The organism is Uliginosibacterium flavum (genome assembly GCF_040566545.1).
GTDB lineage: Bacteria > Pseudomonadota > Gammaproteobacteria > Burkholderiales > Rhodocyclaceae > Uliginosibacterium > Uliginosibacterium flavum.
On record NZ_JBEWZI010000022.1, the window covers coordinates 1 to 56,011 of the forward strand.

Annotated in this window: 57 protein-coding genes (1 of these 57 cut by a window edge); 25 read left to right on the forward strand and 32 right to left on the reverse strand. The window is 61.1% G+C overall.

Annotation, left to right across the window (positions count from 1 at the left end; genetic code table 11):
• Positions 1-391: 391 nt before the first annotated feature.
• Entirely contained in the window at positions 392-805 is a 414-nt protein-coding gene (arfB, locus tag ABXR19_RS16395) for an alternative ribosome rescue aminoacyl-tRNA hydrolase ArfB (RefSeq protein ID WP_354602229.1), read from the forward strand.
• A 98-nt stretch (positions 806-903) separates the two neighbouring features.
• Here arfB and ABXR19_RS16400 read toward each other — a convergent pair whose 3' ends face one another.
• Positions 904-1,173 carry a hypothetical protein gene (locus ABXR19_RS16400; protein WP_354602230.1) on the reverse strand — a complete coding sequence of 90 codons (270 nt, stop codon included), beginning with the start codon at positions 1,171-1,173 and terminating at the stop codon, positions 904-906.
• Positions 1,174-1,480: 307 nt separating this feature from the next.
• Here ABXR19_RS16400 and ABXR19_RS16405 point away from each other — a divergent pair, with 307 nt between their 5' ends.
• Positions 1,481-2,074: a response regulator gene (locus tag ABXR19_RS16405; protein WP_354602231.1), complete on the forward strand. Its 594-nt coding sequence runs from the start codon at positions 1,481-1,483 to the stop codon at positions 2,072-2,074.
• Between the two features lie 28 nt (positions 2,075-2,102).
• Positions 2,103-3,029 (forward strand): tRNA glutamyl-Q(34) synthetase GluQRS, encoded by a 927-nt coding sequence (gluQRS, locus tag ABXR19_RS16410; RefSeq protein ID WP_354602292.1) that lies wholly within the window; start codon positions 2,103-2,105, stop codon positions 3,027-3,029.
• Between the two features lie 222 nt (positions 3,030-3,251).
• Here gluQRS and clsB read toward each other — a convergent pair whose 3' ends face one another.
• The 4 genes from clsB to ABXR19_RS16430 form a co-directional block, all read right to left on the reverse strand.
• Complete coding sequence (gene clsB, locus ABXR19_RS16415; protein WP_354602232.1) at positions 3,252-4,418, reverse strand: cardiolipin synthase ClsB; 1,167 nt, start codon at positions 4,416-4,418, stop codon at positions 3,252-3,254.
• Positions 4,415-5,158, reverse strand: a complete 744-nt coding sequence (locus tag ABXR19_RS16420) for an endonuclease/exonuclease/phosphatase family protein (protein WP_354602233.1) — start codon at positions 5,156-5,158, stop codon at positions 4,415-4,417. The genes clsB and ABXR19_RS16420 overlap by 4 nt, the downstream gene beginning before the upstream one ends.
• A gap of 18 nt (positions 5,159-5,176) precedes the next feature.
• Positions 5,177-6,277, reverse strand: coding sequence for a quinolinate synthase NadA (nadA, locus tag ABXR19_RS16425; protein ID WP_354602234.1), 1,101 nt, complete (start codon positions 6,275-6,277; stop codon positions 5,177-5,179).
• A 76-nt stretch (positions 6,278-6,353) separates the two neighbouring features.
• Positions 6,354-6,809, reverse strand: a complete 456-nt coding sequence (locus ABXR19_RS16430; protein WP_354602235.1) for a rhodanese-like domain-containing protein — start codon at positions 6,807-6,809, stop codon at positions 6,354-6,356.
• A gap of 341 nt (positions 6,810-7,150) precedes the next feature.
• Here ABXR19_RS16430 and glnA point away from each other — a divergent pair, with 341 nt between their 5' ends.
• From glnA to xth, 6 genes are all read left to right on the forward strand, one after another.
• Positions 7,151-8,569 carry a type I glutamate--ammonia ligase gene (gene glnA / locus ABXR19_RS16435; RefSeq protein WP_354602236.1) on the forward strand — a complete coding sequence of 473 codons (1,419 nt, stop codon included), beginning with the start codon at positions 7,151-7,153 and terminating at the stop codon, positions 8,567-8,569.
• Between the two features lie 164 nt (positions 8,570-8,733).
• Positions 8,734-9,213, forward strand: coding sequence for a DUF4124 domain-containing protein (locus ABXR19_RS16440; RefSeq protein ID WP_354602237.1), 480 nt, complete (start codon positions 8,734-8,736; stop codon positions 9,211-9,213).
• A 40-nt stretch (positions 9,214-9,253) separates the two neighbouring features.
• On the forward strand, positions 9,254-10,330 hold the full coding sequence (gene glnL, locus ABXR19_RS16445) for a nitrogen regulation protein NR(II) (protein WP_354602238.1): 1,077 nt from the start codon (positions 9,254-9,256) through the stop codon (positions 10,328-10,330).
• Positions 10,331-10,375: 45 nt separating this feature from the next.
• Positions 10,376-11,791: a nitrogen regulation protein NR(I) gene (gene ntrC, locus ABXR19_RS16450; RefSeq protein ID WP_354602239.1), complete on the forward strand. Its 1,416-nt coding sequence runs from the start codon at positions 10,376-10,378 to the stop codon at positions 11,789-11,791.
• A 236-nt stretch (positions 11,792-12,027) separates the two neighbouring features.
• Entirely contained in the window at positions 12,028-13,236 is a 1,209-nt protein-coding gene (locus tag ABXR19_RS16455) for a zinc ribbon domain-containing protein (protein ID WP_435594338.1), read from the forward strand.
• A 3-nt stretch (positions 13,237-13,239) separates the two neighbouring features.
• On the forward strand, positions 13,240-14,001 hold the full coding sequence (gene xth, locus ABXR19_RS16460) for an exodeoxyribonuclease III (protein ID WP_354602241.1): 762 nt from the start codon (positions 13,240-13,242) through the stop codon (positions 13,999-14,001).
• A gap of 130 nt (positions 14,002-14,131) precedes the next feature.
• Here the strand turns inward: xth and gloA are convergent, their stop codons facing one another.
• From gloA to glyQ, 7 genes are all read right to left on the reverse strand, one after another.
• Complete coding sequence (gene gloA / locus ABXR19_RS16465; RefSeq protein WP_354602242.1) at positions 14,132-14,515, reverse strand: lactoylglutathione lyase; 384 nt, start codon at positions 14,513-14,515, stop codon at positions 14,132-14,134.
• A gap of 75 nt (positions 14,516-14,590) precedes the next feature.
• Positions 14,591-15,145 (reverse strand): hypothetical protein, encoded by a 555-nt coding sequence (locus tag ABXR19_RS16470; protein WP_354602243.1) that lies wholly within the window; start codon positions 15,143-15,145, stop codon positions 14,591-14,593.
• Between the two features lie 43 nt (positions 15,146-15,188).
• On the reverse strand, positions 15,189-15,947 hold the full coding sequence (locus tag ABXR19_RS16475) for a M48 family metallopeptidase (protein WP_354602244.1): 759 nt from the start codon (positions 15,945-15,947) through the stop codon (positions 15,189-15,191).
• 2 nt (positions 15,948-15,949) lie between these two features.
• Positions 15,950-16,708, reverse strand: a complete 759-nt coding sequence (locus ABXR19_RS16480) for a lysophospholipid acyltransferase family protein (RefSeq protein WP_354602293.1) — start codon at positions 16,706-16,708, stop codon at positions 15,950-15,952.
• A gap of 7 nt (positions 16,709-16,715) precedes the next feature.
• Complete coding sequence (gene gmhB, locus ABXR19_RS16485) at positions 16,716-17,258, reverse strand: D-glycero-beta-D-manno-heptose 1,7-bisphosphate 7-phosphatase (protein WP_354602245.1); 543 nt, start codon at positions 17,256-17,258, stop codon at positions 16,716-16,718.
• 66 nt (positions 17,259-17,324) lie between these two features.
• Complete coding sequence (gene glyS / locus ABXR19_RS16490) at positions 17,325-19,427, reverse strand: glycine--tRNA ligase subunit beta (protein ID WP_354602246.1); 2,103 nt, start codon at positions 19,425-19,427, stop codon at positions 17,325-17,327.
• A gap of 2 nt (positions 19,428-19,429) precedes the next feature.
• Positions 19,430-20,395: a glycine--tRNA ligase subunit alpha gene (gene glyQ, locus ABXR19_RS16495; RefSeq protein WP_354602247.1), complete on the reverse strand. Its 966-nt coding sequence runs from the start codon at positions 20,393-20,395 to the stop codon at positions 19,430-19,432.
• A 129-nt stretch (positions 20,396-20,524) separates the two neighbouring features.
• Here glyQ and ABXR19_RS16500 point away from each other — a divergent pair, with 129 nt between their 5' ends.
• A complete protein-coding gene (locus ABXR19_RS16500; RefSeq protein ID WP_354602248.1) occupies positions 20,525-21,439 on the forward strand; it encodes a hypothetical protein in 915 nt (304 codons plus the stop codon).
• Positions 21,440-21,527: 88 nt separating this feature from the next.
• Here ABXR19_RS16500 and lnt read toward each other — a convergent pair whose 3' ends face one another.
• The 4 genes from lnt to ABXR19_RS16520 all read right to left on the reverse strand — a co-directional run bounded on the left by lnt (position 21,528) and on the right by ABXR19_RS16520 (position 25,662).
• On the reverse strand, positions 21,528-22,991 hold the full coding sequence (lnt, locus tag ABXR19_RS16505) for an apolipoprotein N-acyltransferase (RefSeq protein WP_354602249.1): 1,464 nt from the start codon (positions 22,989-22,991) through the stop codon (positions 21,528-21,530).
• Positions 22,992-23,128: 137 nt separating this feature from the next.
• On the reverse strand, positions 23,129-23,350 hold the full coding sequence (locus ABXR19_RS16510) for an RNA-binding S4 domain-containing protein (RefSeq protein WP_354602250.1): 222 nt from the start codon (positions 23,348-23,350) through the stop codon (positions 23,129-23,131).
• Entirely contained in the window at positions 23,347-24,249 is a 903-nt protein-coding gene (locus ABXR19_RS16515) for an aldose 1-epimerase (protein WP_354602251.1), read from the reverse strand. Before ABXR19_RS16515 ends, ABXR19_RS16510 begins: the two co-directional genes overlap by 4 nt.
• A 216-nt stretch (positions 24,250-24,465) precedes the next feature.
• Positions 24,466-25,662: an NnrS family protein gene (locus ABXR19_RS16520; protein WP_354602252.1), complete on the reverse strand. Its 1,197-nt coding sequence runs from the start codon at positions 25,660-25,662 to the stop codon at positions 24,466-24,468.
• 193 nt (positions 25,663-25,855) lie between these two features.
• On the opposite strand from ABXR19_RS16520, the gene ABXR19_RS16525 reads away from it, so the two are divergent.
• Entirely contained in the window at positions 25,856-26,353 is a 498-nt protein-coding gene (locus ABXR19_RS16525) for a glycine zipper 2TM domain-containing protein (RefSeq protein ID WP_354602253.1), read from the forward strand.
• Between the two features lie 56 nt (positions 26,354-26,409).
• Here the strand turns inward: ABXR19_RS16525 and ABXR19_RS16530 are convergent, their stop codons facing one another.
• The 3 genes from ABXR19_RS16530 to ABXR19_RS16540 all read right to left on the reverse strand — a co-directional run bounded on the left by ABXR19_RS16530 (position 26,410) and on the right by ABXR19_RS16540 (position 30,289).
• The gene (locus ABXR19_RS16530; RefSeq protein WP_354602254.1) at positions 26,410-26,715 is read right to left on the reverse strand and encodes a high-potential iron-sulfur protein; all 306 of its coding nucleotides are present in this window, start codon (positions 26,713-26,715) and stop codon (positions 26,410-26,412) included.
• Between the two features lie 219 nt (positions 26,716-26,934).
• Entirely contained in the window at positions 26,935-28,548 is a 1,614-nt protein-coding gene (locus tag ABXR19_RS16535; protein ID WP_354602255.1) for an NAD(P)-binding protein, read from the reverse strand.
• 205 nt (positions 28,549-28,753) lie between these two features.
• Positions 28,754-30,289 (reverse strand): polyamine aminopropyltransferase, encoded by a 1,536-nt coding sequence (locus tag ABXR19_RS16540; RefSeq protein WP_354602256.1) that lies wholly within the window; start codon positions 30,287-30,289, stop codon positions 28,754-28,756.
• A 63-nt stretch (positions 30,290-30,352) separates the two neighbouring features.
• On the opposite strand from ABXR19_RS16540, the gene ABXR19_RS16545 reads away from it, so the two are divergent.
• From ABXR19_RS16545 to ABXR19_RS16590, 10 genes are all read left to right on the forward strand, one after another.
• Positions 30,353-30,745: a DUF350 domain-containing protein gene (locus ABXR19_RS16545; RefSeq protein WP_354602257.1), complete on the forward strand. Its 393-nt coding sequence runs from the start codon at positions 30,353-30,355 to the stop codon at positions 30,743-30,745.
• A 99-nt stretch (positions 30,746-30,844) separates the two neighbouring features.
• Positions 30,845-31,309 (forward strand): GNAT family N-acetyltransferase, encoded by a 465-nt coding sequence (locus ABXR19_RS16550; protein ID WP_354602258.1) that lies wholly within the window; start codon positions 30,845-30,847, stop codon positions 31,307-31,309.
• Between the two features lie 129 nt (positions 31,310-31,438).
• Complete coding sequence (locus ABXR19_RS16555; RefSeq protein ID WP_354602259.1) at positions 31,439-32,464, forward strand: SPFH domain-containing protein; 1,026 nt, start codon at positions 31,439-31,441, stop codon at positions 32,462-32,464.
• Between the two features lie 118 nt (positions 32,465-32,582).
• Positions 32,583-32,939: a hypothetical protein gene (locus ABXR19_RS16560; RefSeq protein WP_354602260.1), complete on the forward strand. Its 357-nt coding sequence runs from the start codon at positions 32,583-32,585 to the stop codon at positions 32,937-32,939.
• Between the two features lie 160 nt (positions 32,940-33,099).
• Entirely contained in the window at positions 33,100-33,405 is a 306-nt protein-coding gene (locus ABXR19_RS16565; protein WP_354602261.1) for a nucleotidyltransferase family protein, read from the forward strand.
• Positions 33,392-33,745: a HepT-like ribonuclease domain-containing protein gene (locus tag ABXR19_RS16570; RefSeq protein ID WP_354602262.1), complete on the forward strand. Its 354-nt coding sequence runs from the start codon at positions 33,392-33,394 to the stop codon at positions 33,743-33,745. Before ABXR19_RS16565 ends, ABXR19_RS16570 begins: the two co-directional genes overlap by 14 nt.
• A gap of 112 nt (positions 33,746-33,857) precedes the next feature.
• On the forward strand, positions 33,858-35,354 hold the full coding sequence (locus ABXR19_RS16575) for a DUF4178 domain-containing protein (protein WP_354602263.1): 1,497 nt from the start codon (positions 33,858-33,860) through the stop codon (positions 35,352-35,354).
• A complete protein-coding gene (locus tag ABXR19_RS16580; protein ID WP_354602264.1) occupies positions 35,351-35,527 on the forward strand; it encodes a hypothetical protein in 177 nt (58 codons plus the stop codon). The genes ABXR19_RS16575 and ABXR19_RS16580 overlap by 4 nt, the downstream gene beginning before the upstream one ends.
• A 357-nt stretch (positions 35,528-35,884) precedes the next feature.
• On the forward strand, positions 35,885-36,988 hold the full coding sequence (locus ABXR19_RS16585) for an EAL domain-containing protein (protein ID WP_354602265.1): 1,104 nt from the start codon (positions 35,885-35,887) through the stop codon (positions 36,986-36,988).
• 146 nt (positions 36,989-37,134) lie between these two features.
• Positions 37,135-37,638, forward strand: coding sequence for an RDD family protein (locus tag ABXR19_RS16590; protein ID WP_354602266.1), 504 nt, complete (start codon positions 37,135-37,137; stop codon positions 37,636-37,638).
• Positions 37,639-37,657: 19 nt separating this feature from the next.
• On the opposite strand, the gene ABXR19_RS16595 is transcribed toward ABXR19_RS16590, so the two are convergent.
• From ABXR19_RS16595 to ABXR19_RS16605, 3 genes are all read right to left on the reverse strand, one after another.
• On the reverse strand, positions 37,658-37,822 hold the full coding sequence (locus ABXR19_RS16595; protein ID WP_354602267.1) for a hypothetical protein: 165 nt from the start codon (positions 37,820-37,822) through the stop codon (positions 37,658-37,660).
• A gap of 265 nt (positions 37,823-38,087) precedes the next feature.
• Positions 38,088-38,513, reverse strand: a complete 426-nt coding sequence (locus ABXR19_RS16600) for a GlcG/HbpS family heme-binding protein (protein ID WP_354602268.1) — start codon at positions 38,511-38,513, stop codon at positions 38,088-38,090.
• A gap of 53 nt (positions 38,514-38,566) precedes the next feature.
• On the reverse strand, positions 38,567-38,965 hold the full coding sequence (locus tag ABXR19_RS16605) for a group II truncated hemoglobin (RefSeq protein ID WP_354602269.1): 399 nt from the start codon (positions 38,963-38,965) through the stop codon (positions 38,567-38,569).
• 346 nt (positions 38,966-39,311) lie between these two features.
• Between ABXR19_RS16605 and ABXR19_RS16610 the strand changes: the two genes are divergently transcribed.
• Positions 39,312-40,544 (forward strand): phosphoglycerate kinase, encoded by a 1,233-nt coding sequence (locus ABXR19_RS16610; protein WP_354602270.1) that lies wholly within the window; start codon positions 39,312-39,314, stop codon positions 40,542-40,544.
• 167 nt (positions 40,545-40,711) lie between these two features.
• On the opposite strand, the gene ABXR19_RS16615 is transcribed toward ABXR19_RS16610, so the two are convergent.
• The 4 genes from ABXR19_RS16615 to ABXR19_RS16630 form a co-directional block, all read right to left on the reverse strand.
• A complete protein-coding gene (locus ABXR19_RS16615) occupies positions 40,712-41,389 on the reverse strand; it encodes a PEP-CTERM sorting domain-containing protein (protein WP_354602271.1) in 678 nt (225 codons plus the stop codon).
• A gap of 406 nt (positions 41,390-41,795) precedes the next feature.
• Positions 41,796-43,268 carry an inorganic phosphate transporter gene (locus tag ABXR19_RS16620; protein ID WP_354602272.1) on the reverse strand — a complete coding sequence of 491 codons (1,473 nt, stop codon included), beginning with the start codon at positions 43,266-43,268 and terminating at the stop codon, positions 41,796-41,798.
• A 275-nt stretch (positions 43,269-43,543) separates the two neighbouring features.
• Positions 43,544-44,641: a pectate lyase gene (locus ABXR19_RS16625; protein ID WP_354602273.1), complete on the reverse strand. Its 1,098-nt coding sequence runs from the start codon at positions 44,639-44,641 to the stop codon at positions 43,544-43,546.
• A gap of 192 nt (positions 44,642-44,833) precedes the next feature.
• Positions 44,834-45,415, reverse strand: a complete 582-nt coding sequence (locus ABXR19_RS16630) for a 5-formyltetrahydrofolate cyclo-ligase (protein ID WP_354602274.1) — start codon at positions 45,413-45,415, stop codon at positions 44,834-44,836.
• 131 nt (positions 45,416-45,546) lie between these two features.
• On the opposite strand from ABXR19_RS16630, the gene ABXR19_RS16635 reads away from it, so the two are divergent.
• The 3 genes from ABXR19_RS16635 (at position 45,547) to ABXR19_RS16645 (ending at position 48,715) form a co-directional block, all read left to right on the forward strand.
• The gene (locus tag ABXR19_RS16635) at positions 45,547-47,496 is read left to right on the forward strand and encodes a lytic transglycosylase domain-containing protein (RefSeq protein ID WP_354602275.1); all 1,950 of its coding nucleotides are present in this window, start codon (positions 45,547-45,549) and stop codon (positions 47,494-47,496) included.
• 194 nt (positions 47,497-47,690) lie between these two features.
• Positions 47,691-48,329, forward strand: a complete 639-nt coding sequence (locus ABXR19_RS16640) for a glutathione S-transferase family protein (RefSeq protein ID WP_354602276.1) — start codon at positions 47,691-47,693, stop codon at positions 48,327-48,329.
• A gap of 17 nt (positions 48,330-48,346) precedes the next feature.
• Entirely contained in the window at positions 48,347-48,715 is a 369-nt protein-coding gene (locus ABXR19_RS16645) for an RNA-binding S4 domain-containing protein (RefSeq protein WP_354602277.1), read from the forward strand.
• Between the two features lie 299 nt (positions 48,716-49,014).
• Here the strand turns inward: ABXR19_RS16645 and purD are convergent, their stop codons facing one another.
• The 6 genes from purD to ABXR19_RS16675 form a co-directional block, all read right to left on the reverse strand.
• Positions 49,015-50,283 carry a phosphoribosylamine--glycine ligase gene (gene purD, locus ABXR19_RS16650; RefSeq protein ID WP_354602278.1) on the reverse strand — a complete coding sequence of 423 codons (1,269 nt, stop codon included), beginning with the start codon at positions 50,281-50,283 and terminating at the stop codon, positions 49,015-49,017.
• A 12-nt stretch (positions 50,284-50,295) separates the two neighbouring features.
• Positions 50,296-50,868 (reverse strand): hypothetical protein, encoded by a 573-nt coding sequence (locus ABXR19_RS16655; RefSeq protein ID WP_354602279.1) that lies wholly within the window; start codon positions 50,866-50,868, stop codon positions 50,296-50,298.
• A gap of 10 nt (positions 50,869-50,878) precedes the next feature.
• Positions 50,879-52,474 carry a bifunctional phosphoribosylaminoimidazolecarboxamide formyltransferase/IMP cyclohydrolase gene (gene purH / locus ABXR19_RS16660; RefSeq protein WP_354602280.1) on the reverse strand — a complete coding sequence of 532 codons (1,596 nt, stop codon included), beginning with the start codon at positions 52,472-52,474 and terminating at the stop codon, positions 50,879-50,881.
• Between the two features lie 52 nt (positions 52,475-52,526).
• A complete protein-coding gene (locus ABXR19_RS16665; protein ID WP_354602281.1) occupies positions 52,527-52,763 on the reverse strand; it encodes a helix-turn-helix domain-containing protein in 237 nt (78 codons plus the stop codon).
• The gene (dusB, locus tag ABXR19_RS16670; protein WP_354602282.1) at positions 52,760-53,791 is read right to left on the reverse strand and encodes a tRNA dihydrouridine synthase DusB; all 1,032 of its coding nucleotides are present in this window, start codon (positions 53,789-53,791) and stop codon (positions 52,760-52,762) included. The genes ABXR19_RS16665 and dusB overlap by 4 nt, the downstream gene beginning before the upstream one ends.
• 229 nt (positions 53,792-54,020) lie before the next feature.
• Positions 54,021-56,011, reverse strand: the final stretch of a protein-coding gene (locus ABXR19_RS16675) for a hybrid sensor histidine kinase/response regulator (protein ID WP_354602283.1). 4,423 nt of this gene lie beyond the right edge of the window; the window shows 1,991 of its 6,414 coding nt (coding positions 4,424-6,414); its start codon lies off the right edge, out of view — the gene reads right to left on this strand; its stop codon occupies positions 54,021-54,023.

Genomic DNA, 56,011 nt, shown 5'->3' on the forward strand with positions numbered 1-56,011 from the left:
CTAGAACCGCCCGCTCTCGCACAAGCCGGTCTTCCGTCAAGGCCGCCGCAGGCGCCCGTCAGGGCTTGGCCTTGACGGCGGACCCAACCGTATCATCGCTGCATGGGCTGCGGGCGGCCTTATTGCCCCGCAGCCCATGCAGACCACGCATCGGTTTTTGGGTTTGCCCTGAACCCATGTCGAGCGCCGCCGCCGAAAACTCCATGGAGCAGCAAGTAGTAGCCCAACCACTCCGGCGGGCGTACCCTAGATTCCTGCCATGACGCACAGCCGCTCAGTTGTCCGAGCAGCAAACAGAAAACGGGTACAAAATCGAGTACAAAACGATGAGTCAAACAAAATACACACAAACAATCAACGAGTTAAGCCACCAGTTGTGGCTTAACGTCTAATGCCTGCGGTAACGCCGGAATTCTGGATTCCGGCGAACGAAATTGAAATCACCGCCACGCGCTCGCAAGGCGCGGGCGGGCAGAACGTCAATAAAGTCTCCAGCGCGATTCATCTGCGCTTCGACATCCTCGCTTCAAGCCTGCCGGACGCGCACAAAGAGCGTTTGCTGCAGCTGACCGACCAGCGCCTTACCCGCGATGGCGTATTGGTGATCAAGGCGCAGGCCCAGCGCAGCCAGGAACTCAACCGCATTGAGGCGCTGCAGCGGCTGCATGAGCTGGTCGCCAGCGTGGCCAAGCTGCCACGCCCGCGCAAAGCGACCAAACCGACCCGCAGCTCGCAACGCAAGCGCCTGGAGGGCAAGGCGCAACGCGGACAAGTGAAGGCTTTGCGCGGCAAGGTGAGCGAGTAGAGAATCCTGTCGTCGCCTGCCGAAGAGCCGCACTGAGCGGACATCTTCAGGCAGGATGCCTGTAGAAGCAAGCGAGGTGCGGCTCTACAGGCAGGCTATTATTCCGCCAAAGATTTCGCCAGCAGCTCGGCCACCAGCGCGTTCAAACCGCCTGCGTGGCCCGCACTCCGGCTGCGCAGTTGCTCGACCAGCGTGGCCGGCAGCTTGCATGCGAAGGGCAGCAGGCCCAGCTCCTGATCACGCTTGCGCGACTCGCGCCGGTCCACCACTTCCGCCCCGGCAAACCGCCCCGGCGCGCCGATGCTCGTGTGCTGACCCCTGATCTTGTTGCCCTGCGCTTTTTGCAGATCGAATTTCGTCATGCTCATGCTGTATTTCCTTTTCGCTGCGCAAATTTTGCGCTGGCGCATTATCCGCTGATCCCCTGCAGATCCCGCCACATTTCAGCATGAGCGCGCGCTTGCAGCCAAGGCGGCCACCCTGACGTTTGTTCGCAGGCAAGACAATATTCTGCGCCAACGCAAATATTTAGCAGCCAGGCAAAAGACCTGCTGCCTTCTACTAAAGTTATAGGTATGCTGCGCAACAGCAATCAGCCGAAGATGATTTGTGTGCATTTTTCGGACTAGACTGAAAACAGTCGTCCGGATCGCGCGCCCTCGCTCAGGAGTTCTAATGATCGCCCGTCTCACCCCGCTGCCTTTTACCGAATCTTCCCTTGCTATGAACCGGCAAGGCTGGCGTTTGAACAACGATCCTGTCGAGCCGCCAGCGCATACCGAGAGTGGATTTTTCCATTTCATGGACGAGGAGGCCGATGACGGACAGGCGCCTGTCGACGCACTGGAGCCTTGGGTACTGCTGATCGTGGATGACGAGCCGCAGGTGCATGAAGCCACCACCCTGACCCTGCGCCATGGCCGCATCGACAATCGCCCCTTCAGTTTCCTGCATGCGCATTCGGCCGCCGAGGCACGCAAGCTGATCAATGCCGCGCCGCATATCGACCTGGTGCTGCTGGACGTGGTGATGGAAACCCGTGACGCGGGACTCATCCTGGTCAACGAATTGCGCGGCCCGATGGGGCGCAGCGATCTGAAGATCCTGATCCGCTCCGGTCAGCCCGGTTTCGAGAAAGACAACACCGTGCGCGAACGCTACCCGGTGGACGGCTATCTGCAGAAAACCGAGCAGACCTATGCACTGATGATGGATGTCATCGGCAGCTTGCTGCTGGGTGCCTCACCGGATCGCCACAGCGCCAGCTGAGCGCGCCATCCCCGGCTACAATCCGCGCATGAATCCGCATGCGCCTGTCGGCCGCTTCGCCCCCTCGCCCACCGGGCCGCTGCACATCGGCTCACTGATTGCCGCACTGGCTTCCTGCCTTGATGCCCGCCAGCGCGGCGGGCAGTGGCTGCTGCGCATGGAAGACGTGGATGCGCCGCGCACGGTGGCCGGCGCGGCCAACACAATACTGCGTCAGCTGGAAGCCTACGGCTTCGAGTGGGATGGGCCAGTACTGTGGCAAAGCCAGCGCCTGGACGCCTACCGTGCGGTGCTCGATCAACTCGTTGCGACCGATCTCGCCTATCCCTGCGCGTGCAGCCGCAAGGAAATCGCGGACTCGGCCCTGCGCGCGCCGGATGGCTCGCATCGCTATCCCGGCACCTGCCGCAGCGGCCTGCCAGCCGGCCGCGTGGCCCGCGCCTGGCGCGTCAAGACCGAGGCCGGCAGGCTGGATTGGCAGGATCTGATCCTGGGTACCCAACACGAAGATGTGTGGCGCGAGGTCGGTGATTTCGTATTGCTGCGCGCCGATGGCCAGTTCGCTTATCAACTGGCCGTCGTCGTTGATGATGCGCTGCAGGGCGTGACCCACGTCGTGCGTGGCGCCGATCTGCTCGATTCCACCGCGCGCCAGATTTACCTGCAAAGGCTGCTCAGCTACGCGCAGCCGGTCTATGCGCACCTGCCCGTGGCGAGCAATGCGGCGGGCGAGAAACTGTCGAAGCAGACCTTGGCCGCACCACTGAATACGCAGGCGCCGTCGACCGAGCTGCTGCGCGCCCTGCGCTTTCTCGGCCAGAATCCGCCGGCTGAATTGAACTCGGCGACGCTTGCCGAACTGTGGGATTGGGCACGCGCGCACTGGCGTCTGGAGTCCGTGCCGAAACTGCGTCAGTGCGTGATTGACCCGACTGAAGAGCCGCTTCGGGGCTGACTATTCAGCACATCGCCTCGCTAAGGCTTGATGGACGGCACTCTCCCGACAGACTACTTGCGAAAGCATGTCCGGCGCGGCTCTTCAGGCAGCCTTATTCCAATTCCAGATTGAGACGAGACGCGAAGACGAGCCGCAGACAGTGCTTTAGCACGGCAAGCCTGTCCTGAGCCCCGTCGAAGGGGCGAAGTCAACAAAGTATCGTATCTATCTGGATTGGAATTATAGAGACTGCCGCCCACCGTAGCCCGCCAGCCCAATTGCCACGCGCACCGTGCCATAGGCGAACCAGCTGATACCGCGCATCCACAGCGTCTGCTTCTGCCAGCCTTCCAGGGTGAGCTCGACGCCGCCATCGGTGATAACCCGTTCCAGACTGGCGCGCAGCGTCGCGGTGAAAGCCTGATCGTGGATGAGCACATTCGCTTCGCGCGCCAGCAGCAGACTGAAAGGGTCGATATTGCTGGAGCCAACCGTCGCCCAGTCCTCATCAACCACCGCCACCTTGGCATGCAGAAAGCTTTTGCGATATTCAACAATGCGTACGCCCGCGCCGAGCAGGTAGGGGTACAAGACCCGGCAGGCATGAAACAGCAGCCAGTATTCGACCCGCCCTTGCAGTAGCAGGGTCACCTTCACCCCGCGCCCGGCCGCATCGACCAGCGCGTGGCGAAAGGCGCGACCCGGAAAAAAATAGGCGTTGGCAATCAGCACTTCGCGCTGCGCACCCGCCACCGCCTGCATGTAGGCATTCTCAATATCGCGGCGATGGCCGAGATTGTCGCGCACCAGAAAATTCGCGCGCACCGACCCGACACGTGTGCGCACGGGATTCACCCAGTGCATGGGCGCCAGCCGGCGCTTGAAGCTGGCCCAGCTGACGATGCGCCACAGATGCGCCATGGCGCTATGCACACGAACGACCAGTGGGCCTTCAACACGCACGGCAAAATCAACGCGCGGCGGCGTCTGCCCCGGTGTATCCATATCATCGATAATGTTGATGCCGCCTACAAACGCTACCCGCCCGTCGACCACGACCAGCTTGCGGTGCAGCCGCCGCAGACGATTGCGACCCAAGGAAAATGGTCGGACTTCGCGTCGGTAAATGAAAACACCAACGCCATCGGCAGCCATCTCCGGCATCGTCACGTCAGCAAAACTGCGCGCACCGAAACCATCCACCATCACGCGCACGGTCACCCCGCGCAAGGCTGCCGCACGCAAGGCCTCGGATATCAAAATCCCCGCGCTGTCGTGCTCGAAAATATAGGTTTCCAGCAGCACCTCGTGCCGCGCGCTCTGAATTGCCTCCAGCAAGGCTGGAAAATACTCGGCGCCAGATTCCAGCAACTTGATTCGATTGCCGGAGAGAGCGCGGTTATTCATGCCAGGCGAACCTGAACCGACAACAGTGCGTGATCAGAGATGCGCGACCAGGGCTTGCCCCACAGCACCTCACAAGACACGGCCTGAATGCCACGAAGATAAATCCGGTCCAGCCGCAACATCGGCAAAGTGCTGGGATAGGAACGCGCAGGCGCGCCCGTCAGCGTGGTAAAAACTTCGCTCAAACCCAGCTGCGGCGCCAGCCAGTCGTTAGCACGTCCGCGCCAGTCATTGAAGTCGCCGGCAATGATCAGCGGCGCCTTGCGCGGTACGTGATGTTCGACATAGTCGGACAGGAGTTCGAGTTGTTGCCGGCGCTGGCGCTCTGTCAATGACAGATGCACGCACAGACAATGCAGCTCGCGCCCGTCCGGTAAGGCCACCTCGCAGTGGAGAATGCCGCGCTGCTCCAAGCGCGAAAGACTGACGTCGCGATTGCGCGTGCGCTGGATCGGGAAGCGTGAAAGCACGGCGTTACCGTGGTGTCCGTGTTCGTAGGCGGCGTTCGCGCCATACGCGGCATGCATTTCTTTGCCGGCCAGAAACTGATGCTGCGGCAGCTCAGGCCAATCCAGATGACGCCGCTCGTGCTTGAGGTGCAGACCTTGCACCTCCTGCAGCAAACAAATATCCGGATCCAGCCCACGCAGGCATTCGCGCATTTCGTGAATCGCCATACGCCGATTCAAATGCGAGAAGCCTTTGTGAATGTTGTAACTGCAAATCCGTAAGATCGTCATGGCAGCTCTGCGGGCCTCTTATGAAACAGCCAGCATCCGCTCCAGCGAAAGCTTGGCCAATGCGGCCTCGTGGGCAGGCACCGTGATCTGATTAACCACCTTGCCTTCCACCAGATTCTCCAGCGTCCAGGCCAGATGTTGCGGATCGATCCGCTGCATGGTCGAACACATGCACACCATCGGCGACATGAACTGCACCAGCTTGCCCTGATGCTTCACTTCTTCTGCCAGACGATTGACCAGATTCAGCTCGGTGCCGACCAGCCATTGCGTATTGTCCGGCGCTTCCTTGACGATCTTGATGATGTATTCGGTAGAGCCGACGTAATCGGAATTCAGGCAAACGTCGAAGGCCGACTCCGGATGCGAAATGACAAAGCCATCCGGATGCTGCGCGCGCCAGTTGGCAATATGCGAGGGCTGGAACATCTGATGCACGGCGCAATGGCCTTTCCACAGCAGCATCTTCGCACGCTTGATCTGGTCGTGGGTCAGGCCGCCGTAGGGCTGATCGGGGTCCCACACCACCATGTCTTCGAGCGGAATACCCATCTTGTGGCCGGACCAGCGGCCCAGATGCTGATCGGGGAAGAACAGGATCTTCTCGCGCTGGGCAAAACTCCACTCCAGAATCTTCGGTGCATTGCTTGAAGTGCAGACGATGCCGCCATGCTCGCCGCAGAAAGCCTTCAGATCGGCCGCGGAGTTGATGTAGGTGACCGGCGTGACCTGCTCATCCGGCGTGCCCAGCACTTCGCGCAGCTCGCGCCAGCAGCGCTCCACCTTCGACAAACTGGCCATGTCGGCCATTGAGCAACCTGCCGCCAGATCCGGCAAGATCGCGATCTGGTTCGGCTTGGACAGGATGTCAGCCACTTCGGCCATGAAATGCACGCCACAGAACACGATGTACTCGGCATCCGTCTCCCCCGCGAGGCGCGAAAGCTTGAGCGAGTCGCCGGTCAGATCAAGATGTTGATACACATCGGCACGCTGATAGTGATGCACCAGCAGGACAACGCGTTTGCCAAGTTTGGCCTTGGCGGCACGGATGCGCTCATGCGCCTCGGCGTCTTTAAGCGAATTGAATGAATCGAAAGCGATGATGGAAGTCTGCATGCTGCGATGTGAGTCAGTAAGGGGAAGGCCCGCAAGCTGCGAATTCTACTCCTCCCGCCTCACTCCTTAAACCTTGCTAGCTTTGTTGCCATGGCAGCCCGGCATGACGCCAGCCACCCAGACGACCGCGTTGGCCATCCGCATTGCGGTCACCTTCGAAACCTTCCAGCACGTTATAGCAATCCTGCATGCCGGCGGTGACAGCAGCAATCGCCGCATTGTGCGAACGCGCGCCGCTGCGGCAGATGAAGAGCAGTGGCGCTTGCAAGGCCTCCACCTGTTGCTGCAGAAGTGCCACAAACTGCGCATTGGGCACTCCGCCGGGATAAGTGTTCCATTCAATTTCAATGGCACCAGGAATCCGTCCCACCCAATCCAGCTCGGCACGCGTACGCACATCGACAATGCGCGCGCCTGGCAGCCCCAGCAATACGGCATGCGCCTCGTGCGGCGTCAAAGCCCCTGCATAGGGCAGTTTCATTTTTTCGGCACGCTCCCTGGCCCGGAGCAGAATCTCCGTCAGATTTTCCATGATTTTGTTTTATCCACGACAAAGACAAGCTCAAAGTATGCAATGAAGCAGCGGCCTCACCAAGCCGCACCATCTTGGTGCAATAAAACACAGCACTGCACCACAACAAAGCCTGCGCAAGGATCCGCACTACAGCGCCCTTGTGGCACAATTGACGCTCCCTGAAAGTTGGCAATATATAAAGCCGGAACGCGTCGGGAACGGAAGCATGGCCACAGAACATTGGCACAGGAAATGCTTATAACCGACCTTGACGCACTGCCCGAAAGTACCTGATTGACACTCACGGCGGATGGCGGACAGGTACGCAACCCGATTCAATTAACTCGTTAGGAGCTGAAGTGACCACGAAGACCCCTCAGGACGTTATCCAGCTGATCAAGGACCGCGAAGCCAAGTTCGTTGATCTGCGCTTTACCGACACCCGCGGCAAGGAACAGCACGTAACCGTGCCGTCCCACGTTGTCGATCTGGACTGGTTTGAACACGGCCACGCTTTTGATGGCTCGTCCATCGCCGGCTGGAAAGGCATTCAAGCCTCCGACATGCTGTTGTCGGCTGATCCGAACACGGCTAACATCGACCCCTTCTTCGACGAAGTCACCGTCATCATGACCTGTGACGTGATCGAGCCGTCTGACGGCAAGGGCTATGATCGCGACCCGCGCTCCATCGCGCGCCGTGGCGAGGCTTACCTGAAGTCCTCCGGCCTGGGCGATACCGCCTTCTTCGGCCCGGAACCCGAATTCTTCATTTTCGACGGCATCAGCTGGTCCGCTGACATGTCCGGCTGCTCGGTCAAAATCACCTCCGCCGAAGGCGCATGGTCGTCCGGCGACGACATGGGCGGCAACAACACCGGCCACCGTCCGACCGTCAAGGGCGGCTACTTCCCGGTTCCGCCGGTCGATAGCCATCAAGACATCCGCGCCACCATGGTGCTGATCCTCGAAGAGCTGGGCGTGCCGGTTGAAGTGTTCCACCACGAAGTGGCAACCGCTGGTCAGAACGAAATCGGCACGAAGTTCAGCACCCTGGTGCAACGCGCCGACTGGACCCAATTGCTGAAGTACGTGGTGCACAACGTTGCCCACCAATACGGCAAGACGGCAACCTTCATGCCCAAGCCCATCGTTGGCGACAACGGTTCCGGCATGCACGTTCACCAGTCGATCTGGAAAGATGGCAAGAACCTGTTCGCAGGCAACGGCTATGCAGGCATGTCCGAATACGCCATGTTCTACATTGGCGGCATCATCAAGCACGCCAAGGCCCTGAACGCCATCACCAACCCAGGCACCAACTCCTACAAGCGTCTGGTTCCGCACTACGAAGCTCCGGTCAAGCTGGCTTACTCGGCCCGCAACCGTTCGGCTTCGATCCGCATCCCGCACGTCCAGTCGGACAAGGCGCGTCGTATCGAAACCCGCTTCCCGGATCCGTTGGCCAATCCGTATCTGTGCTTCACCGCACTGATGATGGCCGGCCTGGACGGCGTGCAGAACAAGATCCATCCGGGTGAGCCGGCGGACAAGAATCTGTATGACCTGCCGCCGGAAGAAGACGCACTGATCCCGACCGTTTGCGCCAGCCTGGAAGAAGCCCTGGCCGCTCTGGACAAGGATCGCGAATTCCTGACCCGTGGCGGTGTGTTCAGCAACGATTTCATCGACGCCTACATCGAACTGAAGATGGCCGAAGTGAACCGTACCCGCATGACCACGCACCCGGTCGAATTCGACATGTACTACTCGCTGTAATTGGCGATCAGAGCAGGGGCCCCGGCCCCGGCGTAAAAAGGACGGGCATGCCCGTCCTTTTTTTGTACACCCGGCAGGCCAGACCTGCGTTGATCAGCCTGCGGCTTGTGTTTTCCCCTGCCACGCTTACACTTCGCCCTTAACAAAGTTTTCAGGATCAGAGCATGAACCGGACCCATTGCCTCGCCGCCCTTGCTGCCTGCCTGCTGGCATCCACCGCCCAAGCCGACATCTACAAATGCCAGGATGACGGCGGCCATACCACCTACACCAACGGCAAACCGGAAACAGGCCAGAAAAATTGCGTCCTGATGACCAAGGATCAACCTGTCAGCACGGCCCCCGGCGCTGCGCCAAAGAAAGCCTCCGCCACACCGACGCCCGCGTCCTTCCCAAAAGTTGACGACAGTACCCAGAAGAGCCGTGACGGCGATCGCCGCAAGATCCTGGAAACTGAACTGGCGACCGAAACCAAAGCCTTGGCTGCCGCAAAGAAAGAGCTGGCAGAACAAGAAGCTCAACGTCTGGGTGACGAAAAAAACTACCAGAAATACCTGGATCGAATTCAGGGCTTCAAAGACAAAGTCACGCTGCACGAGCGCAACATCGACGCCCTGAACAAGGAAATCGCCAAGCTCAGGTAAGGAGCACAGAACGGCGCACTTCTTGCTTCCGTATCTTCCTATGAGCCCTCCAAGCCTGATTTCGCCAGAAAACGCCCTGAACTCCTCCACCGCTGGTCTGGAATTACTCTCCTCGGCTGTCGTCATGGTCAGCGCCGACCGCTCGGTCTGCTACGTCAATCCTTCGGCCGAACACCTGTTTGCCACCAGCAGCCGGCAGTGCCTGGGGCATCATCTCTCCGCCCTGCTGGGTGACTTGCCCGGCCTATGGGCCGCGCTGGATAACGCACTCGCCAACAACTGGAGTCACACCGGCCAGAATCTGGCGGTCAAACGGCCCGGCTTGTCTGCACTGCATCTGGATTGCACCGCATCGCCGGTCGATTTGCCACCCGCGCGTCTGCTGCTCGAATTCCGTCCGCTGGACGCGCAACTGAAAGTGGCCCGCGAAGAAAAACTGGCCGAGCAACAACAGGCCAACCGCGAACTGGTGCGCAACCTCGCCCACGAAATCAAGAACCCTCTGGGTGGCATCCGTGGTTCGGCGCAACTGCTGGAGCGTGAGCTGGACGATCCGCAATGGCGTGAATACACCCAAGTCATCATCGCCGAAGTGGATCGTCTGCAAGATCTGATGAATCGTCTGCTAAATTCACATCGCATGATGCACCCGAGCATCGTCAATGTGCACGACGTGCTGGAGCGTGTCCTGCGCCTGATCCAGGCAGAATTTCCGGGCATCACCGTACGCCGTGACTATGACGTCAGCCTGCCTCATCTGACTGCAGATCGGGAGCAGTTGATTCAGGCCGTACTGAACATTTCACGCAATGCAGCTCAGGCCATGGAAGGAGCGGGGGTGGTCGTGCTGCGCACGCGCGCTGCCCGTCAGGTCACCGTGGCCAAGCGCCGGCATAAACTGGCACTGGAATTGCAAGTGATCGACAACGGCCCCGGTATTCCAGATGAAATTCGCGACACCATTTTCTACCCCCTGGTTTCAGGGCGCGAAGGCGGCACCGGACTCGGATTGTCGATTGCCCAAAGCTTTGTCGAGCAACATCAGGGCACCATCGATATCGAAAGCGAACCTGGCCGCACTTGCTTCACGATCCTCCTGCCGATCACTCAGGCGTGATCGGGTGTGAAGCCCCCTGTCAAAACAAAAACGGATTAACCGAACATGAATGCTGTCTGGATTGTTGATGATGACCGCTCGATCCGCTGGGTGCTCGAAAAAGCCCTCGGTCGCGAAAACATAGCCTTCCGCAGCTTTTCCTCAGCCTCGGAAGCCCTGGCGGTGCTGGATGCCAATGGGGCCCTGCCCCAGGTGCTGATCTCGGACATTCACATGCCCGGGGATTCGGGACTCGTCCTTCTGCAGCGGGTCAAGGAAAAACACCCCAGCCTGCCCGTCATCATCATGACGGCCTACTCGGATCTGGACAGTGCTGTCGCAGCTTTCCAGGGCGGCGCCTTCGAATACCTGCCCAAGCCATTTGACGTGGATCAGGCTCTCGATTTGTTGCAACGGGCACTCAAAGAAAGTACGCACCAGGTTGGTGCCGACGAATCCAGCACGACGGTGCCCGAAATCCTCGGTCAGGCCACCTCGATGCAAGAAGTCTTCCGCGCCATCGGTCGCCTCTCGCAATCCTCCGCCACAGTCATGATCAACGGCGAATCCGGCACCGGCAAGGAACTGGTGGCGCAGGCCCTGCACCGCCACAGCCCACGCAAGGACGGTCCCTTTGTGGCGATCAACACCGCAGCGATTCCGCGCGACCTGCTGGAGTCCGAGCTGTTTGGCCACGAACGTGGCTCCTTCACCGGTGCGGCGGCGCAACGGCGTGGTCGTTTCGAACAAGCCGAAGGCGGCACCCTGTTTCTCGACGAAATCGGCGACATGCCTTCGGAATTGCAGACGCGTCTGCTGCGCGTGCTTTCTGATGGCAACTTCTACCGCGTCGGCGGTCACTCGCCAGTCAAGGCCAACGTGCGCGTCATCGCCGCCACGCACCAGCACCTCGAACAGCGCGTGCGTGACGGGCTGTTTCGCGAAGATCTGTTTCACCGCCTGAACGTCATCCGCCTGCGCCTGCCACCGCTGCGCGAACGACGTGAAGACGTGCCCATTCTTGCCCGTCACTTCCTTGCCCACAGCGCACAAGAGCTGAATGTCGAGACCAAACGCCTGACCGACGCGGCACTGCGCCGTCTGCAGAGTTTCGATTTTCCCGGCAACGTACGTCAGCTCGAAAACATCTGCCACTGGCTCACGGTCATGGCCCCCGGTCAGACCGTGGATGAAGCCGATTTGCCCGCCGATATGCGCGAAGCTGTCGCCAGCGCTGCCGGCGTCGACGGGGCCGGCTGGGTAAGTGCCTTGAATGCAGAAGCCGACCGGCTGCTTCAAGCCTCGCCGGGTGAAGTCTTCGAAAAGCTCAGCAATGAATTCGAAAAATGCCTGATTCTGCGCGCCCTGGCCGCCACCGGTGGGCGCCGCGTGGAGGCCGCCCAATTGCTGGGCATCGGTCGCAACACCATCACCCGCAAGATTCAGGAGCTGGGTATCGACTCCGGTCGCGGCGACGAGTGACCGCAGAGCGGCTGTCAGCATGCAAAAAGCTTCCTGCGGGAAGCTTTTTTTCTGTGAGTCTGCAACAATCTGGGCTGCGTAAAAAACAGCCTGCCCCAGAGCCACCTGTTACAAGCCTTTCAGGCACACCACCTGAAAACACAAGCAGGACGCGGATCTGCGAGGGCTGTGCGGGGGAGGCCGCTGGCTGCCATGTGGCAGCCTGTAAGTGCCCAAATGCATGCTCGGGAGTGATGATGATCTGCAGCAAATGTCAGTGCACCTTGAACGACGACGCAAAATTCTGCGGCGAATGTGGTCAGGCCGTAGCGCCATCATTGTCGATGGGTTTCCCTTGCGTGCTGTGCGGTGCGCCGATTCCGGTGGGCGCCGAGGGCTGCACACAATGCGGCAAGGCAGCTGACGGCGAAGCGGCAGGCGCGGATACCAGCCTGCCCGCCCCTTCGCGGCCAACGGCTCCGACCTCAGCCCCGTTCAGCCCAGAGCCCGGAGCCCCCGACTTCAGTGTGACCCCGGTGGCAACGTCCGCCGCGCCTGATGTCATCAAAATCGCAGAACCGGAGCCTGCCGACAATGCAGAGATGGACATCATCGAACTGGACGCGTTCCAGCTGGACGCCATTGAAATTCCGCCGCCCCCGCCACCGCCTGCACCGCGCGTCGTCCCGGCCGATACTTTTGCGCCCCTGCCCAGTCTGACGGAAGCCCTGAAGCCACGCATCGAGCCGGTCGAGCCCGTTCTTGAGCCTATCGTGATTGAGCCTGAGCCCGTCGCAACGGAGGAGCCACCTCCACGCCCCGCACCTGTACCAGTGCCAGTGCCAGCGCCAATGGCGCCCCTGCCTGCTGCGCCAGTCAAATCGGTGTCAGCAGAACCCGTAAGGGCGCCGGCTCCTTCGATACCGCCCACGACGCCTGTTCCCGCCGAGGAACAAACCGTGCTCGCAACTCCAGCGCCTTCCGTTCAGCCCCGAACAGCGGCCGCACCCGTCTGGCCTGGGCACGAGGAGGAGGAACTCGGCCCTCAGCCAGAAGATGTGGTGGACGAATTCGAGTTGCGCCGACGTCGCACGATCCGTCAATTGATCATCGCCGCCGTGATCCTGGTGCTGGCACTGGCCACCTTTGCCACTCTGATGCGTGCGCAACCGTGGAAGAAAAAGCCCGCACCGCCCGTCACAGTTCAGTCACAGCCCGCGCCAACGCCAGCCCCGGCTCTGACCCCGGCTATCTCCCCGCCGCCTGCCCTCGAATCGGCCCCGACACCGGCTCCCGACATGGAAGCCGAGCCGGAGGAAGAAGCCCCTGTACAGGCCGCGCCCAAGACGAAACCTGCACGCGCAACTACCAAGCCCGCCGCCCGATCTGAGCCAAAGCCCACACGGAAAAACAGCGAAGAAGACGCCTACATGCGCCAGATCCGCCGTCAGCTAGAGCAGCGCTGAGCCATGAAGATTGCAACGTGGAACGTTAATTCGCTCAAGGTGCGCCTGCCGCACCTGATCGACTGGCTGGCGACCGAACAGCCTGACGCGCTATGCCTGCAAGAGCTCAAGTGCGAGAACAAAGCCTTTCCGCTGGCCGAGATCGAGGCCGCCGGCTATCAGGCGGTGTTCAACGGGCAGAAGACTTACAACGGCGTGGCGATTCTGTCCAAACTGCCGGCGCAAGACGTACAGCGCGACATCCCCGGCTTCGCCGACGAGCAGAAACGCATCATCGCCGCGACCATCGGCGATGTCCGCGTCATCAGTGCCTATGTGGTGAACGGGCAGGCCGTCGGTTCGGAAAAATACGCCTACAAGCTGGCCTGGCTGGAAGCGCTAACTGCATGGTTGAAGGATGAGCTGACGCAGCATCCGAAGCTGGTGCTGGCGGGCGATTACAACATTGCCCCCGATGATCGCGATGTCCATCCCGACTGGAAAGATGAACTGCTCGTCTCCGCCCCCGAACGCGCAGCCTTTCAGGCACTGCTCGATCTGGGCCTGAGCGATGCCTTCCGCCTGCTCGAACAGCCGGAAAAAACCTTCTCCTGGTGGGACTACCGGATGATGGCGTTCCGCCGCAATTTCGGCCTGCGCATCGACCACCTGCTGGTTTCCGCCCCTCTGGTGGCGGGCGTCACCCGTTGCTGGGTAGATAAAACCCCGCGCAAGCTGGAACGCCCCTCCGATCACGCCCCGGTTATTGTGGAACTGGGCAACTAAGCCTGCACAGCAAGGCAGGCTGAAGAGCCACGCCCTGCGCGGTTCTTCAGGCAAGTAAACTTGCGACTTGCGACTTGCGACTTGCGACTTGCGACTTGCGACTTGCGACTTGCGACTTGCGAGCCGCGACTCAATCCCGCTGGATCAGCTCGATCTTGTAGCCATCGGGATCTTGAGCGAACGCGATCACCGTCGTGCCGTGCTTCATCGGCCCGGCTTCGCGCGTTACCACGCCGCCCCGCGCCTTGATCTCGGCGCAGGCGGCATACGCGTCCGGCACCGCCAGCGCGATATGGCCAAAGCCCGTACCCAGCTCATACGACTCGACACCGTAGTTGTAAGTCAGCTCGATGGTCGCGCCGTCTTCCTCGCTGCCGTAGCCGACGAACACATTGGTGAACTTGCCTTCTGGATGATCGGAAACCTTTATCACCTGCATGCCGAGCACATCGGTGTAAAAGGCAATCGAACGATCCAGATTGCCGACGCGGATCATGGTGTGAAGTATGCGCATGGTTTTTCCCTTGTAATTTACGCCGCAAGAACATGTAATCGGCTCCCCTGTTTGGGCGATTACATGGATGCTGATTTATCTAACGAACTGAAGGTCCTTAATAAAGAGAAGAACGTCGTCCGAGCCGGGACCGGCAATCCTGTCCTTGTTGCGCTCCTTGGCAACCTTGATTGAAACTTTTCTGTTCCTGAGTGACTTTTTCAGAGTAACAACATCGCTCTCCCCGGTCGACTGAAACCAGTCGCCGCAATGCCCATCGCAGTACGCAACGATTTTCCGGCCATCAGACTTCTGAACCGTCAGTGACATGTCATCCATACCGCCGCCGTCAAGAAGAATTCCCACAGCAGCCTCCGGATTTCCCCGTCCAACGTTGCAGAAAGAAGGAGCCTCAGAATCCTCCACCAAAAAGCTGCAGCCTCGCTTAATTTCGTCTCTGATCATCTCGCAGGAATTTGACGCATTGCATGGCGGCCGAGTCGCCGGAGACACCTGAATACATTGGCGCACAAGCAAACGCGCGGATGCGTCACCAATGTCGTCGCGACAAGATTTTTCAGCCGCCTCAGCTTTAAAAGCGGTGAATAACACGAGAAAAAAAAGCATTAAAACAGATTTGATGGTCATCATTGATTTCTGAAAATATTACTCACAAAGCCCTGTAAAGCTCTGCTTAAAGGACAGGAATGATCTTGTTGGCGTGGCGCAACTCCGCCTTCGCCAGTTCAAAATCCGGCTTGAGTTGCTCCACCACACGCCAGAAACGGGGCGAGTGATTCATTTCCAGCAAATGGGCGACTTCGTGGGCGACGACGTAATCGATCTGCGCTTGTGGCAGGTGGATCAGGCGCCAGTTCAGGCGGATGCCGGAGAGCTTCGAGCAGCTGCCCCAGCGCGTGCGCGCACTCGACAGGCGCACCGCCGGCAGGCGCACCTCGGGAGCCATGCGCTGCAGCAGGAAGCCGTATTCATCGACCCGCCCGCAGAAATACTCCAGCGCGAAGCTCTGCAGACCGTGCAGCAGGAGTTTGTGCGCGTCCTCGTTGCGGCGCAGTTGCAGATGCAGTTCGCGATTGCCAATGCCATGCACCCAATGCGCGCGATTGCTGCCGGCACGCCAATGCACTGAGCATTGCTCGCCGAGCACCGGCAGCTGCATGCCGTCGTGAATCACCGCGATTTGCGGGGCCTGGCGCTGTGCCCATGCATCCAGGTGTTCGATGATCCAGGCCGCGCGTTCGCGCAGGAAGGCTTCGGTGTCACGCAGACTGGCGCGCATCGGAATGCTGACGGTCAGGCCGCGCTGATCGATCTGCATGCCCAGGGTTCGCCGTGCACTGCGGCGCAGGGTGAAGCTGACCTCGCGTTCACCGAAGCGGATGGAGCGCGTCTCGCAGTCCGGGCTCGCCGATGCGCTGCGCATGAGGAACATGCTCAGCTCCGCGCCAGCCCGGCTCGCGCCAAGGCTTGGGATTGATAGTGATGCGGAAACAGGCGATGCATCTCGCCTTCGATCCACGCCTCGGCCTCGGCATTCACCGCTTCCGCAGTGCGCCCGGCAGCGGCAATCGGCGGGCCGATGCTGACCACGATTTCGCCGGGACGCTTGATGAAGGCATTGCGCCGCCAGAATTCGCCGGCGTTATGCGCCACCGGGATCACGGAACAGCCGGCCGCCACGGCCAGCGTGGCGCCGCCGATCTTGTAACGCCGCTGCGTGCCGATGGCCGTGCGCGTACCTTCCGGAAACACCACGACCGAATAGCCTTGCGCCATCAGCGCCCGGCCCTGCTCGACGACCTGACGCAGCGCATCCTTGCCGCCGCTGCGATCAATCGTCACGATCGGCATGCGCGCCATGCCCCAGCCGAAAAACGGGATACGCAGCAACTCGCGCTTGGCCACGTAGGCGGCGGGCGGAAAGATGTCGGCGAAAGCCAGCGTCTCCCAGGCGGATTGATGTTTGGCGAGGATCACGGCCGGCTCGGAGGGCAGGTTCTCGCGACCGATCACCCGGTAAGGGATGCCCAGCACGTGCTCGAACATCCACATCGTCGTCGCTCGATTCCAGCGCGTAACGAAGGCATAGCGCTGGGCCAGACTCATCCAGAAACTGATCGCGACAAAGCCGGTAAACGGAAGGAAAAACAGCAGCATGTACAGCGCGAACACCAGCGAGCGAAGCAGATACAACATACGATCAGGGCTTGAATCCGAGCAGGTAGTTGGTCACGGCCGCCAGATCGGGGAAGACTTTGGTGCCCACCGGCAGATCGGGATCCACCGCTGTTTTCGAGCCCTTGCCGGTCATCACCAGATAGGGGGTGCAGCCCATTGCGGCGCCGGCCTGCAGATCGCGCAGGCTGTCGCCCACGGTCGGCAAACCCTTCAAGTCGACATTGAAGCGCTCGGCGATCTGCTCGAACATGCCGGTCTTGGGCTTGCGGCAATTGCAGGTGGAATCGGCCGCATGGGCGCAGAAAAAGATTGCGTCGATGCGCCCGCCCACGGCGGCGACCGCCTTGATCATCTTCTCGTGAATGGCGTTGAGCATGTCCATGTCGAACAGGCCGCGCCCCACGCCGCTCTGGTTGGTCGCCACCACGATCTTGTAGCCGGATTCGGCCAGCCGCGAGATGGCTTCCAGACTGCCCGGGATCGGCTTCCATTCGTCCGGAGACTTGATGAACTGCGCCGAATCGACGTTGATGACGCCGTCACGGTCGAGAATGATGAGTTTCATGGCTTACCCCGATGAGGAGTTAAAAGTCAGGAGTGGGAATGGTTTTGCAGCTCACGCCCCACCGCTTCAAGCAGACAGGCGTGACAGATCCGCGACGCGATTCATCAGGCCATACAGCTGATTGAGCAGGGCCTGACGATTGGCGCGCAGCGCGGCGTCTTCGGCATTGACCATCACCCCGTCGAAGAAGGCATCCACTGGCGTGCGCAAGGCGGCCAGCGCCTGAAGCGAAGCCGTGTAGTCACCTGCCTCGAAAGCCGCATCCGCCCTCGGTTTCAGAGCAGCCATGCTGGAGAACAAGGCGCGCTCTGCCTCTTCAGCCAACAGCTCCTGACGCACCTCGTTCGGCACTGCGCCCTCGATTTTCTTCAGGATATTCCCGACTCGCTTGTTGGCCGCGGCCAGTGCGGCAGCCTCCGGTAGCGCAGCAAAAGCCTTCACGGCCGCGAGGCGCTTGGCCACGTCGCCCAGATACTGCGGGCGCAGGGCCAGCACGGCGTCGATTTCCTGTGCCGAATAGCCTTGCTCGCGCAGGTTGCCGGCAAGGCGATCGAAGATGAAGTCGCCTAATGCCGACGAGGCATCGGTGATCAAGGCAGCAAAAGGCGCCGCGGCGTCCTTGAGCAAAGCTTCAAGGGTCAGCGGCAGATCGCGCTCGATCAGCATGCGGATCACGCCCAAGGCATGGCGACGCAGCGCGAAGGGATCCTTATCACCGGTCGGCAGCTGACCAATGCCGAACATGCCCACGAGGGTTTCGAGCTTGTCGGCCAGCGCCACCACCACGCCGATGTCATTGCGTGGCAGTGCGTCGCCGGCAAAGCGCGGCTTGTAGTGATCTTCGATGGCCTCGGCCATGCGCTCGCTCAGGCCGTCATGCTTGGCGTAATAGCCGCCCATGATGCCCTGCAGCTCGGGGAATTCACCGACCATGTCAGTCAACAGATCGGCCTTGGCCAGTTGCGCTGCCTGATCGGCCTGCTGCACATCGGTGCCCAGCTTGGCCGCGATACCGCGCGCAATCGCGCGCACGCGCTCGCTGCGTTCGCCCTGCGTGCCCAGCTTGTTGTGATACACCACCTTGTCCAGCCCGGCGACACGCACGGCCAGGGTCTTCTTGCGGTCCTGATCGAAGAAGAACTTGGCGTCGGCCAGACGCGGACGCACCACGCGCTCGTTGCCCTCAATCACGGCGCTCGCATCCTCCGGACAGATGTTGGAGACGATCAGGAACTGGTTGCTGAGTTTGCCATTGGCATCGAGTAGCGGGAAGTACTTCTGATTGGCCTTCATCGTCAGGATCAGGCATTCCTGCGGCACGGCGAGGAATTCGGTTTCGAACTGCCCGACCAGCACGTTCGGACGCTCGACCAGACCGGTCACTTCATCCAGCAAGGCTTCGTCGTCAATCGCCCTCACGCCGCCACCGATTTTCTCGGCTGCAGCCTCCAGCTGCCGCACGATCTCGGCGCGGCGCTCGGCAAAACTGGCGATCACGGCGCCATCGCTGGCGAGTTGCTCGGCGTAGCTGTCGGCATCGCGGATCACCACCGGACTGATGGCGGCTTCGAAGCGGTGCCCCAGGGTTTCACGACCCGAAGTCAGGCCCAGCACGGTAAGCTCAATGACTTCCGAACCATGCAGCGCGATCAGCTTGTGCGCCGGGCGCACGAAGCTCACCGTACTCCAGCCATCGGCCAGCTGATAACCCATGACCTTGGGAATCGGCAGTTTGGCAATGGTCTCATCGAGGGCTTTTTGCAGACCGACACTCAGCGACACGCCGGTTTGCACGCTGTCAAAAAACAGGGCTTCGGCCTTGCCATCGGGCTGACGCTTCAGCCCGGCGACGGCACGGGCATCCGCACCCAGTGCGGCGAGGCGCTTCAACAGGGCCGGCGTGGCATTTCCATCGGCATCCAGACCGACCGCGACCGGCATCAACTTTTGCGACACGGCTTTGTCAGCGGCCTGCGGCGCCACATTGGCGATCTGCACGGCCAGACGGCGCGGCGTGGCAAACGCGGTCACGAGCGCGTCGGCAGCGGCCAGACCTTGGGCCTTGAGGCTGTCGGCGAGCAGGGTGGAGAAGGCTTCACCCAGACGCTTGAGGGCCTTGGGCGGCAGCTCTTCGACGAACAATTCAACGAGAAGGTTCTTCTTGATCATGCTCAGGCCACCTTCTTTGCTTTGTTTGCTTCAGTTGCTGCCAGTACCGCGAGCACTTCATCGGCTCGCTCCTTCTGCGCCATCGGGAAGCCCAGACGCGCGCGACTTTCCAGATAGCTCTGCGCCACGGCCCGCGCCAGATTGCGGATGCGGCCGATGTAGGCGGCGCGTTCGGTGACGCTGATGGCGCCGCGTGCGTCGAGCAGATTGAAAGTGTGGCCGGCCTTGAGCAATTGCTCGTAGGCGGGCAGCGCCAGTTGAGCTTCCATCAACAGCTTGGACTGTTTCTCGTGCGCGCCAAAAGCACCGAGCAGGAAATCCACGTCGCTGTGCTCGAAGTTGTAGGCGCTCTGCTCCTGCTCGTTCTGCAGATAAACGTCGCCATAGCTCAGGCCCGGCGTCCACTCGAGGTTATAGACGCTATCCACGCCCTGCAGATACATGGCCAGGCGTTCCAGGCCGTAGGTAATCTCCCCGGTGATCGGCTTGCACTCGATGCCACCGACCTGCTGGAAATAGGTGAACTGCGTGACTTCCATGCCATTCAGCCAGACTTCCCAGCCCAGGCCCCAGCAGCCGAGGGTGGGATTTTCCCAGTCATCCTCGACGAAACGCACGTCGTTCTTTTTGAGGTCGAAACCGAGCGCTTCGAGCGAGCCCAGATACAACTCCAGAATGTTGTCCGGTGCAGGTTTCAGCACGACCTGATACTGATAGTAGTGCTGCAGGCGATTCGGATTTTCGCCGTAGCGGCCATCCTTGGGGCGGCGCGAAGGCTGCACATAGGCGGCCTTCCAGGGCTCCGGGCCGATGGCGCGCAGGAAGGTGGCGGTGTGGCTGGTGCCGGCGCCGACTTCCATGTCGTAAGGTTGCAGCAGGGCGCAGCCTTGGGCGCTCCAGTAGGCCTGGAGGCGGAGGATGATTTCCTGAAAACTCGGTTTTGCGATCATATCGGGTGGGGCGGCCATCACGGGCCGGGCCAGCGCTAAGCGGAAAGAGGGGGATTTTACAGGCAAGCGAGGCCGTACGGGCGGGCAGGCTACCCGGCAAGCGAGTAGCCTGCCTATAATTTCGCATATGCGTCCCTTGAGGCCCTGATGATGAAACTCGCCCGCTTCTGCCTCGCCTTGCTGCTGCCCATCGTCAACGCCCTCCCCGCGCAGGGCGCTGAGCCGATGAGTTTCATCCACCCGCCGCCCGAAAACATCAGCGACCAACGCCACACGTATTACTGGGAAATCCTCGAAGCCGCCCTGCTCGCCAACAAAGGCAAGTACGGTGATTACAAGGTGGTGTCCTATGGCACCCCGATGAATTTCCAGCGCGGCGTGGCCGAGGTCGAGGCGGGCGACAAAGGCCTGGTCAATATCGTGGCGCGGGCCACCAATCTGGATCTGGAGGCGCGCCTGCGCGCCATCCCGATTCCACTGGACAAGGGGTTGCTCGGTTACCGCCTGTTCCTGATCATGCCGAAGACCCAGGCCCGACTGGACACCGTCAAGACGCTGGATGAGCTGAAACAGTTTTCGATTGGTCAGGCTTCCCCCTGGACCGACGTGAAGATTCTGCGTGCCAACGATTTCAACGTGGTCATCGGCGACAACTATGACGGCCTGTTCGGCATGCTGGGCATCAATCGCTTCGACCTGTTTTCGCGCGGCGTGAACGAAATTTACCCGGAATGGCTGGCCCACAAGGATCTGGTGCCTGGCCTCATGATCGAGAAAGGGCTGGTGCTGGCCTATCCGATGCCGCGTTACTTCTTTGTGCCGCGTACCCCGACAGGCGAGCGCATGGCCGAACGCATCGAGGATGGCCTGCGACGCATAGCCAAGTCCGGTGAGTTCGAGCGTCGCTATAAAATCTACAAGAAGCTGGTGCTGAGCGACGTAAGCCTGAGTGGGCGCCGCGTCTTCCGCTTGAGCAATCCGCAGCTTTCCGACAAGGCGCCACCGCTCAGCGACAAATTCTGGTGGGACGATCTGAGCGCGGAGCTGGCGCCGAAGAAATAGTAACTCGCGAGTCGCAAGTCGCAAGTCGAAAAAGCCAACCCACCCGCGACTCCACGACTTGCGACTTGCGACTTGCGACTCGCGATATTCAACGCCGCCGCTGCCGCCCCAGCGCCCACACCAGGATCAGCGCGCAGGCGATTTTCACTGGCCAGTCACCCACCCAGATGAAGGGCGTGCGGCCTTGATAGCCGCGCACCTCAGCCACTACCGCGCCTTGCGTGAACGGCGCCAGCACCTTGTCGACCGAGCCATCCGGCATCACGATGCCGGTCATGCCGGTGTTGGTGGAACGCAGTTGCGGGCGGCCGGACTCCAGCGCGCGCATGCGCGACATCTGCAGGTGCTGCGGCTGGGCGTGCGAATCGCCGTACCAGGCCAGATTCGACACATTCAGCATCAGCGTGGCCTCGGGCAAGGCGCGGCGTAATTCCTCGCCGAACACATCTTCGTAGCAGATATTCATGGCGATTTTCTGCCCCGCCATGAGTAACAAAGGCTGGTGAGCGCCGCCGGACGTCTGATCGGCCATCGGGATACTGGCCAGCTTGAAGAACCAGCCGAAGCCCCAGGGCTGATACTCGCCGAAGGGCACCAGATGATTCTTGCTGTAACGCTGGCTGGGGCTCACGCCGCGCGTCACCGAACTATTGAAAATGTGGCCTTCCGCATCGCGCGTGAACATGCCCAGCACCGCATCGCCCCCTGCCGCGCGTGCCTGCGCTTCAATTGCCTCCATATAGCCTTGCGGCAGCTGGTCCTCCAGCATCGGCAGACTGCTTTCCGGCAACACACTGATCTGCGCCGGATATTGGCGCAGCAGGTCAAGATTCTCCTGCAGGTGCTCCATCATCAGTTCCGGGCGCCACTTCTGGTCCTGCGCCACATTCGTCTGGATCAGTGCGACACGCACCGGCGCCCCCACCGGCTGCGTCCATGCCACGAAACTCAGGCCAAAGCCGGACACGCACAGCAGCACGCTCAGCAACAAGGCACGCCGCCGCGCATGCGAATTCATCCAGGCTTCGACCAGCATGGCGGCAAGCAGCAACAGCAGGAAGCCCACGCCATACACGCCCAGCACTGGCGCCCAGCCGGCCAGCGGGCTCGGCGGCGTCTGCGTGTAACCGATGGCCAACCAGGGGAAACTCGGGAACAACTGCCCGCGCAGCAGCTCGGCGCCGATCCAGCACGCGGCAGCCAACAAAACCCGCAGCCCCCACACGCGGCTGCGCAGGCGCACAAACACCGCTGCGGCCAAGGCCGGATACAAGGCCAGGCCCGCGCTGAAGAGCAGAATCAGAAATACCGACAAGGGCGCCGACATGCCACCGAAACGGTTCAGCGCCACCACCAGCCAGCACAGGCCCGCGAACATCGCCCCGATACCCCACAGCCAGCCAAGCACAAAGCCCCGGCCGGGGCGCACGGATTCTTCACGCAGCAAGACATACAAGAACATCCAGCTCAAAGGCATGAGCCAGAACTGGCCGAAAGGCGCGTAGGCCAGCACGCTCAGGGCACCGGCCAGCAGGGCGATCAGGAAAGGCATGAGGGTTCGTCCGCAGAAGATCGGGCGATTCTACGCGGGCTTGGTTAAAGAAGTGCTGAGCACTAAGCGCCTGGAAAGATTTTGATTTGCCAGCGCGGGTTCAATGGCAGAAGGACAAGACCCGCGCGGCGCTCCGCTCAGCTGCCAGCGCTGACCCGGATTTCTTCGCCGTGCACGCGCACCACATCGCCGACCCGCATCTTGCGGGTCTTGCGCAATTCCACCTCGCCATTCACTTCGACTTCGCCGCAGGCCACCATCATTTTGGCGATGCCGCCGGACGGGGCGATGGTCAGCAGCTTGAGCAGGCTATCGAGGGTGATGAATTCGCGCGTCAGTTCAAAGTTATGCAAGCTCATGATGTGATTCTGGAAAGGGTTTGGCGCACTTCCAGCGCCATGCTCTGGCCTTGTTCGAGCAGGCGCAGGCCGGGCAGGCCGGGACGGGCATGGGCGCCGGTAAGATGGGTCACGGGTTCGTAGCAAAACCATTCGCCATGCGCCGGGCGATACAGGATAGCGCTATCCAGACCTGTCGGCTCGGTTGTGTGCCAGTCCAGACGCAGATCGATATCCGGGCGCTCCATGCGCATGCGCCCGTCGCAACCATGGAAATTATGGTCGATGTTGCCCTGCCCGATCTCGCGCAGATGGTTGAAATCCCAGTCCGCCGGCAAAGCCGCGTAGTGGTCGGCGGGCACGCCCTTGTCACCCGGCCAGTAGCCCGCAGCGCCAAAGCGCAGTTTCACATCCGGGCCGGCCGGATTACGCAGGATATAAGGGTGAAAACCCAGGCCATAGGGCATGCGCACTGCGCCCAGATGAGTCACTTCCAGCCGCATCAGCAAGCTGTTGCCCTCCAGCCAGTACAACTGCCGCGCCCGATAATGCCAGGGAGCGCCGTCGGCATGCCGGGACTCCAGCTGCATTTCGACATGACTGGCGCTCTGGTCGAACACTGACCAAGCATGCATCCAGGCCGTGCCATGCATCGGCAGGCCCTCATCCGGCCGGTTCGAGGCCACCGGGTAGAACTTGCCGTCGACCTCGAAACCATGACCGATCAGCCGATTGGACCAGGGCAGCAAGGGGAAATTGGCGACCGTGCGCCGCTGCGGATTCGGTGCGTAAGAACGCCAGATCGGACACCAGCGATCCTCGCGCCGCACCTCCCAGAAGGCCGCGCTGCCGCCCAATTCGGGCAGCAAGCCGACGCGCTGCTCTGCGTTTTCAAGGGTAATCAGGGGGCCGGGGTTCATTGCGGTGATAACAATTACAAGTTGTCTGACATTTTCACCGAAAACCGTGTTCCCGAAGGGGTAAAGGCGGGTTTAGTTGTCGGTAGAAACAATCATTCACAAACACTAAGCCTCACCAGACTACGGCCGAAGACCTGCACGCACATTGGCTCTACAGCATGCATGCCCGTAGAGCCAAGCAGGGAGCGGCTCTTCGGGCAGCCCTTGCCTGACAGCTTAGCCCTCCTGCCCGTCCACCCTCGGCTGCCACAGCATCGGCGCATAGCGCCACAGATACAGCGCAAAGCACAAGGCCCAGACCGTCGCCGACAGATGCAGGCCCGGCATGTAGGCCGCCGGCCAGCACAAGGCGGGCAGCACGCGCGCCAGCAAGGCCACTTGCAGCAGCACATAGCACGCTGTTTCGATGCCGCCGGCCTTGAGCAGCCGGCCGGTGTGGCCCAACGTGGTGCGCGTGATCATGCCCAGAATCAGGCCACTGATCAGGCCCACGGTCAGCACATGCACCGCCACCTTGGCATCAACCCAGCCAAGCGTACTGGCCGCCAGAACCAGTAGCGCAACAATCAGCCAGCCGTGCGACACATGCATGATCCACAGTAGCGGCACGCGCCAGGTCGGCAGCGGCCGCCAGCCCCAGCAACGCAGCGCCTGCGCCAGCCCCGCCAGCAAGGCCAGCGGGCCGAGCAGCGCCGCCGGGCCTTCACAGGCCCACAGCAACAGGCTCGCCACGGTCGCCGCAATCGCCAGCTGATCGACGCGCGCATGCTTCCATGGAACCGTTTTCAGCGCATTCGCCGTGAAGCTGGGCACGATGCGTCCGGCGATCACGGTGCATAGCACGGCAATCAGCGCAATCGCCAGATGCAGGCCGAGCAGTGGCGACACCGCCAGCCAGCCCTGCGCAGCGCCATGTGCCAGCGCATTGGCCAATGTCAGCGCCGCCAGAATCACCAGCGCAAAGTAATTCCGCCGACTGCCCGCACGCACCAGTACGCGGCCCAGCATGAAGCCCGCCACCGGCAGGAAGGCCAGATCCAGCACCGCCGCCAGCCAGGGCGGCGCAATCAGCAACCCAATCCGCCCGGCCAGCCACAAGCCGGCCAGCGCCGCCAAAGGCTTGCCAGTCGGCGTCGCCAGCCCGGTCCAGTTCTTGGCGGCAGTGAACAGAAAACCGACGATCACCGCACACGCGAAACCGAAGATCATTTCATGGCCGTGCCACAGCAGCGTCGGCATGGCGGGCTGCAGCCCGACGGCCCCCGCCAGCATCAGCACCCACAGCGGCACCAGCAGCAAAGCCAGCGTTGCGGCGAACAGATAAAACGGGCGAAAACCCAAAGCAAACAGGGAAAAGCCGCGCGGCGGCACGACGGGCTTGCGGCGGGGTTCGGTAAGCGGGATGACGGCCATTTTTGGCTCCTGTTGGCGGGGAGGCTGAATTGTCCGGGTGACGCTTGAATCCTGCCTTATCACGCGTCAAGCCGGAAATCCGGCGCCAACGTAAAGCCGGATCGACCAAGCGTAACAGTTTGTAAGCCTCGTCCTCGCGGCAAGTCTCGCTCCGTTAGTAGACGCGGAGGCCCGAATTTCAACGGAGATGATCATGAACACACAGTTTCGCCCTGCCCTTGCCCTGATCACCCTGCTGGCGCTGCCCGGCGCACAGGCGGCAGATTTCACCGACCACGCCCGCGTGCTGGATGTCGTACCGCGTGTGCAGCAAGTCAACGAGCCGCGCGAGGAGTGCCATACCGAATACCGCCGGATCGAAAGCCGCGAACGCGGCCCCAATGCCGGAGCCCTGATTGGTGGCGTTGCCGGCGCCATCCTCGGTCATCAGGTCGGCCGGGGTGGCGGGCGCGACGCGGCAACCGCCGTGGGCGCGATCACCGGCGCCATCGTCGGCAACCAGATCGGTAGCCGCGAGCGCGAAATCGGCGAGCGCCCGGAACGCATCTGCCGCCTGGTGGATAACTGGGTCAGCCGCACGGATAGCTATGATGTGCGCTACGAATATCAGGGCCACGAATACAGCGCGGTGCTGCCCTACGATCCCGGCCGCCGCCTGCGTCTGCATGTGAGCATCACGCCGGACGAGTAAACGAAAAAACGGCCTGCCAGAGGTGGCAGGCCGTTTCTGATTTCAGGCTGCGAAGATCAGGCCTTCTTGACCCAGGCCGAGCACCAGCCCTTGCCGACAACCAGACGTGCGCCCAAAGCTGCGCAAGTGCCTTCGGTCGCGCCCTTGGCGGCGTAGAAATTACAGTTCGCGCAGGTGCTGCCCTTCACGAACTGCTTGAACTTGGCGGTATCAACCTTGCTGGCATCTTCCTTGTAACCAAGCGCCTTGCCGGTAGGGTCGGCTTCGGTGACTTTGGCCTGGGCAGCGGCATTACGACTGGCCATCAGGCCTAAAGCGAGTGCGGGTGCAGCGATCAGAATGGAACGGCGACGGCTATCCATGGGTTTCTCCTGTGGGGTTTTGAAAAGCTATACAGCACGCGAAGGATCAACCCTGCCTCGCGCGGCGTCAAGCAGGAGCCTGTCGGGCTTGAGCAATCGAGGCGAGCCGAGTGGGGGAGAGAGGACAGTTTTTCACGATTTCGAGGCGCATAGCGGGCCTATGCAACGAGAAATCGGGGAAAAATGGACCGATCTTCCCGCTGGCGCAGCCGATTAGTCTCAAGTCCGGCAGGCTCCTAAAATGCGTCGTGCAGCCTGCTCACCCCACCAGGCTGCCTCTTCGAACACTGACAGGCCGGACAAATCCGCATGCGCAAACTGAATGCGCCGATCTGCCGCACGCAGCGCCGCAATCCCCGGGCGGGCCAGAAAACCCGGCGTGGGCGTGGCCATGGCGTGGCCGCGCACGGTTATGTCGACCTGCTGCGCATGCCGCGCAAAGCCGCGCCCATAGGCACTCTTCAGGTCGCTCTGGGCCAGCGCCAGCAACTCGTCCGGCCGCGCATTCGTCAGCCAGGCACGCATCGCCTGCGGCGGCATATTGTCCAGCGCGTGGTAGGCCGTGAACACCGTCTGCGCCGGCTTGGCCTGCCGAATCCATTGATGGGTGGCGACGATCCAGCCCAGACCCTTGCCGCCATACACCACGTTGTCCCAAGCCAGCGGTTGAAGCGGATCGGTCTCGTCCGGGAAACGATTCAACAGGAAGTTGCTGACCAGCCAGCTGGCACTGGCCGGCAGATCGCGCGCCTTGTCGAAGCCGAAATCGGCGAGATTCTCGACCACATGCGCTGCGACATGCAGCGGCATCGCCACGATCACGCGTTTGGCGTGCAAGGTGAAGGCTTCGTTTTTAGCCGCATCGAAACACAGCACCTCCACACCCGCTTTATGTTCGCGCACGCGCAGGGCCATGCCCTCGACGCCGCGCTCGGCGCCGATACGCGTGCGTAAGCCCTGCGCCAGTGACTGCAGGCCGTCCGGCCAGGTCAGCACCGCACCGTCCTCGGCATTCGCCGCGTGCCCGCCGCGGCTGGCAAAGTAATGCAGGCCGGCCCAGGCCGACACCTGTTCGATCCCAGCGCCGTAATCATCGCGACAGCAATAGTCCACGTACCAGCGCAAGGGCGCGGCGGTGAAACCCTGCCGGCTCAGCCAGACCGCGAAGGTTTCAGCGGCCAGCGCGGTGAAGGCCGGATCGGCCGAAGACAGTGCCAGCGGGATGACGAAAGCGCGCCGGCCATCCTTGCCCCGCGCTTCGCGCAGCCGGGCAATCTCGGCGAAGAAACGCTGAATCTGGCCCTGATCCGCCGTACTCACGCCTTGCTGCGGCACCAGGCCCTCCTGCCAGACGCCATCGATAAACAGGCGTTCATCCGGCGCATGTACCAGCGCGCGCTCGTCGTACTCCGGGCGCAGGCTATGCGGATCACCGCGCAACACGCCGAATTCCGCCAGCATCTCGCGCACATGCGTCGATTCCATCGAGGGCAGCGGCAGATAGTGCGCGCCGGTCGGGCAGGCAATCCCGCCCGCTACGCTGCCGGCTGCGTTGCCAAAAGGCTCTGGCCCGCCGAGCAGGCAGAAGTCCTTGAAGCCCGCTTGCGCCAGACGCCAGCCCGCGAACAGGCCCGCCACGCCACTCCCCAGAATCGCCACTTCGACCGTCCGCTCGCGCGTCGGATTCGGGGTGGGCAAACGGTCGCGCAGACGATGACCCAGCACCATGCCGGGCATGTGAATGTTCAGCGGCGGCGCTTGCCAGGGCAGGCGCTCGGAACAGCCAGCGAGGCTGGCCGTAGCGGCAAGTTTCAGGAAGTCACGGCGTTTCATTTGACGCAAGTCGCGAGTCGTAAGTCGCGAGTCGCTTGCCCGAAGAGCCGCGCAGAGCGGGCTTCTTCGGGCATGCATGCTGAAGACGAAGACTGGGCGCGGCTTTTCAGGCCGGCATGCCGAAAAACCCTTCTGGACCAAGGCCCGCAAGTGGATGGCGGCCCCTTGCGACTTGCGACTTGCGACTCGCGACTCGCGAAGAACATCATCGAATCACCCGATGCCAGTCTTCCTCGAAGTAGCGCACCAGCGCCTGATTATTGAGGCGGTTCGGCTCGACTTCGATGCGCTGCATGTCGGCCGGGAAACGGAACATGTCACGCGTGGCTGTGCCATCCAGCCAGCGCAGCGGCATCGGGTAGGCCGTGGGTGGCCGGTAGCGGCCGTTGCGATCCGCGATCACGAAACCCCACTCGCCAAAAGACGGCACGTAGGCGTGATACGGAAAGGTCTTGAAACCCGCCGCCTCCAGCGTGGTAACCACGCACCAGTAGGCGTGCGGGGCGAAATAGGGCGAGGTGGATTGCACCACCAGCAGGCCGTTTTCGGACAGATGCTCGCGCACCAGACGGTAGAAGGGCTCGGAGTAGAGTTTGCCGAGGCCGTAGTTATTGGGATCGGGCAGGTCGATGATGATCGCGTCAAACGCGGTACCGGCGGTTTCCAGCCACTGGCCGGCATCGGCGTTGATGATGCTCAGACGCGGATCTTTGAGCGAGCCTTGGTTCAGCGCAACCAGTGATCCGGAATGGGCAAACAGCTGGGTCATGGCCGGATCCAGATCGACCAGGGTGATCGCCTCCACGCTCGGGTACTTGAGGATTTCGCGGATCGCCAGACCATCGCCGCCGCCCAGCACCAGCACACGTTTCAGGACCGGCAGCGTGGCCAGCGCGGGATGCACCAGGGCCTCGTGATAACGATGCTCGTCGCGACTGGAAAACTGCAGATTGCCATTGATGTACAGGCGCAGATCATCCTTCCACTTGGTCACGACCAGCCGCTGGTAGGGCGAGGTTTCGGCGTGCACGATCTCGTCGCCGAAAATGCTGCGCTCATTCCACTGAGTGATCCGCTCGGAGAAAGCGAAGCCCGCGACCAGCAGGCCCAGAACGACGCTCGCGCGCAAGCTCAAGGCGCGTCGCCGGGGCAGATCCAAGCGGAACGCGCGGATCGCCAGCAGCGCCACGCCGGCATTGGCGATGCCGAACAGGAAGGCCGTGCGCGCCAGCCCCAGATGCGGCGCCAGCACGATGGGAAAGAGCAGCGACACGAACAGCGCGCCCATGTAATCGAAGGTCAGCACGCGGCTGACGATCTCGCTGAACTCGGCCTTGCGCTCATTCAGCAGACGCATCACCAGCGGAATTTCCATGCCGACCAGCACCCCCAGCGCAAACACCAGCGCGTACAGCACGCTGCGGAAAGGCGCGGCCATCCACGCAAACAACACGAACAGCAGGGTCGCCGAAGCCCCGCCAATCAGCCCGACCAGCAGCTCGATGTCGATGAAGCGGGCGAGCAGGTCCTCGTCCTTGATGTATTTCGACAGATGCGAGCCCACGCCCATCGCAAACAGGTAGCAGCCGATGATCGAGGAGAACTGCAGCACCGAATCGCCGAGCAGGTAACTGGCCAGCGCCGCGGCCACCAGTTCGTAGGCCAGGCCACAGGAGGCGACGATGAAAACGGAGAGGATCAGCAGGCGGTCTGGCCGCCGGGCGCTCGAAGGGGAAGGCATGCTGGCATCGTGAAAGCAGGTCAGGCATTATGCGTGCAAGCTGCAATCCAAGGGAGTCCCGGCATGAACATCGACATGATTTACGGCTATCTGCTGCACCTGCTGACCGGCTTCGCGCTGGTCGGCGTCTTCGTACTGATCTACCTGCGGCTCACCCCCTTCGACGAAATCGCCCTGATCTGCAAGGGCTGCGTGGCCCCGGCCCTGTCCTTCGGTGGCACCCTGATCGGTTTCACCTGGACGGTGGCCTCCGGCATCGTCCACATCCCCGGCTACCTGCCTTTTCTGGCCTGGGCCGCGGCGGCCATGGCCATCCAGCTCATCGCCTTCCTGATTTTGGATCGCGTGCTGCCGAACATCAAAGAAGCGCTCGAATCCAACAACGTCGCGATGGGCGCGCTGATCGGTTCGATCTCGCTGTCGATTGGCTTGATTAACGGCGCGTGTTTGTCCTGAGCCTGTCGGCATGAACGCGCCCCGTAGGTGCGACTTCAGTCGCACGCCGAGTGTAAATGGCCGACTGAAGTCGGCCCTACGGAAACACGCCGCCGCCCGATGAGAGCCTTTTCCATCCGCCCCCTCGCCGAACACGATCTCGATGCCCTCCTCGGCCTCTACGCCCAGCTGCATCCAACCGACGTAGCACTGCCGGCACGTGCGCAGGTCTTGAACGTATGGCAGGCCATCCGGTCTGACCCGAAGCTGCATTGCCTGGGCGGCTTTGTCGGCGACGAACTCGCAGTGAGCTGCCTGCTGTCGATTACCCCGAATCTCACCCGTGGCTGCCGCCCCTTCGGGCTGATCGAAAACGTGATCACCCGTGCCGACCATCGCCGCCGCGGCTACGGACGGGCACTCCTGCTGCACGCCAGCGACATCGCATGGCAACATGGCTGCTACAAAGTGATGCTGCAAACCGGGCGCAAGGATGAAGTGACCCTCGCCTTCTACGAATCGGCCGGTTTCGACCGGCAGACCAAACAAGCGTTCTGGGCGGCTGCACCGGTACGCGCGGTTTGAAGCGCATGATTGAAAAATTGCGTCATTCCCGCGAAGGCGGGAATCCAGCTACGCGCCAGAGCTGGCCCCGGCTTTCTGCGGGATGACGGCGTAACACGCATCGTTGTTTAACGACTGAAAGGAAGTGCTATGGCCCTGACCGATTTCATCAAGAAACAGTTTATCGACGTCCTGCAATGGAACGAGGACAGCGACGGCGTGCTCGCCTGGCGCTTCCCGATGGCCGAAATGGAAATACAGAACGGCGCCAGCCTCACCGTGCGCGAATCGCAGATGGCCGTGTTCGTGAATGAAGGCAAGGTCGCCGACGTGTTCGGCCCCGGCATGTACAAACTCACCACCCAGACCCTGCCGGTGCTGACCTACCTGAAGAACTGGGACAAGCTCTTCGAGTCCCCCTTCAAGAGCGACGTGTACTTCTTCAGCACGCGCCTGCAGATCGGCCGCAAGTGGGGCACCCAGCAGCCGGTGACGATCCGCGACAAGGATTTCGGCATGGTGCGCCTGCGCGCCTTCGGCATCTATTCCTACAAGCTCGCCGACCCGCAGAAATTCTTCACCGAAATCAGCGGCACACGCGAGCTCTACACCGTCGAGGACATGGAGCAGCAGCTGCGTAACCTCGTCGTCGCCACCATGACCGGCCTGTTCGGCTCATCGGACGTGCCCTTCCTCGACATGGCCGCGAATCAGATGCTGATGAGCGAAAAGCTGAAGGAAGGCATGCTGCCGGTCTTCGAGCGTTACGGCCTGGCCCTGGACAACTTCGCCGTCGAAAACGTCTCCCTGCCCGAAGAATTGCAGAAGGCCATCGACACCCGGATTTCGATGGGCATGATGGGCGACATGAACAAATTCACCCAATACCAGATGGCCAACGCCATCCCGCTAGCCGCGCAGAACGAAGGCGGCCTCGCTGGCATGGGGGCGGGCCTCGGCGTCGGCCTCGGCATGGGTCAGATGATGGCTGGCGCCATGGGTCAAGGCATGGCCGGTCTCAACCAACCTGCTGCAACCGCCCCGGCTGCTGCGCCGGTGGCCGACGATCCAACCGCCAAACTCGGCAAGCTCAAGGTCATGCTCGATCAGAATTTGATTACGCAGGCGGATTACGACACGGCTAAGGCGGAAGTGTTGAAGAAGATGTTGGGGTGATGTTTTGGGTGGTTTGGTAGGGCGGGTTAGGCAAAGCGCAACCCATCGGGCATTGAGCATCTTTGCTCAATAAGGACAAAAGGCAAGACATACCCTTCAAAAAACGCAAGGAATAGCAATGAGTTTTCTACAAAAAGCATTCCTATCATTTCTAGTGGGTCTTGGTGTATCGGCAATATATTTATATATTATTTTTATAGGTGGCGGTGATGATTATGTGTTCACATCTTCCGTCGCCGGAATTTCCGCCGCAATTATGGTTTTTCTGTATTTTGATGCGGGAATTAAAAAAATAGCCGATGGCTTTTCGATTATTGACTCAATCGTAGTTGCTGGATCATTTTTTTATGTTTTTTATTCTGGATTGAAATCTGGAGAACCTTTTGTTTTGATGTTTTTTCGGTCCATGGCTGGCGCATTGTTTATGATTGACGGGTTAATTTTGTCCCGCAGACTATTTAGAAGAGCCTTGTAGGGCGGGGCATTTGACCCGAGCGGACAAGCCGCTCAACAAGAAGTGATGCCGATTTGTGGTAACGGAAGAACCAAGGGGTCAAGTCTTGCCAGTTGCCCTCTCTCCATATTTCGGATTTGAATTGATTTGCCGGCCGTTTTTTGTCAGAGGAATTACGCACATGGATAATCGTTTGCCAATGCCTGAGAGTCGCCTGGCTGAGTTCTGCGAAGCGCACGGCATTCGCTGTCTGTCCCTGTTCGGCTCCACGCTCAAGGGCACGGCAAAGCCCGATAGCGACATTGATCTGCTGGTCGAATTCGAACCCGAACGCACCCCCGGCCTGCTCGGCATCGCCGCGCTTGAAGCAGAACTCTCGGCCCTGCTGGGTGATCGTCCGGTTGATCTGCGTACCGCACAGGATCTGAGTCGCTACTTCCGCGATGAAGTGCTGCAAACGGCCCAAGTTCAATATGCAAGACACTGATCGCATCCGCATCCTCCACATGATCGACGCGGGCGAAAGCGCGCAATCCTTCATCGCAGAACGCCAGCGCGCCGATCTGGATCAGGACCAGATGCTGCTTTTCGCCGTCGTGCGCGCTATCGAAGTCATCGGCGAAGCTGCCGGCAAGGTTTCTGCAGAAGCCCGCGCAAGTCTGCCCGCCATCCCATGGAATGCCGTGGTTTCCATGCGTAACCGCCTGATCCACGGCTACTTCGATATCGACACCGAAATTGTCTGGAAGACTGTCACGAATGAAATACCCGAATTACTGCGGCTGCTGCGGCAATGCGATTCGGCAAAGGAAAAAGGCGAGACTTGATCTTTTTTGACTCTTGAGATGGTGCGCAACGCTGCGCGTTTCACACCCTACCGAACACATACCAACAGGTTTTCACTCAGCACTCAATCCTCAGCACTCGGCACTTTTAAATATGTACAAAACCGCCTGCCCCGCCTGTGGGGCTGAAGTCCAGTTCAAGTCCGCCGGGTCGGTGATGGCGGTGTGCGCCTTCTGCCGCAGCACGCTGCTGCGCGAGGCCGATGCGGTGCGCAATATCGGGCGCATGTCGGAGGTGATCGAGGATCACACGCGCATCCAGATCACGACCAGTGGCGAATACGAGGGCAAGCAGTTCGGCGTGGTCGGGCGCATCCAGCTCAAATACGCGGATGGCTTCTGGAACGAGTGGTATGTGATGTTCGACGACGGCTCGGCCGGCTGGTTGTCGGATGGCTCGGGCCAGTATGTGATGACGCTACCCGGCGGTACGCCGAGCAAGGCGCCGCCTTTCGAAGCGATCAAGCCCGGTGCGGTAATTCCCTGGGATGGCAAGCGCTTCACCGCGACGGATGTGCGCACGGCGCAATGCGTGGCGGGCGAAGGCGAGCTGCCCTTCCAGGTCGGCCCCGGCTGGCAGGCGCGGGTGGCGGATTTCCGCAGCGATGATCGCTTCCTGACCCTCGATTATTCGGAGGGCGAGACGCCGCAGGTTTTCCTCGGCAGTGCCGTCACGCTGGAAGCGCTGAAATGCCAGCTGCTGCGCAGCGAAGATCAGGTCGCGGACACCGCCGGCAAGCTCAAGGGCAAGGCCGACACACTGGAATGCCCGAACTGCGGCAGCGGCATCGATTACGCGCCGGGCAAGGCGGATCACCTGATCTGCCCGAGCTGCCATGCGGAAGTCGCGGCGAACGCCGGTCAGGCCGAGGTGCTGAAAAAGCACGACGAACTGGAGCAAGCCGTCACCAGTCTGCAACTGGGCGATACCGGCACGCTGGATGGCCTGAAATGGCAAGTCATCGGCCTGATGCGTTGCCAGGAATTCGGCTCGGACGAGCATTCCGTGTGGACCGAATACCTGCTCTTTAACGCCTATAGTGGCTTCCTGTGGCTGGTGGAAACCGATGAGAAATGGACGCGCACCGTCGTCCTCAACACCCTGCCGGAAGACCGCGCCAGCAGCGCCCGCTTCGGTGGCAAGAACTACACCAAGCAATGGGATTACGGCAGCGAGGTGATCTACGCCGCCGGCGCCTTCAACTGGCGCGTATCCATCGGCAACCAGACCCGGATCACCGACTACCAGGGGCCGGACGGCACGCTGTCGAAAGAAGCCACGGCCGAGGAAATCACCTGGTCGCTGAGCACCAACATCAATCCCGACGTGGTCGCCAAGGCTTTCGGCAAAGCCGCGGAAACCGTCGCCAAGGCCGGTGCAGCTGGCGAGCCCTCGCCGCTGGGGGGCTTCGCCAAGGTCGCCTCGGCGATCCTGATCTTCCTGAATATCGGCAACATCTTCCGGGGCAGCATGGGCGCGCTGATTTTCACCGCCCTCGCCCTGCTGCTGTTGTGGCTGCCGGTGTGGATGAGCGGCGTCTCCAGCGGCAGCTCAGATAACTCAGACAGCGACGACGGAGACGACGAATGAACCGCCTGGTCTACATCCTCTACGCGCTGGTGCTGACCACCGCCACCACCGGCATCAACAGCAGCCTCAGTTCCAGTGGGGGGAGTGGCGGCAGCAGCTTCCGCTCCTGGGGCAATTCCTCCGGCTATTCGACCGGCGGCGGTAGCAGCTGGAGCAGCGGCAGTCACAAATAGAGGCTGCCTGTAGAGCCGCTCGCAGCCTTGATCTACAGGAAAGCCATCTGCTAAGCCTTATCCATCAAGACTTTACAGCAAGGCAGGCTGCAGACACATATCCCGCGCGGCTCTCCAGACAGTGCTATCGGCGCTAGTGCAGCGGGCAATTACGAACGCGGATTGGCGGCGGCGGTTCCGAAAAAACTGCGCAAGCCCGCTCAACGGCCTCGCAGCAAGGCTCGCGCCCTGTTAAGCTAGCCTTGCAGACTGTCTGGCACTACCCTTACGGGTCAATCAGTTCGGCACGGCTTGGCCGATACTTTGGTGGGAACAGTAAAACGCCCCTCACTTCAATCATGAACAGCGGAGCCTAGCGTGGAACGACAGTGGTTTCTGGAGTCGATCTCGGCAGACGGCTCGCACGTCACATACAACATCACGCACCTGCCTTTCCGTATCGGTCGCGATCCGGAAAATGATCTGGCGGTGGCGACGCTCGGCCTGAGCCGGCATCACGCCTTACTCACACCGGATATCAGCGGGCGTATCCGCCTGACTGACCTGAACAGCACCAATGGCAGCTTTGTCAGCCGCCGTCGCATCGAAGGCTCCTGCCTGCTCGACGAGAATGACATCGTGCACTTCGGTACCGCCGAATTCCGCCTGCGCGTGCGCCAGCCAGAGCAAATGCGCATCGTGCCGGCCAATGAAATGCGCACCATGCTGGTTCCCAATGGCATGAATCTGTCCGAATATTTCGTGCCCAACGAGGCTGAATTTCTCGACCTGCTGCAGGGTCAGGGCATGTCCGGCGCGGCCCAGCCCATCGTGCATGCCCAGACCAGCGAGATTTTTGCCTACGAACTGCTGGGCCGCGCCAATCACCCGCTGCTGCCGATCTCCCCGATCCGCCTGTTTGAACTGGCCAACGCGCTGGATCGTGAGGTTGAGCTCTCCGTCGCCTTCCGCAAATTCGGCATCGCCTCGATTGCACCGCGCCTCAAGGGCTTTCCGCTGTTTGCCAACACTCATCCGAAAGAGACTTTCAGCGAGGATTTTTTCACCTCGCTGGTCAAGCTGCGCACCCAGATGCCGGATCTGGATCTGGTGATCGAGATTCACGAAACCGCCGTCACCGAAAGCACCCGCCTGATTGAGTTGGCCACGCGCTTTCGTGACATCGGCGTGCGCTTTGCCTACGACGATTTCGGTGCCGGCCAGGCCCGCCTGAACGAACTCGGCGAAGCACCCGCTCACTTCGTAAAATTTGACATGGGTCTGGTGCATGACATCCATCTGGCCAGCCCGCGCAAGCACCGCGTGGTCAGCGATCTGGTCAAGCTGGTACTGGATCTGGGCTCGGTGCCGCTGGCCGAAGGCATCGAAATGGAAGCCGAAGCGCAGATCTGTCGCGACATGGGCTTTCAGCTGATTCAGGGCTTCCTGACCGGCAGGCCGATTCCTGCGGACCAGCTTTGACCATCCGGGCCTCAGCCCGTCACCGCAAATCACCGCCCACCCCCGCACACCTTGCGAGATTGCAAGCACGTACCCAGTATGCGTAAGATGCCGTCAGCACACACGCATCGGCTGTTGCCACCCCCTCACCCAACCAGGAATTCGCCATGAGCAATGAAAATCCCTACCTGCCGCCGCAAGCCGAACTCAGCAGCGAAAACAGTCATAACGACTCGCAGCTAGCCGGACGTGGTCAGCGCCTTGGCGCAGCCATCATCGACGGCATCATCGGTGCGGCCATGGCCGTTCCGATCATCCTGCTGCTGGGCACCTGGAATTACATCAAGGCCGGCAGTCAGCCTCCGCTATCGCTTGTTTTTTTCGGCGGCGTACTCGGCTTTGCAGCATTTCTACTGGTACACGGCCATTTTCTGAATACCTACGGACAGACCGTGGGAAAGCGTCTGATTGGCATCCGCATCGTCAATCTGGCCGGTGAGCTGCCGGGGCTGCAGAAACTGATCGTGGCACGCTATCTACCCATCACGGCGGTCAGCATGATCCCGTTCGTGGGCAGCATTCTGAACTTTGTCGACGTGCTGTTCATCTTCCGCGCGGATCGCCGCTGTGTGCACGACCTGATCGCCGGAACCCGCGTCGAAATCTGCTGATCCCGAAAGTCGCTGCGCCTCACGACAGCCCGGTCATCGGCTCGTCGCGTTCCCATTCCGGGTCTGGCGCAGCGCAGCGCCTGGGCGCCCTGCGGCCAATCAACGATAGCAACACTGCCACCAGCGGCATGGGTTTGAAACGTGCTGAGGCAGAACGCGAAGCGGAGCGGCGGAGGGCGATCATGATGGTCTCGACTCTGTCAGGGTTGAATCGGGCAGGCTCGCAGCGGCCTGTTAAGTTCAGCGTGGATCACGCTTGGCGACACTGCCAATTGGTGTTTTCAATCGTCCGATCAAAAATACGCTGCCTGCCTGATTCTTCGGCCCATCCCGCCAATCCTTGATTGCCCGCGAGGGCAGCCAAGCGGCGTGTAGAGGCTCCCCTCCGAGAGCCGCACCCCGCCTTGCTGTGCGAGCCTGCAGCTCGCACAAGTCCGTTCAGTAAGGCTTTACAGCCCGGCCACCCCTGCCGCTGCGATCATTCCGTCCTGCACCGCATTCATGCCGGAGACGCCAATCGCACCGATCACTTCGCCATCACGCATCAAAGGCAGGCCACCCTCCACCGGGCAACAGTTCGGCACCGACAGCATGCGCAAACCGACGCCGCCACCGGCCACCGCATCTTCAAATACCTTGGTGGAGCGGCGGAACTTCGCGGCCGTCACGGCCTTGGCCTGCGCCACCTCGATGCTGGCGTGCTGCGCCTGATCCAGTGCGTGCACCATCACGAGATTGGACGCACCATCAACAATCACGATGACCATCGGCCAATCGCCTTGCGCTGCGCATTCGGCTTCCGCCGCCGCCATCACGCGTTTGGCTTCGGCCAGGCTAATCGGGGCGCCGTAGCGCGGGGGCAAAGGTGTGCTCATGTTTGATTCTCCAGTGGATCGATAAAGTTTGTGTCGGCGCGATTATGCGGCCTTCAGCCCTCGCGATTACGCATGAAATCGGCCAGCCCGGCGACCTTCTCCCAGAAATGATCACGCGCCGCGCCCTCCGGCAGGGTTTCCTTGGCGGCCTGCGCCATGCACAGCAACCAGGCATCACGCTCGGCTTCACCAATCGCGAAAGGCATATGCCGCCCACGCATGCGCGGATGGCCATGTTTTGATTCGTACAGATTCGGCCCGCCGAGCCAGCCACTCAGGTATTCGAACAGCTTCTGGCGCGCACTGGCCAGATCGTCCTGATGCAGCTTGCGAATCATGTAAGCCTCGGGCAGCTCGTCCATCAAGTCGTAGAAGCGATCAACCAGTGCGCGGATCGCGGCTTCGCCACCCAGCGCTTCGTAAGGATTGAAATCGGGAATGTCAGCAGCCACGGTCAGGGTTCCGGCGATCAGGAGAGCGTGATTCTATGCGCCCCTGCCTCCCCCGTGAGCGCGAATTCCACCGGCAGGAATTTCTGGATCATCTCTATATTGGCCTTCAGATGGGGGAATGCCACCTCTGAGAGCTGCGTCCAGCTTACCTCTTCAGGCTGCCGTGCTGCACAGGAAAGCGCAGAGCGGCTCTTCAGGCATGCCTTCAAGGACCACAACCGGCAGCCTGCGTTTTTTGTGCCGCGTCAAACCGCCCGGAAGCCGCTGTGCGCAAGCCCGGCACAGTGGCTTAGAATGCCGGGTTGCTGCATTTCTGCTCACTCCCTCTAAAACTCAGGATAAAAACATGACCAAGCTGTTCATTGAAGATCTGGATCTGGCCGGCAAGCGCGTGCTGATCCGCGTGGATTTCAACGTGCCCGTGAATAACGGCGTTGTCGAAAGCGACAAGCGCATCCGCGCCGCCATCCCCACCATTCAATACGCCATCGACAAGGGCGCCTCCGTGGTGCTGATGTCGCACTTGGGCCGCCCGGACGGCAAGGTCGTCGCCAAGTGCACGCTGGCGCCCGTCGCCGAGCGTCTGCAAAAGTTGCTGGGTCGCCCGGTGCAATTCCTGTCGGACTGCGTCGGCGCTGAAGTCGAAGCCGCCTGCGCCAAGCTGAAGGCTGGCGACGTCGTGCTGCTGGAAAACGTGCGCTATCACCTTGAAGAAGAAGGCAAGGTCAAGGACAAGGAAGGCAACGTCACCAAGGCCACCCCGGAAGCCATCGAAGCTTTCCGCGCAGGCCTGTCCCGTCTGGGCGACGTGTTCGTGCTCGATGCTTTCGGCACCGCGCACCGCGCCCACAGCTCGGTGGTCGGCATCAATCTGCCGCGCGCCGCTGGCCTGCTGCTGAAGAAGGAACTGGATTTCCTCGGTGAAGCCGTGAACAAGCCGGTGCGTCCGCTGGTCGCGATCATCGGCGGCTCCAAGATCTCCGGCAAGATCGACGTGATCGAAGCCCTGCTGCCGAAGGTCGACAAGCTGCTCATCGGTGGCGGCATGGCCTTCACCTTCCTCAAGGCTCAGGGCTATGAAGTCGGCAACTCGCTGTGCGAGAACGACAAGGTCGAACTGGCCAAGAGCCTGATGGCCAAGGCCGGCGACAAGCTGGTGCTGCCGATCGACACCATGGTCACCAAGAAGCTGGATTTCGGCGCCCGTACGCTGGACGGTCTGGTTGAAGTCGTCTCCACCGCCATCCCGGCAGATCAGGAAGGCGTCGACATCGGCTCCAAGAGCGCAGCGCTTTACGCCGACATCATCCGCGGCGCCAAGACCGTGCTGTGGAACGGCCCGATGGGCGTGTTCGAAATCGACGCCTCGGCGGTCGGCACCTACGCCGTCGCCGACGCATTGGTCGAAGCCACCGCCAAGGGCGCGATCACCATCGTTGGTGGTGGTGACTCCGTTGCTGCCGTCGAGAAGGCTGGCCTGGAAGATCAGGTCTCGCACGTCTCCACCGGTGGCGGCGCCTCCCTCGAGTTCCTCGAAGGCAAGGCACTGCCGGGCGTGGAAGCGCTCAGCGACAAGTAATTCCGGCGGTTTGCGGAAGTAAAAAGGCCTGCCGGTTTGGCAGGCCTTTTTTTCTTACGCAGCACCATTGCCGCTTAAATAGAATGGCTTAAATCGACCACAGCAGACATTCGTAGAGCATCAATGAACGAAGAGGATACGCCGTCGTTGACTTAAAACCCAGCCACTTAGGCTGTCCGACGCTTAGCCGCCGCAGTCCCGATCAATCCCAAACCTGCCAGAAGCATAGCCAGACTAGTGGGCTCCGGCACCGGAGTGGTTAGTACCACATTATCCATATACTGAAACGGGGTCATCGTGGCACGCGTTGAATAGCCGGTAAGGTATGGACGTTGGGCCAGAATGCGCAACTCGTGCACGCCGTCGGAAATCGACCCGGTATAGGTAAGTTGATTTCGGACAGTTACTCCTGCAGTAATGGAAGGCGCCTCCCATGAAGAAACAATCTGCCCATCCACCAATATGTAGAACAAGCCACCGGTACTACTGTTGGTCGATTCTGGCTGCTGATACGCGGCCACATCAACTGAAATTGACATTGCCCCCGCAGCACTGCTGAAGGATTGCAGAATGCCACCACCGCCCCATTGCCCAGCGTTGTAAGGTGTTTGCTGCCCGACCCGGAACTGAGCGGCAAAACTCGCCACGCCGTCACCATCTGTATCGAACATCACTGCAGTTGGGGCCGGCCGGCCAGTTGGTACCAACTGACCATCAAACGTTGTATAGAGTGTCCAACCGCTCAAATCCCCTGTTGAAAAATCACCGTTGACGACACTGGCTTGGGTATTGCCGCCCAGCAGGCACAAAGCCAAAACAAAGATGCTGTTGCGAACACACGTCATATTTAAATCTCCATTAAATTCCAAACGAATTATAAAAAACAACCAACATAATTATACCTGTATACATTGCGCCGCCATCGCGTACGGCGCGAACCCCATGATTCGGTGCGGCCCAAGGGCGTCAATGAGCAAGGCAGATTGTGTCGGATGAAGATTGCATCAATGCACCTCCAGTGATCATTCGCCCCGGATTAGCATGCGAAGCCCGAGGGCTAGATTCACCATGCGGCGCAATTCGCTGCGCATCATTGACGCCCTACTCCATCTCAAGACCCGCCACTGACGGCTCTCTACGCCAGCCCTGCCCGCACAGCGAATCCTGGCGCGGCTCTCCAGCCTGCTGCTGCGTAAACAGCTGCGGGGCGCCATAGCGCCCCGCTTTGTCCTGCACACGGATGCAGAAGCCTTAACGCACCAGCACGCTCCCCAGCCAGTAGAAGCCAGCCGACAGCAGCATGGAAGCCGGCATGGTCAGCACCCAGGCGATCAGAATGTGACGCACGGTGCCGCCTTGCAGACCGCTCCGGTTGGCGACCATGGTACCGGCCACGCCGGACGAGAGCACATGCGTGGTGGAGACCGGCAGGCCGAAGAAGGTGGCCAAACCAATCCCGCACATGGCTACGGCCTGGGCGCAGGCGCCCTGACCATAGGTCATGCTCTTCTGGCCGATCTTCTCGCCTACCGTTTTCACGACGCGCTTCCAGCCGATCATGGTGCCAAGGCCAAGTGCCAGAGCGATGCCGACGACGACCCAGTAAGGGGCGTATTCGGTGGTTGCGGTCAGGTCGGCGCGCAGCTTCTTGAGGTCTTTCTTCTCCTTGGCCGGAATGCCCGGCAAGGCGGACACTTTTTTGGCCGTGTCATCCAGACAGAGCATGATGCGGCGCATCTTGCGGCGGTTTTCATCGCTGAGCGTGCGGTAGTCGGTCACGCCCTCAAGCGTCGTGGTCAGCTCCTGAATCGCCGGAATGCTGGCCGTCGGATCGCACTTGAACTGGGCCGGTAAGGTATGGTTGGGCAATTTACCCAGCGCCAGCATCTCGCTCAGCACCGGCGCATTGCGCTCGTAAATCTGTTGCAGGTGGGTGGCCGAGTCGTAGGCACGCTGGATTTCCAGCGGCGTGGCATCCAGATTGACCACAAACTTGCCGGGCACGATGCCGATCAGCACCAGCATCACGAGGCCGATCCCCTTCTGGCCATCATTCGAGCCATGCACGAAGCTCATGCCCATGGCCGAGCCGACCAGAGACAGGCGCGTCCAGAACGGCGGGTGTTTCTTGCCATCAATGTTCTGACGCATGGTCGGCGTCTTGTGCATGCGCGAGGTCGGCCAGAACCGGATGAAGATCCACAGCAGCAGCGCGGCGCAGGCAAAACCCACGGTTGGCGACACAACCAGCGAGAGCATCACGTCAATGGCCTTCTTCCAGTTCACGCCAGCGGCCAGCGGAATCTCGTTGAGCAGGGCATTCGCCAGACCCACGCCGAGGATCGAGCCGATCAGGGTGTGCGAGCTGGAGGCCGGCAAGGCGAGATACCAGGTACCGAAATTCCACAGAATGGCGGCGGCCAGCAGGGAGAAGACCATCACCATGCCCTGCGCCGAGGCCACATTCAGCAGCAGATCAACCGGCAGCAAATGCACGATGGCGTAGGCGACGCCCAGACCACCGAGCAAGACCCCGAAGAAATTGAAGATGCCGGAGCAAATCACGGCCAGATGCGGCGGCATGGCGCGCGTGTAGATCACCGTCGCGACGGCATTGGCGGTGTCGTGAAAACCGTTGATGAATTCAAAACAGAAGACAAAGGCCAGCGCCAGAAAAAGGCTGATGCCAACGGTCACTGAGAGGCCGGAAAACAGATCAAACATGGGGTCGTCGCAGACTGAGCGGTCAAAGAGAGCGGCATTATTACAGAATGACTACAGGCACAGATGACAATCGTCAGCTGCTGGCGTTTGCCAAGAGCCAGACCGGGCAAGGCCCAGGCAGAACAGGGCCTCAGTGACACGCAGCCCGAAGACCCGCCAACAGCGGCCCTCTTCAGCATGCCTGCCGGAAGAGTCAGTCCAGGCGCGGCTCTTCAGTGGATATAAAAAACGGGAGGCATCAGCCTCCCGTTTCTACGCTCTGCCTGATCCGTGGATCAGAAGCTCGTCACGTCAGACGGGCTGACGTCGCAATAGGCGGTGTTGAAGAACTCGCCATATTTCTCGGTCGAGCCGCTGCCCTTGACGATGCCCTTCCACTCTTCGCAGATGCGCGGTTTGGTGGTGATGGCGGTCGGGCGGGTCAGGCCTTTGACCTTGAGGTTGCGGATCGTGGCCTTGTCGCCGTAGTTGCGGTTCAGGCCGACGACGGTGCTGGTGATCGTCCCGTTGATGGTCACGTTATTGATATTCACGTAACGCGGGCCGCCGTTGTTCGAGCAGTCACCACAGGAGCGCCACAGCTTGCCGACCGCGCCATAGGTCTGGAAATTCTCGATGACGGTGGTGCTGTTCTTCGAGTTGTGCTGGAAGGTCTTGTCCTCGGCATTGGTGGCCGACCCGCCGGAGATGGTCAGGGTGCCGCCTTCGGACTTGTTGGTCGCCGCGTCTTCACAGACATCTTCCCACACCACGTTTTCCAGACGGCAGTTGCCGCTGGCACAGTGAATGCCGTCAGCTGCGGCACCGGCTTTGAGGCGCACGTTCTTGATGGTGGCGTTGTTCAGCGTGAAGATCGGTGCCTGTGATTCGCTGCCGCCGTTGCAGGACGTACCGACGGTGATGCCACCGCAATCCACGGTGGTGTTGGAGATCACGCTGCCCGGAGCGCAAGAGCCGGTGGCGCCACCGCTGCTGGAACTGGATGAGCTGCTCGACGAACTGGAACTGCTCGACGAGCTGCTGGATGAACTGGAGGACGAGCTGCTTGACGATGAGCTGCTGCTGGATGAACTGGAGGAGCTGGACGAAGAACTCGAACCGCCACTGCTGCTGATCGGGATCGAGCATTCGTTGGTGCCGCCGGAAACCTTGCTGCCGGCGCCGAAAGTAACTTCACCGCAGATGAAGCTGCCGGTAAGCGTCTTGACGGTGAATTTGTCGGCACGGCCGTAAGCGACGCTGGTGGCGGCGCTGACCGTACAGGTCTTGCCTTCGGTACACAGGGTTTTGTAGCCGGCCGGGCGGTTTGCCGCACTGGCTGCGGTGCTGAGCGCGAGGGCGGCGAGGCCCAGCGCAAGCTGTGTCATACGCATCGTTTTGTCTCCTGAATGATCGATATGGCTTGGCGCCAAGGATTCTTTTTGTGCTGTGCCAACCGGCCTTGAATTGTGACGTTTTGGCAAACTGGCCTGATAAAGCTAGCAGACGATCTGCCATTCGGAAACTTTTTTTGTAAGAATCCGACCTACGTACAAGCGGGAAGGCACGGGCGGTCCAGAGCCCGATCAGCGCGCCGGGCTCACCACGATGCCAGCTTCAGTCACGATCCAGTCCAGCGGCAGATCGTGCAATTGTGGCTGAGCATCATCGAGCCGGGCGAGTTCGTAACCGACGCCAATGCTGATCGGTGCCGGCCTGAGGCTGGCGAGCGTGCGGTCGAAAAAGCCGCCGCCGTAGCCGATACGATAGCCGCGCGCGTCGAACCCATTCACGGGAACGAGCACGGCCTGAAGAGCCGCACTGGGCGTGCCTTGCGGGGCGGGTATGCCGAAGCGGTCCGCCACAAGCGGCTCTCCGGGCTGCCATAGGTGAAAAACCAGCGAGCCGGGCGTAGCGGGTACGACGGGCAGGGCCAGTTGCCGCCCGAAGTCTTGCGCCTGCCATTCGACCAGAAATTCAACTAAATCGGGCTCCGCGCGGAACGGCCAGCAGAATCCGAGGGTCTGAGGATTGAGTCGATTCAGCAAATCACCCAGATGCCCGGCGAGCTTGGCGGCAAGCTGGCTGCGCAGCGCGGGCGCGAGGGCTTCGCGCTCGGCAATCAGGCGGCTGCGCAAGGCTTTGCGGTCGGTTTCAGGGCGGGTCACGTGCTATGCTGCCTCGCAGAAAATACGGGGTAGATCGGGCTCAGGCCTTCTCACCCAAGCCCTTCCGGCAAGTGGCCGGGGAGCGCAGGACGGCACGCCAGCGTGCCGATCAACTTTGGGAATGTTACGTCATGAAGTACAAGTTGTGCGCGGCCTTGCTGGCGGTGGTGGGATTGAGCAGTGTGGCAGGCGCCGATGCCGGCGATGACCGCATCATGGCGGCCCGCGAGGCTGCGACACGCGGCGACGCGCAAGGTCTGGCGAGGTTGGCGGCAAGTTCCTCGGATCATGTGCTCGAACCGTATGTGCAGTACTGGCCGCTGTCCGGGCGCATCGCGCGCATCTCGGAAGCTGCGCCGGTCGATGCGATCAACGATTTCCTGCAACGCAACGCAGGCACCTGGCTGGCTGAAAAGCTGCGCACCGAATGGGTCAAGCGTCTCGGCTATGAGAAGCGCTGGAGCGCCTTCGAGGCTGAGTACCGTCAGCTGGTGCAGCCGGATCAGGAGGCGCAGTGCTGGGCGGCCCAATCCCCAGGCAGTTACGCTGCAGAAGCCAATCGCGCGCTGGAAGGCGTGTGGCTGTCGATGCTGGATACGCCGGCAGCCTGCGACGCCCCGCTGCGGACACTGATCAACACGGGCCGCTTCGGCGCCGATGAAGTCTGGCAACGCTTCCGTCGTCTGGTCGAGAACAAGCGCTTCGGCCCGGCGCGCGAAGTCGTCAGCTGGCTGCCCGAAGCACAAGCCATCAGCCCCGCCACCGTGAATGCCGCGCTGGATAATCCGGCGCGTTTCCTGGCCTCCGCCAATGCCCGCAATCCGTCTGGCCGGGGTGGACGCGAAACCGTGCTGGCAGCCATCACCCGCCTGGCGCGCAGCGATGTGCGCGAAGCGGCGGCGCGCTGGCGCGGGCTGGATAGCCCGGCTTATCGCGAGGAAGAGCGTGCCTACGTCTGGGGTCAATTGGCTTGGATGGCGGCGCTGTCACAACTGCCCGAAGCCAACACCTGGTACGCCCAGGCCCAGACTGTCAGCATGAGCGACGAGCAGCGTGCCTGGCAGGTTCGCGCGGCACTACGCGCCGGCAACTGGAACAATGTGCGGGCGGGCATCGACGCCATGCCGCCCGCCCAACGCGAATTGCCGGACTGGACTTACTGGCAGGGGCGTGCGCTGCAGGCACAAGGCCGTGCGGCCGATGCGCAGCTGGCCTTTCAGCGTGCCGCCGGCCCGCCGACTTTCTACGGCATTTTGGCGACCGAAGCCTTGGGCCGCCAATACAGCTGGCCCAAGGCTGCAGCCCCGGTCACGGCGGCTGAACTGGCGCGCATCCAGGCTGCCCCGGAAGCGCGCCGTGTGCTGGCGCTGTATCGACTGGATCTGCGCACCGAAGCCCTGCGCGAGTGGAGCTGGGCCTTGCGCACGGTAGATGACCGGACCCTGCTCGCCGCCGCCGAGCTCGCGCGGCGCAACTCCCTGTATGACCGCGCCATCAATGCGGCGGATCGTACGCGCAACGAACATGACTATGCCGTGCGCTATCTGGCGCCCTACTACGACATTTTCGCGCGCGAGGCACAGGCCCAGAATCTGGATCTAGCCTGGGTCTTCGGCCTGGTGCGGCAGGAAAGCCGCTTCCTGTCGATTGCCCGCTCCGGCGTCGGCGCACAAGGCCTGATGCAGGTGATGCCAGCCACCGGAAAATGGATCGCCAAGAAGCAGGGCTGGAACGATTACCACGCGGGCTGGCTGACCAGCATCGACACCAATGTGCAGTTGGGCAGTGCCTATCTTCGCCACGTGCTGGACCTGCTCTCGCAGAATCAGGTGCTGGCCGCCGCCGGTTACAACGCCGGCCCTGGCCGCCCACGCCGCTGGCGTGACAGCAAGCCGATGGAAGGCGCGATTTATGCTGAAACCATCCCGATCACGGAGACCCGCGATTACGTCAAGAAGGTAATGGCCAATGCCGAGATGTACGCGACGCTGTTTGAGCGCCGCCCGGTGTCACTGACCACGCGCCTGGGCAAAGTACCCGCCAGCGGCGTGGATGTGGCGCTGGCGCGGGACGAGCCCTAACCAAGCCTCGCCTGAAGAGCTGCACTGGGCGTGCCTCTTCAGGCAGCTAGCCTGCACAGGCCCGCCCAGTGCGGATCTGCAGACATCGTTCAGTAACAAAACAATTTGTTCGACTGTGCAATAATTCCGCGTCTTTGCCAGGCTTAACCCCCAGAATGCCTGCAAACCTTTTGGCACACGACGGCGATTCCATCATGCAACTGATCATCGGCAACAAATCCTATTCCTCCTGGTCACTGCGCGGCTGGCTGGCGGTAAAAGCCAGCGGCCATGCCTTCGAGGAAATCCGCATCCCGCTGCGGCAGCCCGATACCCATGCACGCATCGCCGAATTGAGCCCCTCCGGCAAGGTGCCCTGCCTGCGCGATCATGGCCTGGCGATCTGGGACTCGCTGGCGATTGCCGAATATCTGGCCGAAGAAGTCACCCCGCTGTGGCCGCTGGATGGCGCAGCGCGGGCCGTGGCACGCAGCGTCTCGGCGGAAATGCACAGTGGTTTCACCGCCCTGCGCAACCAGATGCCGATGAATTTGCGCGAGAGCCTTCCCGGTAAAGGCCGCAGCCCCGAAGTCGACGCCGACATCGCGCGCATCGTGGCGATCTGGAAGCAATGCCGTGCGCAATACGGCGGGCACGGGCGTTTCCTGTTCGGCGAATACTGCATCGCCGACATGATGTTTGCGCCGGTGTGCTTCCGCTTCGAGACCTATGGCGTGCAACTCGACAACGGCGCCAACGACTACTTGCAGACCATGCTGGCCCACCCGCACATGCAGGAATGGAAAGCGGCCGCACTGGCAGAAACTGAGATCATTGAGGCCTACCGCGTGTGAGGACTGAGTTGAGCGCAGTGCGCATCGACAAATGGCTGTGGGCCGCGCGTTTCTACAAGACCCGCGCGCTGGCAACCGATGCGGTTAACGGCGGCAAGGTGCAACTCAACGGCCTCGGCATCAAGCCCGCCAAGGACGTGAAAATTGGCGACCGCATCGAACTGTCCATCGGCGATCTGCACTGGGAACTGCTGGTGCAGGCCCTATCCGACAAGCGCGGCCCGGCGACCGAAGCGCGCAAGCTCTACACCGAGACCGACGCCAGTCTGGCCCGGCGCGAAAAGCAGATCGAGGAACGCCAGCTGCGCGTGGAGCCCTCCGCCGACATCCACGGCCGCCCGACCAAGCGCGACCGGCGCACGATGGATCGCTGGCGCGGCAGTTAAAGACACATACCTGAAGAGCCGCCAGCAGCGGACGTCTTCTACCTGCTTGCCCGTAAAGGCTGGTGGGGAGCGGCTCTTCAAGCATGGATAAGCCCACCACGTACGCCGCAATAATCCCGTAGGGCGCACTGAGCGCAACGAACTGCACCGTATGAAAAATCGGCGCAATACCACCCCATCCGGCGCAATGTGCTGCGCTTATTGACGCCCTACGAAACCCGCTCCGCCTTGCGCTACAACAGGCGCAAAAAAAAAGGCGCCGTTCACTGCACGGCGCCTTTTTTTACAGTCAAACCAGCTCAGCGCTTGATCGCCCGATAGCCAATATCCCGGCGGTATTGCACGCCGTCAAAATGAATCTGGCTGGCCAGTTCATAGGCGCGACTCTGCGCTTCCTTGACTGAATCGCCGAGCGCGGTGACGCACAGCACGCGGCCGCCATTGCTGACGACTTTGCCCTCGCGCATGCTGGTAGCCGCATGGAAGACATGGGCGTCTTCCATCTTGACGTCCAGCCCGCTGATGATGTCGCCCTTGCGCGGCTCGTCGGGATAGCCGTGCGCCGCCAGCACCACACCGAGCGCGGCGCGCCGGTCCCAATCGGCCTCGACGGTATCGAGCTTGCCGTGAATGGCGGCTTCGACCAGATCGACCAGATCGGTCTTCAGACGCATCATCACCGGCTGAGTTTCGGGATCGCCGAAACGGCAATTGAATTCGACCACGCGCGGATGACCGGCTGCGTCGATCATCAGGCCGGCATACAGGAAGCCGGTATAAGGCGTGCCTTCGGCGTTCATGCCGTCGAGCACCGGCTTGATCACTTCGCGCATGGCGCGCGCATGCACGGCGGGCGTAACCACCGGTGCGGGCGAGTAGGCGCCCATGCCGCCGGTATTCGGGCCCTGATCGGCGTCGAGCAGGCGTTTGTGATCCTGACTGGTGGCCATGGCCAAAGCGTGGCGGCCATCGCACATGACGATGAAGCTGGCCTCTTCGCCGGTCATGAATTCTTCGATGACCACGCGCGCACCGGCGTCGCCCATCTTGTTGTCGAGCAGCATCATGTCGACGGCGGCATGCGCCTCTTCGAGTGACATGGCGACAACAACGCCCTTGCCGGCGGCCAAGCCGTCAGCCTTGATGACGATGGGCGCGCCTTCGGCATCGACGTAGGCGTGCGCGGCGGCGGCATCCGCAAAGGTCTGATACTTGGCAGTGGGAATGCCGTGGCGCTGCATGAAGGCCTTGGCGAAATCCTTGGATGATTCGAGCTGGGCGCAGGCCTTGCTCGGCCCGAAGATCGGCAAGCCGGCAGCGCGGAAGGCATCCACAACGCCTGCGGCCAAGGGGCCTTCAGGGCCGACCACGGTCAACGCGATGCCTTCGTGTTTGACGAAGGCAATCCATTCGGCAATGTTGTTGGCCGGCACGTTTTCCAGTGCAGGCTCCAGCGCCGTACCGGCATTTCCCGGCGCAACATAGACTTTTTGCAGACGAGGCGACTGCGCCAGCTTCCAGGCAAGTGCGTGTTCGCGACCACCGGAGCCAATAACGAGAATTTTCATGCTGGGTGACCTTTACTTCAGTTCGTACTTGAGCCAGAAAAACAAGATGTTGCCGGTGCCCTTCTTGAACCCGGGTACGTAAGCGGCTTCAATCTTTACATTATCGTAGCCCGCAGCCAGTGTTGGCAGGATGACCGGGAAAGGAAAGCGCCCAAAATAGTCTTCGCGTGTCATCAAGCCAAGGGTATAGCCAAGGCCGTAATTGAAGCCCTCGCGCTTGCCGTATTGCCAGCTGTAGCCATAACCCGCCATCGCAGACCATTTGTCGTTGGAATCAATGAACTCCATCGCGTACAGGCCGCTGCGATTACCCTTCACATCGTAGTAGCCCTTCCCTACGCCAAAGGCCGGCCATGCGGTGTTGTTGTACTTCTCACGCTGGCCGGAATTGTAGGAAAAGGGCAGATGCCAGGCATACACGGGTTCATAAAAATCCCACCTCCCCTGCTCGGAAATGGTGCTTACCTCGGCGCTGGCGGCGTTCCACTGCCGGGCGACCCAGCCCGGCTCGTCCGCGCTGGCGTTGAAGGAGAGCAAGCCGAGTACGGCACTGCACAGGATCGGAAATACTGAACGGAGTGACATCAGAGCGTTCTCAGTGGCGGAAGTGACGGAAACCGGTGACGACCATGGCGACGTTCTGTTCGTCGGCCGCCGCAATGACTTCAGCATCGCGCATGGAGCCACCGGGCTGGATGACGGCGGTGGCGCCGGCTTGCGCCAGCACATCCAGACCATCGCGGAAGGGGAAGAAAGCATCCGAGGCCACGACACAGCCATGAATAACCAGCCCGGCGTTCTCGGCCTTGATCTTGGCGATCTTGGCGGAATCGACGCGGCTCATCTGGCCGGCGCCAACGCCGACGGTCATGCCGTCCTTGCAGTACACGATGGCATTTGATTTCACATACTTGGCCACGCGCCAGGCGAAGAGCAGATCCGACATTTCCTTGTCGGTCGGCGTACGCTTGGTAACCACCTTGATGTCGGTGGCAGTCAGCACGGCGTCATCGTAGGTCTGCACCAGCAGGCCGCCTGCAACGCGCTTGTAGTCGGTCTGGCTGATCTTGCCGAGCGGGCAGGTCAGCACGCGTACATTCTTCTTCGCAGCCAGCAGTTCGAGGGCTTCAGCAGTGTAGGACGGGGCAATACAGACTTCCATGAACTGGCCGGACACGGCTTGCGCGGTGGCAGCGTCCACTTCGGCATTGAAGGCAATGATGCCGCCGAAGGCCGAGGTCGGGTCGGTGGAGAAAGCCTTGCGATAGGCTTCTTCAGGCGTCGCTCCGAGGGCCACGCCACAGGGGTTGGCGTGCTTGACGATAACGCAGGCCACGGCTGCGGTGTCGAAGGCCTTGACGCATTCCCAAGCCGCATCGGAATCGGCGATGTTGTTGTAGGACAGTTCCTTGCCCTGCAGCTGGGTGTAGCTACCGATGCCGCCGGCCGGGGTCGACAAGTCGCGGTAGAAGGCGGCGGTCTGGTGCGGATTTTCGCCGTAGCGCAGATCCTGCACCTTGTCGAAAGCCAGTTGCAGCTTGGCCGGGTATTCGGCGCGCTCGGGGGCGGCGGCTTCGTCCAGCTTGTCGGCATTCACGGAAGTGAGCCAGTTGGCGATCATCGAATCGTAACGCGCGGTGTGGGTGAAGGCTTTGCGCGCCAACTCGAAACGGGTTTTGTAGCTGAGGGCGCAGGCATTGGCTTTCAGCTCTTCGAGGATCGCGGTGTAATCCGCCGGCTCGGTCACGATGCCGACGCCGCCACATTCGTTGCCATGGTTCTTGGCGGCGGCGCGGACCATGGTCGGCCCGCCGATGTCGATATTTTCGATGGCGTCCGCCAGGGTACAGCCGGCTTTGGCGACGGTGGCCTGGAAGGGGTAGAGATTCACCACCACCAGATCGATGCGCGGGATGTTGTGCGCGTCGATGGTGTCGAGATGTTCCTTCAGATCACGCCGGGCGAGGATGCCGCCGTGCACTTTCGGGTGCAGGGTCTTGACGCGACCATCGAGCATTTCGGGGAAGCCGGTGTAGTCACCCACGTCGGTCACATCCAGACCTGCATCGCGCAGGGATTTGGCGGTACCGCCGGTGGACAGGAGTTCGACACCAAGCGCAGCAAGCTGGCGGGCAAATTCGACGACGCCGGTTTTATCGGAAACACTCAGAAGGGCTTGGGTAACTTTCATGATCTGACCTGAAATGTGAGGGAGTTTGTTGGTGTTTGTGTTGGCGGGCGGATTACAGCAATCCGTGGTCCAGAAGCTTACGACGCAGGGTATTACGGGTGATGCCGAGCATGGCGGCGGCAGCGGTCTGGTTGCCGCCAACGCGGGTCATGATCGATTCGAGCAGGGGACGCTCCACCTGACGAATCACCATGTCATAGATATCGCCCGGCGCCTCGCCATCCAGATCGGCGAAATAACGGTCCAGCGAGTGCGTAACGCACACGGCAATGTCGTTTTTTTTGTTCATGCGGCAAGAGCTTCCGTCTCAGACTGATTGTTGTTGTCGTACTGCAGGCGTGATGACTGGGCGGCCTGCTCACCAAAAAACTGGTCGATAGCAGCGAATTGCTCTTCGGCGCTGGCCAGCAGATTCATGTGCTGGCGGAAGACGTGCGAGCCAACGAGCCCCTTTGTGTACCAGGCGATGTGCTTGCGCGCCACGCGTACACCGGCCTCGATACCGTAAAAGTCGTGCAGATCAAGCAGATGCTCGCGACACACGCGATGAATCTCGGCAACCTCGGGGGGCGGCAGCAACTCGCCCGTTGCCAGGTAATGTGCGATCTCGCGGAAAATCCACGGCCGGCCTTGCGCGGCCCGGCCGATCATCACGCCATCGGCGCCGGTGTAATCGAGCACGTATTTGGCCTTCTGCGGCGAGTCAATATCGCCATTGGCGATTACCGGAATCCCGCGTTGCGATTTCACCGTGGCAATCGTGTCGTACTCCGCTGCGCCCATATACAGATCGGCACGCGTACGGCCGTGAATGGCGATCAGCTGAATCCCGGATTCTTCAGCAATACGTGCAATCGTGGCGGCGTTGCGATGCTCGCGATCCCAGCCAGTGCGAAACTTCAGCGTCACCGGTAGTTCCGGTACGGCAGCAACGACGCTCTCGAGAATCCGGGCGACCAGCAATTCATCGCGCATCAGGGCCGAGCCGGCAGCCACATTGCACACCTTCTTGGCCGGGCAACCCATATTGATGTCGATGATCTGCGCGCCGTTTTCGGCGTTGTGACGGGCGGCCTGCGCCATCATCAGCGGATCGGCCCCGGCGATCTGCACCGAGATCGGTCCCGGCTCGCCCGCGTGGTTGGCGCGCCGTTTGGTTTTGGTGCTGCCATAAAGCAGGGAATTCGAGGTCACCATTTCCGACACAGCCAGCCCTGCGCCCAGTTTCCGGCACAGCTGACGGAATGGACGATCTGTCACCCCCGCCATGGGCGCAACAAACAACTTATTTTTCAGGCGGATACCGGCGAATTCCATGGGCAAGCAGCGGCAAAAAGAGAGCGAGGCGAAGGGCGGAATTCTAGCCGATCAAGGCCTGCAAGTGCTTACTTTTTGCGCAATGAAATCGGGTGGAATGTGTCAGATTTGGCAATCTTGAAGGCATGCCTGAAGATCCGCGCGGAGCGGATCTGTACAGCCATACAGGCTGAAGAACAAGGCGGAGTGAGGCTGAGCAGGCGGCCCGCTTGCGCGGGCCAGCCCTGCATCAGTTGCGCTGGGCGGCGATAAAGCTGGTAATCAGTTCGAGCAATTGCTCTTCCTGATAAGGCTTGCCCAGGTAGTTATTCACGCCGATTTCCATCGCATAGTTGCGGTGTTTGTCGGCCATGCGCGAGGTGATCATGATGATCGGGATGTCCTTCAGACGGGCATCGGCACGCACGTTGCGGGCAAGATCGAAACCATCCATGCGAGGCATTTCGATATCCAGCAGCATGACATCAGGCTTGTAATCGACGAGTTTTTCCAACGCGTCAACACCGTCCTTGGCCGTCACGACGAGGAAGCCCTCGCGCTCGAGCATGCGACTGGTGATCTTGCGCACGGTCAGCGAATCATCCACCACCATGATCGACGGAATCCGCGTTTCGACAGGCGGGGTGTAACCCTCCTCGGCCATCTCGGCAGCTTCGCCAAGTACGGCGGCAGGCACGCTCTGACGCGCAGCCAGCGCCACCGGATTCAGAATCAGCGAGATTTCGCCATCCGCCAGCACCGTTGCGCCGCTGTAACCTTGCAGACGTACAAACTGTGGGCCAGCATTCTTGACCACGATTTCCTGATTACCACGCAGTTCGTCGATATGCACGGCCAAGGTCTGACTACCGGCACGCAGGAGCAGGACCCAGTGATAGCGACCCGGCACCGGTTGCGCATGCACGTGGCCCAGCAAACGCGGCAAGTAGGCGAAGGGATACTGGGTATCCTTCCACTCGACAAAGCCCTTGTTGCGAATTTCCTGCAGCGCCGGCTCTTTGAGTTCCAGCGCCTGCTCGACCATGTTCGAGGGAATCGCGTAGGTGCGCGCATCACAACGCACCAGCAAGGCCTGCGTTACCGCCAGAGTCAGCGGCAGGTGAATCAGGAAGCGTGAGCCCTTGCCGGCATCCGAGAAGATGTCGATGCGACCACCCACGGACATGGTTTCGTTCTTCACCACGTCCATACCGACTCCGCGCCCGGCAATCCCGGAAACGGATTCGGCGGTGGAGAAGCCTGGTTCGAAAATCAGCTGGGTCAGACGTCCATCGTTGGGCACTTCATCCGGCCCGACCAGTCCGGCTTCGCGGCCCCGCGCCAGAATCCGCTTATAGTCCAGACCATGACCGTCATCGGCCAGTTCCAGCGCGATTTCATTGGACAGCTGGGTCAGCTTGAGCGTGATCTGGCCGACTTCGGCCTTGCCTGCAGCGGCGCGCACTTCCGGCATCTCGATGCCGTGAGCAATCGCGTTGCGCAACAAATGCTCGATCGGCGCGGTCATGCGATCCAGCACACCCCGGTCGATTTCAATCGCACCGCCGACGATATCCAGATTGGCGCGCTTGCCCAGCTCCTTGGTGGTCTGACGAACCACGCGATAGAGTCGATCCGCGAGTTCCTCGAAAGGCACCATGCGCACGCCCATCAGCGCCTGCTGCAGATCGCGCGAGAGGCGGCCCTGCGCGTGCAAAGCAGAGTCGGCCGCATCGAGATTGCGCAACAAGTTTTGCTGAATGGTGGTGACGTCACCGACCGACTCGGCCATCATCCGCGTTAATTCCTGCAGGCGGGTGAAGCGGTCGAATTCGAGTGGATCAAAATTATCGTGGGCGGATTCTGCTGCTGCGATACGCGACTGCATCTGCGATTCGGCCTGGATTTCCACTTCACGCAACTGATTGCGCAGACGAATCACGTTCTCGGTCAGATCCAGCAGCGAACGCCGCAACACGCGCATTTCACCTTCGATCCGGGTCCGTGCAATCGAGACTTCACCCGCTTCATTCACGAAGCGGTCAATCATCTCGGCCCGTACCCGCAGCGGAGCGCGTTGCTGGGTTTGTGTCGACTCGAGCTCGTCAAACATCGTAGTTTGGGCAACCGGTGCCGCAATGGCCTTGGCGGACTCCACTACAACGACGGCATCGACATCGCCTTCTGACGTCTGAACGCTCGCCACCACCGGAGCCGGCGGATTCTTCAACGCCAGAATCA

Coding starts and splice junctions, on each gene's coding strand:
- ABXR19_RS16405 (WP_354602231.1), top strand. CDS start 1,481: ATGATCGCCCGTCTCACCCCGCTGCCTTTTACCGAATCTTCCCTTGCT.
- glnL (WP_354602238.1), top strand. CDS start 9,254: ATGAGCCCTCCAAGCCTGATTTCGCCAGAAAACGCCCTGAACTCCTCC.
- ABXR19_RS16545 (WP_354602257.1), top strand. CDS start 30,353: ATGAACATCGACATGATTTACGGCTATCTGCTGCACCTGCTGACCGGC.
- ABXR19_RS16520 (WP_354602252.1), bottom strand. CDS start 25,662: ATGGCCGTCATCCCGCTTACCGAACCCCGCCGCAAGCCCGTCGTGCCG.
- ABXR19_RS16540 (WP_354602256.1), bottom strand. CDS start 30,289: ATGCCTTCCCCTTCGAGCGCCCGGCGGCCAGACCGCCTGCTGATCCTC.
- gmhB (WP_354602245.1), bottom strand. CDS start 17,258: ATGAAACTCATCATTCTCGACCGTGACGGCGTCATCAACGTCGATTCG.
- lnt (WP_354602249.1), bottom strand. CDS start 22,991: ATGCCTTTCCTGATCGCCCTGCTGGCCGGTGCCCTGAGCGTGCTGGCC.
- ABXR19_RS16665 (WP_354602281.1), bottom strand. CDS start 52,763: ATGAACAAAAAAAACGACATTGCCGTGTGCGTTACGCACTCGCTGGAC.
- ABXR19_RS16470 (WP_354602243.1), bottom strand. CDS start 15,145: ATGATGACCATCAAATCTGTTTTAATGCTTTTTTTTCTCGTGTTATTC.
- ABXR19_RS16595 (WP_354602267.1), bottom strand. CDS start 37,822: ATGATCGCCCTCCGCCGCTCCGCTTCGCGTTCTGCCTCAGCACGTTTC.
- ABXR19_RS16550 (WP_354602258.1), top strand. CDS start 30,845: ATGAGAGCCTTTTCCATCCGCCCCCTCGCCGAACACGATCTCGATGCC.
- ABXR19_RS16640 (WP_354602276.1), top strand. CDS start 47,691: ATGCAACTGATCATCGGCAACAAATCCTATTCCTCCTGGTCACTGCGC.
- dusB (WP_354602282.1), bottom strand. CDS start 53,791: ATGGAATTCGCCGGTATCCGCCTGAAAAATAAGTTGTTTGTTGCGCCC.
- ntrC (WP_354602239.1), top strand. CDS start 10,376: ATGAATGCTGTCTGGATTGTTGATGATGACCGCTCGATCCGCTGGGTG.
- ABXR19_RS16535 (WP_354602255.1), bottom strand. CDS start 28,548: ATGAAACGCCGTGACTTCCTGAAACTTGCCGCTACGGCCAGCCTCGCT.
- ABXR19_RS16515 (WP_354602251.1), bottom strand. CDS start 24,249: ATGAACCCCGGCCCCCTGATTACCCTTGAAAACGCAGAGCAGCGCGTC.
- glyS (WP_354602246.1), bottom strand. CDS start 19,427: ATGATCAAGAAGAACCTTCTCGTTGAATTGTTCGTCGAAGAGCTGCCG.
- ABXR19_RS16560 (WP_354602260.1), top strand. CDS start 32,583: ATGAGTTTTCTACAAAAAGCATTCCTATCATTTCTAGTGGGTCTTGGT.
- ABXR19_RS16440 (WP_354602237.1), top strand. CDS start 8,734: ATGAACCGGACCCATTGCCTCGCCGCCCTTGCTGCCTGCCTGCTGGCA.
- purH (WP_354602280.1), bottom strand. CDS start 52,474: ATGAAAGTTACCCAAGCCCTTCTGAGTGTTTCCGATAAAACCGGCGTC.
- ABXR19_RS16565 (WP_354602261.1), top strand. CDS start 33,100: ATGGATAATCGTTTGCCAATGCCTGAGAGTCGCCTGGCTGAGTTCTGC.
- ABXR19_RS16590 (WP_354602266.1), top strand. CDS start 37,135: ATGAGCAATGAAAATCCCTACCTGCCGCCGCAAGCCGAACTCAGCAGC.
- ABXR19_RS16430 (WP_354602235.1), bottom strand. CDS start 6,809: ATGGAAAATCTGACGGAGATTCTGCTCCGGGCCAGGGAGCGTGCCGAA.
- nadA (WP_354602234.1), bottom strand. CDS start 6,277: ATGCAGACTTCCATCATCGCTTTCGATTCATTCAATTCGCTTAAAGAC.
- xth (WP_354602241.1), top strand. CDS start 13,240: ATGAAGATTGCAACGTGGAACGTTAATTCGCTCAAGGTGCGCCTGCCG.
- ABXR19_RS16615 (WP_354602271.1), bottom strand. CDS start 41,389: ATGACGTGTGTTCGCAACAGCATCTTTGTTTTGGCTTTGTGCCTGCTG.
- ABXR19_RS16570 (WP_354602262.1), top strand. CDS start 33,392: ATGCAAGACACTGATCGCATCCGCATCCTCCACATGATCGACGCGGGC.
- ABXR19_RS16530 (WP_354602254.1), bottom strand. CDS start 26,715: ATGGATAGCCGTCGCCGTTCCATTCTGATCGCTGCACCCGCACTCGCT.
- ABXR19_RS16500 (WP_354602248.1), top strand. CDS start 20,525: ATGATGAAACTCGCCCGCTTCTGCCTCGCCTTGCTGCTGCCCATCGTC.
- gluQRS (WP_354602292.1), top strand. CDS start 2,103: ATGAATCCGCATGCGCCTGTCGGCCGCTTCGCCCCCTCGCCCACCGGG.
- gloA (WP_354602242.1), bottom strand. CDS start 14,515: ATGCGCATACTTCACACCATGATCCGCGTCGGCAATCTGGATCGTTCG.
- ABXR19_RS16455 (WP_435594338.1), top strand. CDS start 12,028: ATGATCTGCAGCAAATGTCAGTGCACCTTGAACGACGACGCAAAATTC.
- ABXR19_RS16620 (WP_354602272.1), bottom strand. CDS start 43,268: ATGTTTGATCTGTTTTCCGGCCTCTCAGTGACCGTTGGCATCAGCCTT.
- purD (WP_354602278.1), bottom strand. CDS start 50,283: ATGAAAATTCTCGTTATTGGCTCCGGTGGTCGCGAACACGCACTTGCC.
- ABXR19_RS16420 (WP_354602233.1), bottom strand. CDS start 5,158: ATGACGATCTTACGGATTTGCAGTTACAACATTCACAAAGGCTTCTCG.
- ABXR19_RS16575 (WP_354602263.1), top strand. CDS start 33,858: ATGTACAAAACCGCCTGCCCCGCCTGTGGGGCTGAAGTCCAGTTCAAG.
- ABXR19_RS16580 (WP_354602264.1), top strand. CDS start 35,351: ATGAACCGCCTGGTCTACATCCTCTACGCGCTGGTGCTGACCACCGCC.
- ABXR19_RS16475 (WP_354602244.1), bottom strand. CDS start 15,947: ATGTTCCTCATGCGCAGCGCATCGGCGAGCCCGGACTGCGAGACGCGC.
- ABXR19_RS16510 (WP_354602250.1), bottom strand. CDS start 23,350: ATGAGCTTGCATAACTTTGAACTGACGCGCGAATTCATCACCCTCGAT.
- ABXR19_RS16400 (WP_354602230.1), bottom strand. CDS start 1,173: ATGAGCATGACGAAATTCGATCTGCAAAAAGCGCAGGGCAACAAGATC.
- glyQ (WP_354602247.1), bottom strand. CDS start 20,395: ATGGCCGCCCCACCCGATATGATCGCAAAACCGAGTTTTCAGGAAATC.
- ABXR19_RS16600 (WP_354602268.1), bottom strand. CDS start 38,513: ATGAGCACACCTTTGCCCCCGCGCTACGGCGCCCCGATTAGCCTGGCC.
- ABXR19_RS16525 (WP_354602253.1), top strand. CDS start 25,856: ATGAACACACAGTTTCGCCCTGCCCTTGCCCTGATCACCCTGCTGGCG.
- ABXR19_RS16610 (WP_354602270.1), top strand. CDS start 39,312: ATGACCAAGCTGTTCATTGAAGATCTGGATCTGGCCGGCAAGCGCGTG.
- ABXR19_RS16655 (WP_354602279.1), bottom strand. CDS start 50,868: ATGTCACTCCGTTCAGTATTTCCGATCCTGTGCAGTGCCGTACTCGGC.
- ABXR19_RS16625 (WP_354602273.1), bottom strand. CDS start 44,641: ATGCGTATGACACAGCTTGCGCTGGGCCTCGCCGCCCTCGCGCTCAGC.
- arfB (WP_354602229.1), top strand. CDS start 392: ATGCCTGCGGTAACGCCGGAATTCTGGATTCCGGCGAACGAAATTGAA.
- clsB (WP_354602232.1), bottom strand. CDS start 4,418: ATGAATAACCGCGCTCTCTCCGGCAATCGAATCAAGTTGCTGGAATCT.
- ABXR19_RS16555 (WP_354602259.1), top strand. CDS start 31,439: ATGGCCCTGACCGATTTCATCAAGAAACAGTTTATCGACGTCCTGCAA.
- ABXR19_RS16635 (WP_354602275.1), top strand. CDS start 45,547: ATGAAGTACAAGTTGTGCGCGGCCTTGCTGGCGGTGGTGGGATTGAGC.